This window comes from Campylobacter sp. 2018MI10, assembly GCF_018501175.1.
In the GTDB taxonomy this organism is placed as follows: Bacteria; Campylobacterota; Campylobacteria; order Campylobacterales; family Campylobacteraceae; genus Campylobacter_E.
In genome coordinates, this window is record NZ_JAHCZD010000009.1 from 1 (window position 1) to 57,671 (window position 57,671).

Annotated in this window: 50 protein-coding genes, 1 tRNA gene and 1 pseudogene (1 of these 52 running past the window's edge); 9 read left to right on the plus strand and 43 right to left on the minus strand. The window is 28.3% G+C overall.

Annotated elements, in window-relative coordinates; translation table 11 throughout:
• Positions 1-154: 154 nt before the first annotated feature.
• The 5 genes from KJR01_RS05295 to KJR01_RS05315 form a co-directional block, all read right to left on the minus strand.
• The gene (locus tag KJR01_RS05295; RefSeq protein ID WP_214117622.1) at positions 155-2,455 is read right to left on the minus strand and encodes a FecR family protein; all 2,301 of its coding nucleotides are present in this window, start codon (positions 2,453-2,455) and stop codon (positions 155-157) included.
• A 55-nt stretch (positions 2,456-2,510) separates the two neighbouring features.
• A complete protein-coding gene (locus KJR01_RS05300) occupies positions 2,511-3,812 on the minus strand; it encodes an outer membrane beta-barrel protein (RefSeq protein WP_214117623.1) in 1,302 nt (433 codons plus the stop codon).
• 5 nt (positions 3,813-3,817) lie between these two features.
• Entirely contained in the window at positions 3,818-4,027 is a 210-nt protein-coding gene (locus tag KJR01_RS05305; RefSeq protein ID WP_214117624.1) for an alkylphosphonate utilization protein, read from the minus strand.
• 22 nt (positions 4,028-4,049) lie between these two features.
• Positions 4,050-4,136: transfer RNA gene (locus KJR01_RS05310), tRNA-Leu, on the minus strand.
• Between the two features lie 126 nt (positions 4,137-4,262).
• On the minus strand, positions 4,263-5,711 hold the full coding sequence (locus tag KJR01_RS05315; RefSeq protein WP_214117625.1) for a DASS family sodium-coupled anion symporter: 1,449 nt from the start codon (positions 5,709-5,711) through the stop codon (positions 4,263-4,265).
• Positions 5,712-5,907: 196 nt separating this feature from the next.
• Here KJR01_RS05315 and KJR01_RS05320 point away from each other — a divergent pair, with 196 nt between their 5' ends.
• Positions 5,908-6,297, plus strand: coding sequence for a hypothetical protein (locus tag KJR01_RS05320; protein ID WP_214117626.1), 390 nt, complete (start codon positions 5,908-5,910; stop codon positions 6,295-6,297).
• A gap of 3 nt (positions 6,298-6,300) precedes the next feature.
• Here the strand turns inward: KJR01_RS05320 and KJR01_RS05325 are convergent, their stop codons facing one another.
• From KJR01_RS05325 to rplM, 4 genes are all read right to left on the minus strand, one after another.
• Positions 6,301-7,650 (minus strand): APC family permease, encoded by a 1,350-nt coding sequence (locus tag KJR01_RS05325; RefSeq protein WP_214117627.1) that lies wholly within the window; start codon positions 7,648-7,650, stop codon positions 6,301-6,303.
• 114 nt (positions 7,651-7,764) lie between these two features.
• Positions 7,765-8,742 (minus strand): OmpA family protein, encoded by a 978-nt coding sequence (locus tag KJR01_RS05330; RefSeq protein ID WP_214117628.1) that lies wholly within the window; start codon positions 8,740-8,742, stop codon positions 7,765-7,767.
• 25 nt (positions 8,743-8,767) lie between these two features.
• A complete protein-coding gene (gene rpsI / locus KJR01_RS05335; RefSeq protein ID WP_214117629.1) occupies positions 8,768-9,157 on the minus strand; it encodes a 30S ribosomal protein S9 in 390 nt (129 codons plus the stop codon).
• Position 9,158: 1 nt separating this feature from the next.
• A complete protein-coding gene (gene rplM / locus KJR01_RS05340) occupies positions 9,159-9,578 on the minus strand; it encodes a 50S ribosomal protein L13 (protein ID WP_214117630.1) in 420 nt (139 codons plus the stop codon).
• A 200-nt stretch (positions 9,579-9,778) separates the two neighbouring features.
• Between rplM and KJR01_RS05345 the strand changes: the two genes are divergently transcribed.
• Both KJR01_RS05345 and KJR01_RS05350 read left to right on the plus strand, forming a co-directional pair.
• The gene (locus KJR01_RS05345; protein WP_214117631.1) at positions 9,779-11,056 is read left to right on the plus strand and encodes a major outer membrane protein; all 1,278 of its coding nucleotides are present in this window, start codon (positions 9,779-9,781) and stop codon (positions 11,054-11,056) included.
• Between the two features lie 343 nt (positions 11,057-11,399).
• On the plus strand, positions 11,400-11,699 hold the full coding sequence (locus tag KJR01_RS05350) for a hypothetical protein (RefSeq protein ID WP_214117632.1): 300 nt from the start codon (positions 11,400-11,402) through the stop codon (positions 11,697-11,699).
• Positions 11,700-11,962: 263 nt separating this feature from the next.
• Here KJR01_RS05350 and KJR01_RS05355 read toward each other — a convergent pair whose 3' ends face one another.
• The 13 genes from KJR01_RS05355 to ribA form a co-directional block, all read right to left on the minus strand.
• On the minus strand, positions 11,963-13,309 hold the full coding sequence (locus KJR01_RS05355; RefSeq protein WP_214117633.1) for a rhodanese-like domain-containing protein: 1,347 nt from the start codon (positions 13,307-13,309) through the stop codon (positions 11,963-11,965).
• Complete coding sequence (locus tag KJR01_RS05360) at positions 13,306-14,193, minus strand: YeeE/YedE family protein (protein WP_214117634.1); 888 nt, start codon at positions 14,191-14,193, stop codon at positions 13,306-13,308. The genes KJR01_RS05355 and KJR01_RS05360 overlap by 4 nt, the downstream gene beginning before the upstream one ends.
• 120 nt (positions 14,194-14,313) lie before the next feature.
• A complete protein-coding gene (locus KJR01_RS05365; RefSeq protein ID WP_214117635.1) occupies positions 14,314-16,962 on the minus strand; it encodes a UvrD-helicase domain-containing protein in 2,649 nt (882 codons plus the stop codon).
• A complete protein-coding gene (locus KJR01_RS05370; protein WP_214117636.1) occupies positions 16,959-19,148 on the minus strand; it encodes a PD-(D/E)XK nuclease family protein in 2,190 nt (729 codons plus the stop codon). The genes KJR01_RS05365 and KJR01_RS05370 overlap by 4 nt, the downstream gene beginning before the upstream one ends.
• 56 nt (positions 19,149-19,204) lie before the next feature.
• Positions 19,205-19,729 carry a FixH family protein gene (locus tag KJR01_RS05375; protein WP_214117637.1) on the minus strand — a complete coding sequence of 175 codons (525 nt, stop codon included), beginning with the start codon at positions 19,727-19,729 and terminating at the stop codon, positions 19,205-19,207.
• Complete coding sequence (locus KJR01_RS05380) at positions 19,726-20,277, minus strand: hypothetical protein (protein WP_214117638.1); 552 nt, start codon at positions 20,275-20,277, stop codon at positions 19,726-19,728. Before KJR01_RS05380 ends, KJR01_RS05375 begins: the two co-directional genes overlap by 4 nt.
• 94 nt (positions 20,278-20,371) lie before the next feature.
• Entirely contained in the window at positions 20,372-20,587 is a 216-nt protein-coding gene (locus tag KJR01_RS05385) for a DUF4006 family protein (protein WP_214117639.1), read from the minus strand.
• 3 nt (positions 20,588-20,590) lie between these two features.
• Positions 20,591-21,433, minus strand: coding sequence for a c-type cytochrome (locus KJR01_RS05390; RefSeq protein WP_214117640.1), 843 nt, complete (start codon positions 21,431-21,433; stop codon positions 20,591-20,593).
• On the minus strand, positions 21,433-21,630 hold the full coding sequence (locus KJR01_RS05395; RefSeq protein ID WP_214117641.1) for a cytochrome c oxidase, cbb3-type, CcoQ subunit: 198 nt from the start codon (positions 21,628-21,630) through the stop codon (positions 21,433-21,435). Before KJR01_RS05395 ends, KJR01_RS05390 begins: the two co-directional genes overlap by 1 nt.
• A gap of 9 nt (positions 21,631-21,639) precedes the next feature.
• On the minus strand, positions 21,640-22,332 hold the full coding sequence (gene ccoO / locus KJR01_RS05400; protein WP_214117642.1) for a cytochrome-c oxidase, cbb3-type subunit II: 693 nt from the start codon (positions 22,330-22,332) through the stop codon (positions 21,640-21,642).
• A gap of 11 nt (positions 22,333-22,343) precedes the next feature.
• The gene (ccoN, locus tag KJR01_RS05405; protein WP_214117643.1) at positions 22,344-23,813 is read right to left on the minus strand and encodes a cytochrome-c oxidase, cbb3-type subunit I; all 1,470 of its coding nucleotides are present in this window, start codon (positions 23,811-23,813) and stop codon (positions 22,344-22,346) included.
• Positions 23,814-23,878: 65 nt separating this feature from the next.
• Positions 23,879-24,436 carry a 16S rRNA (guanine(527)-N(7))-methyltransferase RsmG gene (gene rsmG / locus KJR01_RS05410; RefSeq protein WP_214117644.1) on the minus strand — a complete coding sequence of 186 codons (558 nt, stop codon included), beginning with the start codon at positions 24,434-24,436 and terminating at the stop codon, positions 23,879-23,881.
• The gene (gene ribA / locus KJR01_RS05415; protein ID WP_214117645.1) at positions 24,429-24,992 is read right to left on the minus strand and encodes a GTP cyclohydrolase II; all 564 of its coding nucleotides are present in this window, start codon (positions 24,990-24,992) and stop codon (positions 24,429-24,431) included. The genes rsmG and ribA overlap by 8 nt, the downstream gene beginning before the upstream one ends.
• 56 nt (positions 24,993-25,048) lie before the next feature.
• Here ribA and hemB point away from each other — a divergent pair, with 56 nt between their 5' ends.
• Genes hemB through KJR01_RS05430 form a run of 3 tightly spaced genes read left to right on the plus strand, consistent with a single transcriptional unit; the run spans position 25,049 to position 28,420 of the window.
• Positions 25,049-26,023: a porphobilinogen synthase gene (gene hemB, locus KJR01_RS05420; protein WP_214117646.1), complete on the plus strand. Its 975-nt coding sequence runs from the start codon at positions 25,049-25,051 to the stop codon at positions 26,021-26,023.
• 2 nt (positions 26,024-26,025) lie between these two features.
• Entirely contained in the window at positions 26,026-27,369 is a 1,344-nt protein-coding gene (gene hemN / locus KJR01_RS05425) for an oxygen-independent coproporphyrinogen III oxidase (protein WP_214117647.1), read from the plus strand.
• A gap of 10 nt (positions 27,370-27,379) precedes the next feature.
• Positions 27,380-28,420 carry a quinone-dependent dihydroorotate dehydrogenase gene (locus KJR01_RS05430; protein WP_214117648.1) on the plus strand — a complete coding sequence of 347 codons (1,041 nt, stop codon included), beginning with the start codon at positions 27,380-27,382 and terminating at the stop codon, positions 28,418-28,420.
• 13 nt (positions 28,421-28,433) lie between these two features.
• On the opposite strand, the gene KJR01_RS05435 is transcribed toward KJR01_RS05430, so the two are convergent.
• Together KJR01_RS05435 and KJR01_RS05440 are read right to left on the minus strand one after the other, a co-directional pair.
• The gene (locus KJR01_RS05435) at positions 28,434-29,336 is read right to left on the minus strand and encodes a hypothetical protein (protein ID WP_214117649.1); all 903 of its coding nucleotides are present in this window, start codon (positions 29,334-29,336) and stop codon (positions 28,434-28,436) included.
• Positions 29,308-29,583 (minus strand): helix-turn-helix domain-containing protein, encoded by a 276-nt coding sequence (locus KJR01_RS05440; RefSeq protein ID WP_214117650.1) that lies wholly within the window; start codon positions 29,581-29,583, stop codon positions 29,308-29,310. Before KJR01_RS05440 ends, KJR01_RS05435 begins: the two co-directional genes overlap by 29 nt.
• 121 nt (positions 29,584-29,704) lie before the next feature.
• On the opposite strand from KJR01_RS05440, the gene KJR01_RS05445 reads away from it, so the two are divergent.
• On the plus strand, positions 29,705-30,046 hold the full coding sequence (locus KJR01_RS05445; protein WP_214117651.1) for a hypothetical protein: 342 nt from the start codon (positions 29,705-29,707) through the stop codon (positions 30,044-30,046).
• A gap of 6 nt (positions 30,047-30,052) precedes the next feature.
• Positions 30,053-30,418, plus strand: coding sequence for a hypothetical protein (locus tag KJR01_RS05450; protein WP_214117652.1), 366 nt, complete (start codon positions 30,053-30,055; stop codon positions 30,416-30,418).
• A 576-nt stretch (positions 30,419-30,994) separates the two neighbouring features.
• Here the strand turns inward: KJR01_RS05450 and KJR01_RS05455 are convergent.
• The 7 genes from KJR01_RS05455 to KJR01_RS05485 form a co-directional block, all read right to left on the minus strand.
• Positions 30,995-32,932, minus strand: coding sequence for a hypothetical protein (locus tag KJR01_RS05455; protein WP_214117653.1), 1,938 nt, complete (start codon positions 32,930-32,932; stop codon positions 30,995-30,997).
• Positions 32,929-36,267, minus strand: coding sequence for a DEAD/DEAH box helicase family protein (locus tag KJR01_RS05460; RefSeq protein ID WP_214117654.1), 3,339 nt, complete (start codon positions 36,265-36,267; stop codon positions 32,929-32,931). The genes KJR01_RS05455 and KJR01_RS05460 overlap by 4 nt, the downstream gene beginning before the upstream one ends.
• Positions 36,268-36,338: 71 nt before the next feature.
• Positions 36,339-36,788, minus strand: coding sequence for a hypothetical protein (locus KJR01_RS05465; RefSeq protein WP_214117655.1), 450 nt, complete (start codon positions 36,786-36,788; stop codon positions 36,339-36,341).
• Between the two features lie 211 nt (positions 36,789-36,999).
• Complete coding sequence (locus KJR01_RS05470; protein WP_214117656.1) at positions 37,000-38,160, minus strand: BspA family leucine-rich repeat surface protein; 1,161 nt, start codon at positions 38,158-38,160, stop codon at positions 37,000-37,002.
• Positions 38,161-38,169: 9 nt separating this feature from the next.
• On the minus strand, positions 38,170-38,370 hold the full coding sequence (locus tag KJR01_RS05475) for a hypothetical protein (RefSeq protein ID WP_214117657.1): 201 nt from the start codon (positions 38,368-38,370) through the stop codon (positions 38,170-38,172).
• Between the two features lie 11 nt (positions 38,371-38,381).
• Positions 38,382-39,047, minus strand: a complete 666-nt coding sequence (locus KJR01_RS05480; RefSeq protein WP_214117658.1) for a hypothetical protein — start codon at positions 39,045-39,047, stop codon at positions 38,382-38,384.
• 55 nt (positions 39,048-39,102) lie between these two features.
• The gene (locus tag KJR01_RS05485; RefSeq protein WP_214117659.1) at positions 39,103-39,621 is read right to left on the minus strand and encodes a hypothetical protein; all 519 of its coding nucleotides are present in this window, start codon (positions 39,619-39,621) and stop codon (positions 39,103-39,105) included.
• A gap of 115 nt (positions 39,622-39,736) precedes the next feature.
• Here KJR01_RS05485 and KJR01_RS05490 point away from each other — a divergent pair, with 115 nt between their 5' ends.
• Positions 39,737-40,609 carry a WYL domain-containing protein gene (locus tag KJR01_RS05490; protein ID WP_214117660.1) on the plus strand — a complete coding sequence of 291 codons (873 nt, stop codon included), beginning with the start codon at positions 39,737-39,739 and terminating at the stop codon, positions 40,607-40,609.
• A gap of 32 nt (positions 40,610-40,641) precedes the next feature.
• Here the strand turns inward: KJR01_RS05490 and KJR01_RS10460 are convergent.
• The 12 genes and pseudogenes from KJR01_RS10460 to KJR01_RS05550 form a co-directional block, all read right to left on the minus strand.
• Positions 40,642-40,938: pseudogene (locus KJR01_RS10460) on the minus strand (LlaJI family restriction endonuclease); the annotation flags it as partial.
• A gap of 142 nt (positions 40,939-41,080) precedes the next feature.
• Positions 41,081-42,151 carry an AAA family ATPase gene (locus KJR01_RS05500; protein ID WP_214117661.1) on the minus strand — a complete coding sequence of 357 codons (1,071 nt, stop codon included), beginning with the start codon at positions 42,149-42,151 and terminating at the stop codon, positions 41,081-41,083.
• On the minus strand, positions 42,144-42,914 hold the full coding sequence (locus KJR01_RS05505; protein ID WP_214117662.1) for a DUF6414 family protein: 771 nt from the start codon (positions 42,912-42,914) through the stop codon (positions 42,144-42,146). Before KJR01_RS05505 ends, KJR01_RS05500 begins: the two co-directional genes overlap by 8 nt.
• A complete protein-coding gene (locus KJR01_RS05510; protein WP_214117663.1) occupies positions 42,907-43,851 on the minus strand; it encodes a HaeIII family restriction endonuclease in 945 nt (314 codons plus the stop codon). Before KJR01_RS05510 ends, KJR01_RS05505 begins: the two co-directional genes overlap by 8 nt.
• Entirely contained in the window at positions 43,851-44,834 is a 984-nt protein-coding gene (locus KJR01_RS05515; protein ID WP_214117664.1) for a DNA cytosine methyltransferase, read from the minus strand. Before KJR01_RS05515 ends, KJR01_RS05510 begins: the two co-directional genes overlap by 1 nt.
• Positions 44,835-45,077: 243 nt before the next feature.
• Positions 45,078-47,951: a type I restriction endonuclease subunit R gene (locus KJR01_RS05520; protein ID WP_214117665.1), complete on the minus strand. Its 2,874-nt coding sequence runs from the start codon at positions 47,949-47,951 to the stop codon at positions 45,078-45,080.
• 186 nt (positions 47,952-48,137) lie between these two features.
• A complete protein-coding gene (locus KJR01_RS05525) occupies positions 48,138-49,193 on the minus strand; it encodes a BspA family leucine-rich repeat surface protein (protein WP_214117666.1) in 1,056 nt (351 codons plus the stop codon).
• A gap of 298 nt (positions 49,194-49,491) precedes the next feature.
• Entirely contained in the window at positions 49,492-52,023 is a 2,532-nt protein-coding gene (locus tag KJR01_RS05530) for a hypothetical protein (protein ID WP_214117667.1), read from the minus strand.
• A complete protein-coding gene (locus tag KJR01_RS05535) occupies positions 52,020-53,243 on the minus strand; it encodes a restriction endonuclease subunit S (RefSeq protein WP_214117668.1) in 1,224 nt (407 codons plus the stop codon). Before KJR01_RS05535 ends, KJR01_RS05530 begins: the two co-directional genes overlap by 4 nt.
• Positions 53,240-55,543: a RhuM family protein gene (locus tag KJR01_RS10230; RefSeq protein WP_250325147.1), complete on the minus strand. Its 2,304-nt coding sequence runs from the start codon at positions 55,541-55,543 to the stop codon at positions 53,240-53,242. Before KJR01_RS10230 ends, KJR01_RS05535 begins: the two co-directional genes overlap by 4 nt.
• A complete protein-coding gene (locus KJR01_RS05545; protein WP_250325292.1) occupies positions 55,540-57,060 on the minus strand; it encodes a type I restriction-modification system subunit M in 1,521 nt (506 codons plus the stop codon). Before KJR01_RS05545 ends, KJR01_RS10230 begins: the two co-directional genes overlap by 4 nt.
• A 205-nt stretch (positions 57,061-57,265) precedes the next feature.
• Positions 57,266-57,671, minus strand: the 3' portion of a protein-coding gene (locus KJR01_RS05550; RefSeq protein WP_214117670.1) for a YobI family P-loop NTPase. 1,979 nt of this gene lie beyond the right edge of the window; the window shows 406 of its 2,385 coding nt (coding positions 1,980-2,385); the start codon falls outside the window, past its right edge; its stop codon occupies positions 57,266-57,268.

Here is a 57,671-nt window from a genome sequence, read left to right on the forward strand (position 1 = left end):
CGCTTTCATCAAGTTCTTGATTTAATAAAGCTTTTATTTCATTACCTTTTGAGATAACTACTGCATCACCTCTAATGGCTGATATTTTACCTACGCTTGCATAGGTTAGAGTTATTACACTTAATAAAATTACAAGTTTTCTCATATATATTCCTTACTTATTTTTAATCTCATTAATCTTTTTATTTATATCTGAAATATTTAAAGATTTTTTTAATTCATCTGTTTTTATCTTTAAATCCTCATTTGCTATTTTGCTTTCTATTTGTAATTTAGCCTTACTTGCTTCCGTTTCTAATTTAATAGAAGTCTTATCAAGTTCATTGCTATCAATTTTTAATTTATATTGAGAATTATCAATATCCATAGTTGAATTTACTTGAGGATTTATTCTAGTTATTACATTGTTTTTATTATACACTCCTAGTAATTTACTATTCTGTAATTCAAATAAAACATCAGAAGTATCATTAATCTTACTATAACTAGCAAAATACGAATCACTTGGCTTTAACTTAACATAATTATTTTTCGTATCAGCATAATAAAATTCTTGAGCTGGGTTTGTATAAAATTCTGTAAAGAATTTAGTTTTCTCATTATCCCAATCAGCTAATTGCTTTCTATAATTTGAAGAATTAGTAAATTTTAAATTTTCTTTTATATTTAAAATATTTAAATCCAAACTACCATTTTTTGCAGTGTATTCAATTTGTTCTTTATTGACATAAGCAGTAGTTCTATAATGATCCGAAGTTGAATCTACAACAGTAGGAGCTTGAAAATTCATTGTATAGCCGTTGTATTCTAAATCTTCTATATCATATTCACGCATTTGTAAATAATTATGGTTCATAACAAAATATCTTAAATTATAAGCACTATCCCTACCATCTTTTTTAGTTTGCTCTTTTGAATAATAAGTTAAAAGTCCTCTTGATAAATCAAGTTCAGCGGCAGAATTTGTATTTGAGTAATAATTAATAGCTGTTTGATTATTTTTTTCTATATCACTTTTAAAACTATTCCAATCATCTTTTAAAGTTGTAAAATGAGATAAATCTGATTTGCTTAAATCATAATTAATACCAATTAATTGAGCTTTTAATTCATTTTTATTTGCACTAAAACTAGCATAATCTGATGAATATTCTAAATTCTTTTCAGCATTAGGCGTATTAAGACTAGTATTTTGCAAGTTATAATTTTGAGTTTTGATTTCTTTAGTTCCTAAATCAGAAACATTGTAGCTATTGCTAGTAAGAGTATTCTTTTTACCATCTAAAGTATAATAATCAAAAGATTTAACACTCTTATCGTTTTCTAATTTTCTACCATATAAATCAAGTGTCATAGTTCCTAAATTAAGACTTGCTGCACTTTTAGAATTTAAATCTTCTGAATAGTAATAATAACTATTTACATTGTTATTAGCAAAGTATTTATTAGGTATAGAAGGTTCTAATTTAGTCCATTCTTTTTCATCTTTAATCACTGGCACATCAGGTATTGCCACATTATTATCATTTGGCTTATTTTCTGGTGTGCTTGTATTATTATCAGGATTACTTGGCGTATCTGGTGTCGTATTTGGATTACTTGGAATAACTAAATCATCACTAGGTTTATTTGGAGCAATTTCTGGCACATTATCTGTATTTAAAGAATTATCATTTTTTGCAATGATTTCAGTTACTTCTTCTTTAATATCGCTTGCAATATTCATTTGCTCACTAGTTTGTAAAGTATTTTTAGAATTTGAATTAGTGTTTTCAGCTTTAATATCACTACTTAAAGTAATACTTGTTACTTTATTAGTATTTGTAGTGCTTTGTTTATCTTCTTGTTTTTCTTGTATTTTTTCTGGTTTATTATCTTCGTTAATATTTGCTTTGGTTAAAGAAAAATCATTTACTTTTAAAGGTTCAACTTTAATTACCTTAGTATTTGAAAAGCTTATTTGTTTTCCTGAATCAATTAAAGAAGTTTTATTACCTAATCTAACATCTATTGCACCTTGTAAGCAAGCTAATTTGTTTATATTAAGTCCAACTTCTCCTACAAACACTGTTCCTCTAATACCAATTGTTGCTGTATGAGCTTTTAAAGAGAAATTCTTTCTTGCTAATTTTGAGATTTCTCCTGTAATTACCTTAAAGCTTCCTTCACTTACTTCAAGATTTACTTTAGAGTTTTTTCCATCTAATAAGAATTGTTTTATTTCTAAGCTTGTGTTTTTACCTAGAGTAGTAACGGTGTTGTCATTAAAGATTATTTGTAATCTTGCATTGTTTCCCGTTTTTATAATATCGCTTTCATCAAGTTCTTGATTTAATAAAGCTTTTATTTCATTACCTTTTGAGATAACTACTGCATCACCTCTAATGGCTGATATTTTACCTACGCTTGCATAGGTTAGAGTTATTACACTTAATAACAATAATATTTTTTTCATAGCGTATCCTTTCAAAATGATGCCAAATTATAGCATATTTTAAAAGGTTGTTAGCTTAAAATTTATATTTATACATTAAATTAGTGTAAAGATTATCGTAAGAATTGTATTCAATACTTGATTTTACCCTATTATATCCTAAATCAAGTGAGAAGAAATTATGATGATCCATATTGTATTCAGCACCAAAATTTACCCTATAGGTTATATCGTTTCTCGTATTTAAGAAGATTTTTTCATCATATTTACTTTTAGCATAACCTAAACTTGCTTTTAATATTACTTGTTTATTTAACATATAAATAATTCCGGCAGTAGCTGAATATTCTTTATAATTATTTGAACTTTCTTTAATTCTGCTAGTTTTTTCTATATCATAAGCAATTTTTAAATAAGACATACTTCTTTGAGAAATAATCTTACTCATAGCATAAATACTATGATGATTTGAATCATTTTCTTTATTATCTTCTATCAAATAATTATTATGATTAATTGTATAGCCTAGACCAAAAGCTAGCCCACTTTCAGTATAATAATCACCTGAAATATCTGCTGTAAAGGTATTTAAATATCTTTTTTGTTTTAAAATAATATAATCATAAGACATTAAAATATTTAATTTAAATTGTCTTGATATCTCAAAACCATTATTAATTGAAGCTGTAAATACACTTAAATTCTGAAAATCTTCTTCAATTGGTTTTATATAATACTTATTATAAAAATTAATATTTATATCATAATCATATACATTATTAACTTGTTTTTTATAGCCAGCATTAAGATTAGCTAAAATACTACTAGCTGGTTGGTGCTTAGCACCTGGTATTGGAAAATTAATGCCTAATTGTGGCACTGGCAAATAGCTATCTTTTAAATTCTGCTTTTTTGGGTTACTATCATAACCATATCCAAAACCAATACTCGCATAAGGTATATTTATTTCATTATTAGCTTTTTGTTGATATTTAACATTTTTTAACATACTAGCAACTAAAGCTTTCTCATCATCATTTAAGCGTTCATCATCTTTTAAATTCTCTAGTTCTAATTTAAGTAAAGCTAAATTCCCGTTTTTTTGATAAATAATAGCACTTTGTAATCTCGCTTCTGTATTAGTATCATCTAATACCAAAACCCTATCATAAGCAGCTAAAGCTTCATCGTATAAACCTAATCTAAAAGCACTTTTACCCATAATTAGATTTAAATTAATATCAGAGCAAGTTTGCTTACAAATAGAACTAGCTATATCATAAGAAGTTTTATAATCTTCTTGATTATACGCATTTACTAAGTCATCAAATGGATTTGCTAATAAAGCAATAGGTAAAAATGTTAAAAATTTTTTCATAAATGTTAAGCCTTTTTTAAAAAACAAGTTTTTAAAACTATAACTCCGTGTTTATCAACTTTTGCTTCTATTTCATCATCATTTGAAGTAAGCTTTATGTTTTTTACATTAGTTCCTCTTTTAATAGTTAAAGAACTGCCTTTTACTTTCAAATCTTTAATAACGCTAACATTATCTCCTGCTTGTAATTCGTTTCCGTTTGCGTCTTTTGGCATTTTTATATTCCTTTTTTATTTATGGTGCCCAAGGTCGGACTCGAACCGACACAGGATTGCTCCTACTAGATTTTGAGTCTAGCGCGTCTACCAGTTTCACCACTTGGGCTAAAATTGCATATGATAATAAAATTTGCTTATAAAAAAATAAAAGTGTGATATTTTAAATATATTTTACTTAATATTTGATTATGAAATTCTTGTTTTGATATTCCTATCAAAACAAGAAAAAAAATTAATTCATTCCTAACATTTCCCAATAAGGAAGACCTATTACAAGGCATAAAATAAAAGATACCATAGCCACTACAAATCCAGTAATCCACCATTCTTTTACGGTGTTATATCCAGCTCCAAAAATAACTGAAGCAGCAGGACCACCAAAATGAGTTAATGCTCCGCCATAAGAATTTGTAGTAATTAATAAAAATGCTAATAAATAAGGATCAACTCCTGCGCTTTTGCCTATTAAAAATAAAACCGGTAAAAGAGTTGTAATGAAAACGGTTGCACTAGCATATAAATATCTTACGATAATACTAATAAAACCAATAATTATTAATACTATCAATGGGTCTAAATCTAAATTCATATTACCTTGAATAAATGTTCCAAGCCATTTAAAAAAGCCCAATTTATTCATCATACCTGATAGTGACATAATACCACCAAACCAAAATAATGTCCCTATACACTCTTTAGAACCTGCTATATCTTCAAATTTTAAAACGCCAAGTAATACTGATAAACTCATAGCACCAACAGCTACTGCAGTAGCATCTATATCAATCTTTAATCCAAATAAAGAACTAGCTAAAGATGGAACAGACCAACCAAGCAATGCTAGAACAAAGATTAAAACAAGCATTTTCTCACTTCTTTTCATCTCTCCTAATTCTTCTAAGCCTTGTTTTGAAATTACTATATTATCAATCTTTTTTATATCAGGGCGAACAAAAATATAAACAACTAATGGAATTACACATAAACACACAATACCAGGAATTATCATAGCAACAGCCCAATTCCCCCAATTTAAGTGAGTTCCTAAAATATCATTTGCATAACCAATCACTAGCATATTTCCAGCCATTGCGGTTGCGAAGATAAATGAAGTCATTTTTGTACTCATATAAGAATTACACGCCAAAAATGCACCTACTCTATTTTCTGTTTCAACTTTATCTTTTGATAAAGATTGTGCGATTGAATTTACAATTGGAAAGACAATTCCGCCTGCTCTTGCAGTATTTGATGGAGTTGCAGGTGATACTACTAAGTCTAAAAATGCAGTAACATAGCTAAGTCTTAAAGTAGTTTTACCAAATTTACCTATTAAAAAATAAGCCCATCTTTTACCAAGACCGGTTTTTGTAAATGCAATACTTAAAGCAAATGCAGAAACTATAATCCAAGTAGTTGAACTTGCATAGCCGCTTAAAGCTTGTTTTGTAGCTTCTTTTGCACCACCTAAATAAGGTCCCATAAATAGTGCAGTTCCTGCCACTGCAGTAATTAATACCATAGAATTTGGTATAGGCTTAAATACAAGACCTAAAACTGCTGAAAGATAAATACCAAACATTACCCACGCAGCTTCGCTTAAGCCACTTGGCACAGGCAAAATAGTAGCGAATAAAAATGGAATAGCAATCAAAATAATAATAGAAATTGCTCTTTTCATCATTTCTCCTTAAAAAAAATTAAAAAATTAAGATTACTTTAGCAGAATAATTCATAAAATGTATTTAAATTGTATTTAAAACTTTAAAAAATGTGTATAAAAGTAACACTTATTATAAATTATTATCTTTTTTTGAAAAAAAATATAATATATTTCATAACTTTTTATAATATAAAAAATTTAATTAGGAAAAAATATGAGAAAATTAGCTGTTTTTATTTTAAGTTTAAATTTATTTGCATACACTTTAGATTTTCCTGGAGATAAAATTCCTTTTAGTGAAAATCCAGATTGGAAAGACCCAACTATACCTAAAAATTTATATCAAAACGATGATATAAATTATGATTTGCAAAAAAAACTAAGTGAATTAGATGAAAAAAAATTAAGAAAATTAAAAAAAGCTTTAGATATATTATTTGAAGATGAAGAAGAATTACAAGAAGAAATTCCTCAAACTGAACCTATAAAAATAAAAGAGCCAACTCCAGATGAATATATACAAATTAGCATCAGCGGAGAAAAACCTATAAAAAAACAAAAAAATACTTATCAAAACAATAATATTTTGATAAATATTAAATAAGCTTTATTTATTACGAGTTTTATTAAAACTAAAAATAGCAATTATTAATGCTAATATAGGAGAACTCATAATTTGTAAAAAATATATTAATTCACTTTGTTCTTCTTCGTTTGGAGTAATAAAACTTAATATTAAAGCAAATACTACGCTACTAAGACCTAATATCGCTAAAAAATAACTAAGAATTTGATTTTGTATTTTAAATTCCAATTCATTTTCACAATAATTTTTTAATTTAAAATACGCTAAAAACATTGCAATATAAGGTAAAAAATAACTAACCGTGGTAAGAGAACTAAGTAGCCAATAAATATCTTGAGATTTATTAAAAAATACACAAAATATACAAATAATACTAACTAAAAATGCCTGAAAAAATAAAGCCTTATAAGGGGTATTGTATTTTGGATGTGGTTTTGCTTCATAAAATTTAATTATTCCTTCTTTTGAAGCATTAGCTAACATATATATTGGCGCTACCAACCAAGAATTAATCTGCCCTAAAGTGCCTACAAATAAACTAAAAGCCATTAATTGACTAAGACCTTTAAAACCCAAATTGTTTTCAGCATAAGTAATTGCTTGCATAATACCATCTAATATATCAGTATCTTTTGCAGGATATATCACATTAACACAAAAAGTGCCTAAAATATAAATACCTACTATTATAAATGCACTAAAAAATATAGCTTTTGGATAATTTTTTTGAGCGTTATCAATTTTAGCACCTATCATTGTACTAAGCTCAAGCCCTGCAAATGCAAACATCATAGTGCTTGAAAACACTAAAGTATTTAAATCAAGTGTAATTAAATACCCTGAATTATAAGGAGTTGTGATTTTGTTATTAGTCAAATAAAACATTAAAGCTACAACTATTAAAAGCAATGTGGGAAATAAAATTCCAAAATAAACAAATACTTTATTTATTAATTTTGTATATTCAAAACCCCTATAATTTATATATGTCAAAATAAAAAAACTCAATATAGAAAATATTGCGATAAAATAAGATTTTGCCTGTAAATTAAATATATAAGCTAAAGAATTTGCTGCGAAATACAACATCATTGGGAAAAAAGCTAAACAAGATAAAAGATAACAAATCAAACAAAAATAAGCTACTTTTACTCCAAAAGCTTTATTAATCCATAAAAATATACCACCACCCTTAGAAAATCTAGAACCAAGTTCTCCACATATCAAAGCTAAAGGAATAAAAAATCCAAATGCTACAAAAAGCCATAAAATAATAGAACTAGCTCCGTATTGTGCGACATAAGGAATTTGTCTTAAAGAAAAAATCCCAATCAAATTCATAAAAATAATATCTTTTATACTCAACTTCATAATAAACCTAAAAAAATAAAATGAAGCGAATAATACTATTAAAATTGTAATAATTTAGAAGAAAAAAAGAAAAGGTTTCACATAATCTGTGAAACCTAAAAATAATTTATAAAATTATTGGCAGATGATTTTTAATTCAACTCTGCGGTTTGCTGCACGGCCTTCTTTTGTTTTGTTATCGCCGATTGCATTTTGGTCGCCAGCCCAACTTGGATTAATTCTGTCTTCGCTAATACCAGCTTTTACAAGTTCAGCTTTTACTGCTTTAGCTCTTTTTTCTGATAATTTTTTGTTATAAGCAGATGTACCGATTGAATCTGTATATCCTGTGATATTTGCAAAATATGCAGGCTCTTCTTTAATTAATTTAGCTAAACGCTCAATTTCAGGAATATAGTTAGCAGTTACATTGCTCTTATCAAATCCAAAATTAACTTTAACTAATTCTAAATCATAACATGCTTTTGGTTTTGGTTGTGGTTTTGGCTCAGGTTTAACAACTACTGGCTCAGGTTTAACTTCTACAACTGGTTGTGGAGCTGGAACAACTTCTTCTTTTTTACCATCAAAGTTAAAAATTACACCTAAAGTGCTAATTACATGGTGATCAGCGTGGCGGAATTTAATTTGGTCACGAACTTCTGCTCTTAAACCAAAGCTTTTGTAAATTTTGTATTTTAAACCAATACCATAATGACCAAACATTCCGTTTTTATTGTCATATAGATTTTCGCTGAAGTTTTCATAACCAACACCTAATAATCCATAGAAATCAAAGTTAGTATCACCAACTTTAACTGGGAATACTAAGTTTAAATAACCTCTATCAATACCCACTGGAGTATGACCTGAATTATCTATACTTTTATATTCACCTTTTTGGTGCTCATAACCAATTTCTGTTCCTACTGCACCATACATATAACCAATTCTTAATCCATAACCAAATTTATTCATAAGGTCAAGATTTCCTTCTGGAACATTGTATGTAGCGATTGGGCTTATTTCTAAGCCTTCAAAATTAATATCACTTGCATTTACACTAACAGCTATCATTGCAGCTGCACTTAAAACTAAACTCATCTTTTTCATGAATACTCCTAATTTCAAAATCGAATTAACGTTTACTAAATTGTGGTTTTCTTCTTGCTTTTCTGCGGCCGTATTTTTTACGCTCAACCACACGACTATCACGAGTTAATAAACCTTGTGGTTTAAGTAGCGCTCTAAAATCAGCACTCATAGCAGCTAAAGCACGAGAAATTCCGTGTCTTAAAGCTTCAGCTTGAGCATTATAACCACCACCTAATGTGCTAGCTGTAATGTCCATTAAACCTTCTTGCTTAGTTACTAATAAAGGTTGAACTACCTTTAATTTAATAGCTTCGTGTCCGCCTAACCAAGTATTTAAATCAACGCCATTCACTATAATTTTACCACTTCCAGCCTTAGCCCAAACTTTAGCTATTGCAGTTTTTCTTTTACCTGTTGCATAAACTTTTGCCATTTTACTTTCCTTTTACCTGAGCTGTATGTGGGTGTTCGCTACCTGCATAAACTTTTAATTTCTTAAGCATTGCACGACCTAAAGTAGTTTTAGGCAACATTCCACGAACTGCTAATTTATATAATTTTGCTGGATTATTTGCTAATAAATCACCGAATTTTTCACTCTTAGTGCTTCCAAAATAGCCTGAATGTCTGTGATATAATTTATCATCAGCTTTGTTTGTTCCAGTAAATTCTGCTTTAGATGCGTTGATAATTACAACATAATCTCCGCAATCAACATTTGGTGTATAACAAGGCTTATGTTTGCCTTTTAATATTGTCGCAACTTCTGTTAAAAGACGACCGAAACGCTTACCTTCAGCATCTACAATTATCCAATCTCTTTTAACTTCGTTTGGCTTTGTTATTTTTGTCATGATTTTACCTTTGCCAAAATTTTTTAAAAAGCTGATTATATGTTTTTAATCTTAATAATATCTTAAATTAAGATAATTTTAAGATAAATTAAAAATAAAATTTGACTTTTTTAAATTCTAAAAAAATTATTCCATTTAAGTTTATTTTAAAGATGGGGGGGGTAGAATAGCATTGCAATTTTTAAAAAAAGGATGTAAAAATGAAACTAGTAAAACTTAGTTTAATTGCAGTAATTACTGCAGGTTCAATGTCAGTTGCAAATGCTGTTGCTTTAGATGAAGCTATTCAAAATGTAGATTTATCAGGTATGTTAAGATATAGATATGAAGGAATTAGCGAAAAAAATTCATTAAAAGACAAATCTACAAAAGATACAATCCAATTACATGGATATAAAGCTCAATTAAAATTCACTTCAGATATAGCTGATAATTTTAAAGCTACTGCATTATTTCAGTATTCAAACCAAGATGCTTCATTTGCTTTAAATAAACCAGGTTTAACACCATCTAATGAAGCTTTAAGAGATAAAGTTGAAAATAATATAAATACAAGCAAAACTTTTAATATAAGAGATGCTTATTTAACTTACACGAATTACGATACCTCATTTATGTTCGGTAGAATGGAAATTGGCTCAATTTGGACTGATGATTTATTAGGAACAGGATTAAAAATCGTAAATAATAGCATTGAGAATGTAACTTTAGCAGCTTATGCTTTTGATAATTACAATAAAGATAGTGATTTAGGCGTTATTGCTACAAAAAATGATGATGATAGTATAAAAAGCGTAAGTGGTAAAAATATATATGGTATAGCAGCAATTGCTAATTTTGACCCAGTAGCAGCAGAGTTATGGGTAGCAAATATGGCTAGTTGGGGCACATTATATACGGTAGATTTCAATGTTAATTTAGGTGATAAAGATGATTTCGCATACAATATTCACGCTCAATACGCAGGTAATAATCTTAAAAAAGATAGAAAAGATTTATTAAAAAAAGCTACAGGCGACGAAGTAGCTAATGGTAATTTTTATGCTATTGAAGCTGGCTTTGACGCATTCGGCTTAGATTTTAATATAGGTTATGCTGGTTATGGTAAAAAGGATAAAGCTACAATTAATACTATAGAAGATAGTGGCAAATTGATTAATTATGGCGAATACGCTATGAAAGATTACCAAACAGGAGCAGTAGGTAAGAAAGATTTCGTATTCGGAACAATTGGTTATACATTTGAAGATGTAAGATTTGGTGTTGATATTATTAGCGGAACAAATAAAATCAAAAATGGCGATAAAACTGATAAAGAAAAATTATTTGAAGTTAAGCCACAACTATCTTATAAATATAGCGACAAATTAAACTTCTCAGCATTCTATGCTTATGGTAAAACAAAAAATTATGAAGGTATAGAAGATTGTAAAAAAGATGAAAAACTAATCAGATTTGAAGCAAAATATACATTCTAAAAATAGCTAGGCATTAAGCCTAGCACTAGATTAATTTGGCCTAACACTTATAAAAACTTAATTTAACTAATTTCAAACTCTTGGTGTTAGGCTTACTTAGTCTAGCTTTTACAACTAGCACCTTCTTTAAACACTGCTCCATAATCGTTTTTTGAATCAGGTTTAACTAAATATAAATTCTTTTGCACTTCTAAGCTCTAATCAATCTAAACAAACAAGTTTTTTAAAACTAATAGCAATACGATTAAGTAATTTAAGGTATTACGAAAGGCTGAAAATATTTACAATGCGTTGTTTTTTTTTTTTTTATTATTTAACACATAAATCAAAATAGGAGACAATTATGTCAAAGAATACAAAAACGATGATATGTCCTTTTTGTGATGAAGAATTAAGATTTGGTGTAAAAGTATGCAGGGGTTGTCAAGCTGAAATTACTTACGAACACGAGAGAACATTTTCGCCTGGCTGGTTTATTGCTTTTTGCGTATTAACTTATATATTATATACATTTTATGATTCAATAAATGGTTGGGTTTTTGGGATACTTGTTTTTGTTGATATTGGATGCTTTGCTAATATTTTACCTATAGATCCAAAAGCAAAACCTGAAGCAAAATTTGAAAGAAGACAATTTAGATAATTAAAAACTATAAAAATTTTAAAAGCTCATCGCTTAATCAAAAAATACAAATTAATTTAAGCGAGAGCTTTTTTGAGCATACACTTAGCAAAACTCTCATTTTAACAATTACAATAATTTTATTTAGTGTTGCATATACTCTTTATAATCATTTTATAGTGTAGAAGATTGTTAAATAATTCTATTAATTATCTAATAAATTTTGATATTAAGTGGCTTTAACACTATGATGATTAAAGCTATTCTTTAAGAATAGCTTTTGATTAGCTTTTACAACTAGCACCTTCTTTAAACACTGCTCCATAATCGTTTTTTGAATCAGGTTTAACTAAATCTAAATTCTTTTGCACTTCTAAGCTCTCATCCATTTGCCAAGCATTCCAGCCACCATCATATACATAAATATTTTCCCAACCATCAAGTAAGGCAATAAACCAAGCAACACTAGCTCTCCAGCCTGTGCCACAATAAAAAGCTAAATTATCATTTTTATTAATGCCTTGACTTTGCCATAATTCATATATTTCATAAGGATTTCTAAGCGTTCCATCAGGGTCGTAATAATCAGCCACATTAGATGAATTTGTCCCTGCAAATCCCCAAATAGCTCCTTTTGGCTCACCACTTTTTGGTATATAATCATAACCACTAATTTTGCCTATAAACTCATCCCAAGCCCTAATACTTACTAGCTTTAAATCCCCTTTATAATTTTTAATATCATCTGGCATTGATATATTTATATTAGCATTTGCAGGAATTATCGCTTTAAAATCACTTTCTTTGCTAGGTATATTTGGAGTTTTTTCTATGCTAAATCCTGCTTCTTGCCAAGAATATAGCCCACCATTTAAAAATCTAACATCTTTAACCCCAGCGTATTTTAGTGCAAAAAATACTCTTAAAGCTGCCATTTGATTTTTAGAATATAAAATTATAGTTTTTTCGCTTGTAATTCCTAAGTTTAAAAGATTATTTTCTAAAGTTTTTGCATCACTTAAATTCCAAACAGGAGCATTCTCTATTAAATCAGTATTAAAATGATAAGCACCTTTTATATGCTCGCTGTATTCATCACTATTTTCTCCCCAACTAACCTCAAAAACCATAAAGTCTTTACCATCAAAACTCTCAACTTTTTTGCCTTGCATTAAGTCATTTAGCCATTTAGGATAGACTGCTAGTTGATAGTTTTTAAGTTTTACTAAATCATTATTATTTGCATAATCTATAAAATCAGCATAAATCTCGCCTTTATAACCACGAGCTAAAAACTCCGAGCTAACTTTTTTTATCTCATCTAAATTAGAACCATAAAATACGAGCTTTTTATCCTTTGTAATGCCTTTGCCTTTGAAATATTCTTCAAATTTTTTATTTTCAACAAAATCCATTGATAAAGCACTAATATTTAAAGCCCCTTTAATATGACCGCCGTTTTTTGCCCCATCTTCGCTAAAACCATTATAATAACTATCAATTCTTGTATCAATTATCAAATAATCACTATTTAATCTAGCTTTAAACTCATCAGTATTTAATAATTTAACATTATCAGCATTAAAACAAGCACTAAAAATAAGTGCAAACAATAAAATTAATTTTTTCACGATACTCTCCTTAAAATAATCAAAAATCCAAAAAGCATAAAAGGTAAAAATATAAAAGCTTGAAAGCTAAAATAAGCACTAGCTATTAAAATATTTGCCACATTGCAACCACTTGCAAGAGAAGCCCCAAAAGCCATCAAAAAGCCTCCAATTACACTAAAATATCCTTGTTTTAGCGATACGCCTTGAAGCGAAAATGATTTTAAATTCGCAACAATCCCACCTAAAATACAACCAAATAAAAAATAAACTCCAGAATCTAAATACCTATATTGATTGGTTACTAGATATAAAATCATATTTTTACTAGGCACTGATAAAGTAAAACTAAAACCAATCATTTTCCACATTAAAAGACTTAAAATTGCTAAAACTATTGCTAGAATGCTGATTTTTTTGGCTTTATAGATTAAATATATACTTAAAATTCCAAGTAAAATCACTAAGATAAAAGGCGAAATATTTAAAAAAGTATGAATATTAGTAAGCTCGTTTTTTGTAAAAATATCTATGTATTTTTTAAATATTCCATTAAATAAAGCCATACTAAAAGCAAAAGAAAAAGCCGTTATTAAATAAGAACTATTATTAATAACTCTAGTAAAACTACCACTAACACAAGCCTTGCTAAACGCCATGCCAATGCCAAATGCAAAGCTACCTATAATAGTAGCAAGTATTGAGAATTTAAACTCGGGTATGGTAATTAGCTGAAAATGTTCTAATATGAATAAGCCAAGAGATTGTAAAAATATACAAAAACTTAAAGCACTAACAAATGAAAAATCTTTAAAATAAAAAAGATTTCTAAAACCAGAAAAAAAGCAAAATCTATATCTTGCTAATAAAAATCCAAAAACAATTCCAAATATAAGCGTATTCATTACCTAATGACTTTCTAAAATATTTTAGAAATTATATGTTTTGAAAAATAATAAATCTTAATTCATATTTAGATTATGAATTAAGATTTTCACCACAAAATCAATTTAGTTTTAAAGAATTTAAATTCTTTTTAATTTAAATTCTTCGTTTTCGTAAAACACTACATAAGAGCTAATTTTGTGATTAGAAAATCTAGTTTTTATAAAGTTTTCATAGGTTTTTAGCTGTTTTTCATAAGATTTATTAAAAAACGAGCTTTTATAATCAATTATCTTAACCCAATCATCGCTAATAGCTAATAAATCTATTCTATTTACTTTATTTTCATATAAAAAGTTATATTCTTTAATCAAATTATGATTTTTGATTAGTTCTTTAAACTCCACACATTTAAGCAAATCTTCGCAAAGTTTTTTTAATTTATCAAAATCCACTTGATTAAACTTATTATATGCAAGTCTTAAACATTCATTCAAGCTTTCATCATTAAAATCACTCAATTCACAAAAATAGTGAAATGCGTTTCCAAGCATAATCGCATCAGTGCTAAACTCTTTAGCCTTGACATTTTGAAGTGGCACGCAAGGATTAAACTCATAGCTAATACTTATAGCACTTGCTTCATTTTCTTTATATCTAAAATTAAGCAAATCATCATCTAAACTCTCATTAGTAATTTCATTATAATTAATCCCGCTAAGCCCAGCTCCATCATTCATAATAATACAAAGAGAGCTAATCGCTCTTGTATAAGCTACATAATAAGTATTTATCTCATCAGTTTTTTTCGTATTCTCATAAATTTCAAGCTTTTTTGCATAATCTTTATCATAAAAACATCTAAGATTTCTAATAGCACTAGCATCTTTTTTAAAGCCATACCATTTGTGACTAGAAAAATCATATTCAATTTTAAGCCCTGTATCGTGTGGAGGGGTTTTACTTAAATGAACGCAGATTAAATGCTCAAATTGTAAGCCCTTGCTCTTATGAATTGTCATGATATTTATGCCTTTTGCTTCATTGTTTGATGCAAGTTTATTGCTAAGATTATATATGGTATCTAAAAAATCTTTAGAACTAATATCATCTAAAAACTCTAAAACATACTCATCTTTGCATAAATCAAGATGAGTTATTATCTCATTATAAATCTCATAAGCACTTTTTGTAATATCAATTTTAAGCCTTGAATAATCCTTGCCTAGCACAGACTTTACAAAAAAGCCATAAATCTCATCTCCTAAAATAGAGTATTTTGCAAATTCTATTAAAACCCTAACACTCATTTTTGAAACTAATAAAGAGTTATTATTTACATTAGTTTTTAAGCCAAATTCATTTAAAAAATTAGCTATTTCATTTGCGTTTGCATTATCTCTTGTAAGTATGCAAATATCATCTAATTTTACTCCGTTTTGTAGCAAACTTGCAATCTTTTTATAAACATCGTTTAAGTAATTTTCGGTGATTATTTTGCTTACAACTCCGTTTTCTTTACTTGCAACTAATTGCTCGTAATAATCATCATAAAGATTTTTAAAATTATTATTTACAAACTCTACTATGGCTTTTTTACTACGATAATTAGTATCAAGATTTTGCAAGCTTATATTATAGGTTTTGTTTTTGTGAAATAAATCAAATACTTCTTGTTTAGCACCCCTAAATGAATAAATTGATTGCTTTTTATCCCCTACATAAAAAAAGCTTTTTTGCTTATCATCTATGCCAATTCCAGCCACTATTTCTTCAACTATTGGCTTAATAATTTCGTATTGAATAACCGAAGTATCTTGAAACTCATCTATTAAAAGATGGCTTAGATTTGAATTAAGTCTAAAATAAAAAAGGTCTTTTAAATCCTTATTTTGCAATATTTTATGAACATAAATAGCAACATCACTAAAGCTTAAAATATTTTGCTCTTTATGATAATTTTTCGCAACTTCGCTAAATTTATCTAAATAATTAAAGCATAATTTTAATTGATTGCTCTCTAAAAAACCATAATATTTAGCAACGATTGATAGTAATTCTTCATAAGCTGCTGCAAAAGTTGGTAAATCTAGGGCTTTTTGTATATTTGATTTGCTAGCGTCTAAAAATGAGCTAGAAAGTAAAGAATTTAAATCCGTAATTTTGCCAAGCCATTCATCAACTTTTTTATTTGCTCCAGTAAAATTATCTTTAAGCCTTAAAAACTCATCAAAAGGATTTATAAAAGTCGTATCATTTATGATTTTTTCGCCTGTATAATTTAAATACAAACTCTCAAGCCAGTTTAAAAAATCTCCTAAACTCATATTAAAATCTTTTAAATCTCTTACTAATTTTATGGCTTCATTTGTATCTAAAGACTTTAAAAACTCTTCTTTAATATCTAAATAATCAATGAGTTCCGCATCTACGCTTAAGCCTTCGTGTGTTGCAAAAAGCCTTAAAATCTTAGAAAAAAAGCTATCAAAAGTATAAATCCTAAGCTCATCTTCTTTAAAGTTTTTTAAGAATTTATTTCTTGTATTTATGATTTGCTCGGCACTTAAACCTAGTAAATCTTGCAAAAATTGAAGCTCGGCAGCTCTATTTTCAAGCTCTAAAAATACCTTTGTAATTCTCTCTTTCATCTCATTTACGGCTTTTTTTGTAAATGTAAGAGCTACTATATCATTAATACTCGCCCCGCTTAAAACTAAAGCAATATATCTAACACTTAGAGTAAAAGTCTTGCCACTTCCAGCACTTGCTGCTAATGCGATATGTTTCATACTCTATCCTTTTTATTGATTATTAAATGATAATAGCCATAAGCATTTTCACTTTTTTCTAAGACAAAGCCATCTTTAAGAGTTGCAATGTCACTTTCAATCTCTTGAGATAATTTATTAAAATTTTTACATTCAAACACCGCCCCACGAGTGCTTTTTAAATAAATTAAAGCTGTTTGTATCGTAGGCTTATCTAAAAGCATTGCGTAAAAGGCTAATTGTTTTTCGTGATTTTTAGTAGAATTTGGCTTGTTTGTAGTCTTATAATCAATTATTAGCTCATCACTTATCCTATCAGCTATCCCGTAAGCATCAATATTTGCAATTTTACTCGAAAGCTTTTCTTCACAATTTGCACTTGGCTGATTGTTGTTAATATAATATGCGATTTCATCTAAATTATCGTATATTAAAGCATAATCAATTGGGCTTAATTTGTCTTTTAGCTCTTTTTCAAATTCTTGTTTTAAATTCTTAAAATCAGCGTTTTGTAAAAACTCATGAACCATAGTCCCAACTGCTGCTTTTTCGTTTGAATTACTAGGTTCACTTAATTCTAAAATATATTTTAAATAATACTCATAAGGTGAGTTTAAATAGCACGATAATCTTGAAAAACTAAGCGGTTTTGCAAAAAAATTATGATTTTTTATAAGTTCTAAATCAGGCTCAAATATATTTTCATTTGCTTTTATTTTGCCATTGAGTGCCTTTAAAAACGACTCCATAAGCCCTTTTTCATCTACGATTTGTCTTTCGCAACTAAAATCTTTTAGCATTCTAGCGGGTGATTTTTCTTCGTTTTCAAGGTATAAAACAAAAACTTCTTTGGCATTAAAAAGCTCTTTATAATAATGCCTTTGTAAATTTTCTCTATCAGCATAGCTAATTAGCCCAGCCTTTGTGCGAACAGCATTGTTTAAAAACATTTCACTAACACTTCGCTTTGGCACTAAATCATCATTAAAATCAAGAACAATTACTAAATCATATTTCATTCCACGACTTTCAAGCATACCTAAAGCATCAACATTTCCGCCGTTTGTGTGAGAAATTTTAATATTATTAGCGTCAAGTAATTTTATGATTTGCTCGTTTGTTAGCTTAAACTCATTATTTAAAATCTTTATATCATTTAGGCGGTTTTTTAGGATTTCTTTAACTTCAGCGTTTTTGCTAAGGCTTAATAGTTGCTCTTTTAATTTATCAAAATTACTAAAATCAAGTTCGCTTGTATTTAATAATCTTTTTTGCACTAAAGCCAACTCATCATCACCTAAAATCGCATTTAGTTTTTGTGCTATTTCGTTTGAGTTTAGCCCACTTGCAATATTTAAATAATTATGAATATCAAGAGCTTTTAAACTAGTTGCAATGCTTTCATCAGGCATAATAAGAGCTATTTGTTTATCATTTTCGTAATATTTTGATATTAGACTAAGTGCGTAAATGTATTGATAAATTGAGCTTTTAAACGAAGCAATTTTTAAGGTATTGTTATAATTTAGATTAGTTTGCTCTAGGATTTGCCAAGAATTATTAAAACTTAGAGTATAAGTATGATTTGGCTCAAAATCTATTTTAAATGATTTTTTTAAAAGATTTATATTGTAATCGCTTACATTTGTGATGATTTTTACATCTATTTTATCCGAAATACTCTCAAAGAATTCTAATTCGTATTGCTTTAAAAAGCCGTTTAGATAAAAGCTAATTGATTTATATTGACTAAGCAAAAACCAATTAGCTTTTAAATCTTTAATAGTTATATCATCATATAAATTTTGATTATCTAATTCGTTTTTATAATGCTTTAAACACTCTTCTAAAATATCTAAATACTCATCAAAAAAACTATATAAATCATTATTTCTTAAATCATCTATACTTACTTTTTGGCTATTTAATTCGCTAAAAAATGAGAATAAATATTCTTTATTTTTTAAAAAACTTAAAAAATCATTTGAAAAATTAAGCTTTTTATAATCTTTAGTTTTATTACAAGCCCTACTCATAGCAATGATTTGCTCTACTTCAGTCGCTCTTCTTTTATCATTTATTGCGAAATCTTGCAAAAACTCATTAATACTAATTGTAGTTGGAAAAAATCCTTCATTTTTAATACTTGCTAAGTAGTTTTTAATTTGCCTTAAATTAGAAAATACAATCAAATCCTTTTTATACATTTATTTTCCTTTTAAAAGATTATTATGAGTAGTTATAGCGTAAAAAAGCTTTAATATTAAGCTTTTTTACATTGATTTTTGCAAAGTTCAAGTTTATAAAATTTTGAAAGTTCGTTGATTTTAAAATCAATCAATAAAGTCCAGCGTCCATTAGAAATATCTCCTAAATCAGCTTTAAATTCTTTTAAATTATCATCATAATTTACGATAATTTCTTTATCTTCATATTTTGTGTGTGGTCTTGTTAATTTTGCCTTTACGCTTATATTGCTTGCTTTTAAATTAGACTTTTCTTTAACTTGTAATATCACTTCATTATCTACAAATACCGCTGGGCGTTTAGTAACATCTAATCTTGTTTTATCACCTAAAACCCTAAAAGCAAAATTATCTAAAAATAATTTTTCGTTTTCTTTGATTTTTGCGTAATTATTCTCAACATCTTGATATTTTAAAAAATAACTTTCATCTTCATCTACTGGATAATCAAAAGATAAATAAACGGTGTAAATACAAGCAATCATCATAAAAATAATTGAACCAACAATCAAATAAGGCCAATGTCTTCCTTCTTTTATCATTTTTTCTTTACCTTTCTTCTAATTAAAACTACTATAAAAACAATAGTAAAAATATAAAAAATAGTTCTAATTGTATTTATAATATTATCATTTAAATCCCCGTAAGAATACTCAAGTTCTACACCTTTACTACTTGCAATTACATCACACAATTCAGCAAACCCATTTAAAATCGCTGCATTTACTAAATCTTTTCCTTTAGGTTGAGTAAGTATTGGCAATATTGCACCTTGTTTTGGGAAAAATCCATATTTTAAATAATAATATTCGGTAACACTTCTAAAATCTAATCCTAAATCACTTATAACATCTAACTTTTTATCTTTAAGGCTAATTACTATAATTGCATAATTTTTATCAGTTTTAATACTTTGTTTTAAATCTTTAAAAGGAATTTCATTTGATATTAAAACACTTGTTTTAATACCTGTTTTTTGCTCTAAATCATTACTTAAAATATTTATTTCATTTAATACTTCATTACTTAAAGGCTCTTGTGAAAATAAATTCACAAGAGCTAAAAGCATTATAATTATTAGCTTTTTCATCCTATACCTAAATGATTAGGAGTTAAAACTGACCAAGCTGTAACTATTGCTAACACAACCATTCCTAAAACTATAATTGTTTCTAATAACTTGCTCATTTTGCGTCCTTTCTAAAATCTTCTAAACTTCTATTTTCGTGCATTTTAGCATCTTCAATTTTTTCTAGTTTATAAGGATTTCTGATTTCTTTTTGTTGAACATTTATTCCCCAAATAGTAAGCCCAACTAGGATTGATAATAATAAAACGGTAGCTATTAACATACCTGTAATTCCGTGTAATCCAAACACATTTCTATTATGATTATCCATTTTTTACTCCTTTGATAATGTGCTTACATAACGAGCAACTGCATCTACTTGCTCATCGCTTAGCATTGATTTAAAGCTTGGCATTGCTCCTATTACTTTTACGCTTGCATCAGCACTTGCTATCTTACCGCTAGCTAAAACCATTTTAATAAAATCAGGTTTAGTATAAATATTTAATGCAGGTGCTACACCTTCAGTACCTTCTCCATTTTCTCCGTGACAAGCTGCACAAGTTGTTTCAAACACATCTTTACCAACTTCGCCTTGCATTCCATTTGCTACATAAGTTGCAACTGCTTTTGCGTCATCTCCTTCAACTAAACCAGCTGGCATTTCTCCGTATCCTAAACCTGTTGAGCCGTTTTCTAAAATATCTAAAATTCCAGCAACGCTACTCCATTTAGTTAAGTCTTGAGCCTTACCATTAATTCCAGTTGCTTCAGCACCATGACAAGGAGCACAATGTAATAAAAATACATTTCTACCCATATTTAATTTAGATTCATCATCAAATGCTACATATTTTTCTTTATATTTTGCATTATGACTTGCTACTTCTTCATTATATTCACCTATTGATGAATATTTGTTTAGTGGAAAACCTATTAAAAAATACCATAAAGCAAACACTATTAAAACGATAAACATAACAGCCCAACCTACTGGTAATGGGTTTTTATATTCACTTATTCCATCCCATTCGTGCTCGCTTGTTTCAGCATCTTTTCTTTTAATTCTCATCTGTTTAAATACATTTAAACTTACTATCAACACGGTAGCAACAATAACAACTGCACCAATTATAGAAAGTAAATTTACATTATCAGAAAGATTTAACCATTTCATCACTTTCTCCTATTTTCTAATAAAGATGAATTAATATCATCATCTAATGCAAGATTTGCATATTTTTCATAATCTTTTTTACCTTCTCTTTGTGCTTTATATAAATGAATAATATAAGCATAAAGCACAAAGGTCAAAAACGCCACAAGGAAAAAATAAGCATGTCCTTGATATTGCACAAGTTCAACCAAACTCATAATTCTTCCTTACTTTAAGCTATTTAAATACGCAATCAATGCAACTATTTCTTTAATTTCGCATTTACTATCAAGTGCATTTGCACGGCAAGGTTCAAACGCTTGTTTTACTTCTTCATCGCTCATTGCATCAACAATAGGTGTAGCTTGTTCTACCATCATTTTACGAGCGTCTTCGTAAGTTCCTAATTTTGGATAACCTTCTTCATCATAAGGAACATTGAAAACTTTTTTAACAGTTAAAGCTTCAGCATAAGCTGTATCTAAATCTGAATTCTTTTTAAATAAATGTGGATATTCAGGCATAATTGAACTAGGCACTACAGAAACAGGTTTTTTCATATGATTTTCGTGCCAATCAGTAGTTCTATAATTACCAACTCTCATTAAATCAGGACCTGTTCTTTTTGAACCCCATAAAAATGGTCTATCATAAGCATATTCACCTGCTTTTGAATAAGCACCATATCTATCTGTTTCTGCTTTAAATGGACGAATTAATTGCGAATGGCAAGCATTACAACTTTCTTTAATATAAACATGACGACCTGCAAGTTCTAAAGCTGTATAAGGCTTTTTACTCTCAATTGGTCTAGCGTTAGGACTAAATGCAGGTAGAATTTCTACAACACCAGCATAAGCAATAACAACAAATACAAATACCGCAAAAAAGAAAGGATTTTTTTCTAACCAACTAAACATTTTTTACCTCCTTACGCTTGCATTGGACTTGCTGATTTTGGTTCAACTTCAACGCTTCTGCTTGAAGTAACTGACTTATAAATATTATAAGCAAACATAAAAAATCCTATTAAATATAATAAACCACCAATAGCTCTTATTATAAAATAAGGATGTAGTGCTATAACAGTATCAATAAATGAATAAGTTAGAGTTCCATAATCATCATAAGCTCTCCACATCATACCTTGAGTAATTCCAGCAATCCACATTGAGCTAAAGAATAATACAATTCCTAAAGTTTGGATAGTAAATTGGTATTCCATAATTTTTTTACTATAAATCTCTTTTTTAAATACCCTTGGAGTCATATGATAAATTGCAGCCATAGTCATAAATCCTACCCAACCAAGTGTTCCATCATGCACGTGTCCTGGAATCCAGTCTGTAAAGTGTGCTAGAGCATTGATTGATTTAACTGATTGAATTGAACCCTCAAGTGTGCTAAACATATAAAATGTTGAAGCAAAAATCATAAACTTAATTAATGGGCTTTCTTTTACTTGGTGCCATTCACCTTTCATTGTAAGTAAGATATTGATTGCACTACCCCAACTTGGTAATATTAATACAACAGAGAAAATTGAACCCATTGTTTGCATCCAATCAGGAACGGTTGAATAAATCAAATGGTGTCCGCCTGCCCATAAATATATAAACATTAAAGACCAGAATGAAAATAGTGATAATTTATAAGAAAATACTGGCTGACCACTTTCTTTTGGTAAGAAATAATATATTTCAGCAATAATTGCAACCGTGAAAACAAAAGCAACCGCATTATGTCCCCACCACCATTGAATTAAAGCATCGTTACTTCCTGCATACATAGATACTGAATGAAGCCAAGAACCCATTCCTGTAACTAATTTTGTAGGAACTTCCATATTATTAAATAAATAAAGCATTGCTACGCCTAAAAATGTCGCAATGTAATACCAAATAGAAATATAAAGACTTTTTTCACGGCGAATTCCAATAAGTCCAAAAATTCCCATACCCCATAAAACCCAAATAACAACAACTGCTATATCAAAAGGCCATTCAAGTTCTGCGTATTCTTTTGAAGTTGTAACACCAGCAAAAAGACTTACAACAGCTAATAATATAGTAATCATAAAGATTATAAAATGAGCTTTACCTATGAACATTAAGAATTTTGATTCTTTCATAGAAACTTTTAAAACTCTTTGACCTACATAATACCAAGTAGCCCAAATACCTGAAAGCATAAAGCCATAAACAACTCCGTTTGTATGAAGTGGTCTTAGGCGGCCAAATGTAGAATATTCACCTGCAATATTATTTAGCTCAGGAAATGCTAATTGAAACGCGATTAAAGTTCCAATTCCCATACCGATTATGCCAAACAAAATACATGCGAACATAAACCACTTAGCTACGGTATAATCATAGCCAAGATTTTGCGATGGATTTGCCATAACTGCTCCTTAAATAGAAATTAAAATAATCTGCTAATTATAATCTTAAAAAAAATAAACTAAGCTTAATTTGTAATAATTTTGAAATCTTTTTTATAAAATTCTAAAAAAATTCTATTATTTCTCTCGTGTAATTTATATTCATTTAAGCAATCTAGCTCATCTTTTACGAATGAGCCTTTGTATAAAATAAATTTCGTATTATCATTGGTTATATCATTACATAAAGTAACAATTAGTTCTGTTTTTGCAAAAGCTCTTGAAGTTATCAAATCGCATTTTAAGTCTTTTTCACATTCAACTTTTATAGGTTTAATAAACACATTATCTAAATTAAACTTAGCTTTAATTAGCGATAAAAATGCTGATTTTTTATAACTTGGCTCATACAAATAAAAATTACAATCTCTTTTTAAAAAAGCTAAAAATATAGCAGGAAAACCAGCACCTGAGCCAATATCTGCTATATTAATTCCTGATTTAAATTCTACGAAATTAAGTATTTCAATACTATCAAGTGCTGCTGCTTTTATATCTTTTAATCTTGTAATATTATGAACTTTATTGTATTTTTTTAATTCATCTTCATATGAATTTATAAAAGCTAAAAATTCATTATTCATTTAGCATATGCCCCATTTTGCAAGATTTAACTTTTAAATATTGTTTATTGTATTCATTACTTTGCATTATTAATGGTATGCGTTTTACATCTTTACTAATAGCTTTTAATTTTAAAGGATTATTTGTAAGCAATCTTACGCTTTTAATTTTGTAATATTCAAGTATAAAATCAACTATTTTATAATCTCTTTCATCATCTTTAAAGCCTAGTTTTAAATTCGCTTCAAGTGTATCAAATCCATTATCTTGTAAATTATAAGCATTTACTTTATTAAATAGACCTATTCCACGACCTTCTTGACGAAGATAAATAACCATTCCGCCATTTGCTTCAATATATCTTAAAGATGCTTTTAATTGGTCTCTACAATCGCATTTAAGCGAACCTAAAGCATCACCTGTAAGGCATTCAGAATGTATGCGAACATTAATCTCATCACTAATTTCGCCTTTCATAATTACTAAATGCTCTTTTTCGTTTTCTTTAAAAGATTGGATAACAAAATTTCCAAATCTTGTAGGTAAATTTGCTTGTTTTGAAATTTCAACTAACATTGTTTAACTCTTTTTTGATTTAATTAGCCTTAATTATACAAAAAAAGGAGTTTAGTGTGCGTAAATTTAGACGACTTAGAAAAAGCCCTATAATTAGGGATTTAGTAAAGGAAAACCAACTTAGCTTAAACGATTTGATTTACCCTTTATTTGTAGTAGATAAAAAAAGTGCAAAAATTGAGATTAAATCAATGCCAGGAGTTTATCAATTAGGATTTGATGAATTACTAGCAGAATGTAATGAATGTTTAAAGCTTGGAATTAAAAGTATTTTATTATTTGGCGTATTAGATGAAAGCGCAAAAGATAGTTGCGGAAGTGATGCAATGAGCGATAATGGGCTTATAGCTCGTGCTATTAGAGCTATTAAAGAGCGTTTTGGTGATAGCTTATATTTAATTGCTGATTTATGCTTTTGTGAATACACAGACCACGGACATTGCGGAGTATTAGATGAAGATGGGTATTTAAATAATGAAATTACGCTTTTAAATTCTAGCAAACAAGCTTTAGTAATGGCTAGAGCTGGAGTTGATATGATTGCACCTAGTGGAATGATGGATGGAATAATAAAAACTTTAAGAACTACTTTAGATGAAAATGGCTTTGATACTTTACCTATTATGGCTTATTCAACCAAATTCGCAAGTGCATACTATGGACCTTTCCGTGATGTGGCTAATTCAGCTCCTAAAAAAGGCGATAGAAAAGCTTATCAAATGGATTATGCAAACGGAAAAGAAGCTTTAAATGAGAGCTTAGAAGATGAAAAACAAGGTGCTGATATATTGATGGTAAAACCTGCTTTAGCATATTTAGATGTAGTTAAAGAAATTAGCCAAAACTCACTACTTCCACTATGCGTTTATAATGTAAGCGGGGAGTATTCAATGCTTAAAAACGCTGGAATAGCTGGGCTTGTAGATTATCCAAAAATCTTAATGGAAACTATGATTAGTTTTAAAAGAGCGGGTGCAAAACTAATAATCACTTATCACGCTAAAGAATTAGCCGAAATGTTAAGGGGATAAAAATGGATTTTAGTGTATTAGCAAAATATCAAACAAGTGGCCCAAGATATACTTCATATCCAACAGCTATTGAGTTTGGCGAAGATTATAAATATGATGATTTTATAAAAGATTTAGAAAGTAACGAGAATAAGCCTTTATCGCTTTATTTTCACTTGCCGTTTTGTCGTTCGGCTTGTTATTTTTGTGGCTGTAATGTAATTTATACAGCTAATGAAGATAAAAAAGAAAGGTATTTAGATTATATTTTAAGAGAGCTTGATATTTTAAAAACTCATCTTAAGATAAAAAAAGCTATTCAAATGCACTTTGGCGGTGGAACGCCTACATTTTTTAGTGCAACTCAACTTGAAATCTTGCTTAAAAAAATTAATGAAATATTTGAGTTTTTACCTGATAGCGAGCTTTCTTGCGAGATTGACCCTAGATTTTTAAATGTTGAACAAATGAGTGTATTTGCAAAATACGGCATAAATAGAATTAGCTTTGGTGTGCAAGATTTTGACCCTAAAGTGCAAAAAGAAATTCATAGAATTCAACCTTACGAAATTACAGAAAATGCAGTAAAACTAGCAAGAGCAAATGGGGTAAAAAGCATAAATACTGATTTAATTTACGGACTTCCTTATCAGGATTTAAACTCATTTAGCAAAACGCTTGAGACAATTTTAAAAATAAATCCTGATAGACTTGCTGTGTTTAATTACGCTCATGTGCCTTGGATTAAAAAGAATATGAGAAAATTTGATGAAAGCACTATTCCTGAAGCTAAAACTAAGTTAGAAATTCTAAAACATACTGCGAAATTTTTAGGCGAAAATGGTTATAAAATGATAGGAATGGATCATTTTGCTAAACCAAATGATGAATTATTTAAGGCTTTAGAAAATGGTACACTTCATAGGAATTTTCAAGGATATACTACAAAAGGTGGAGCTATTTTGGTTGGCGTTGGGCTTACTAGTATTGGAGAAGGACTTAATTATTACGCACAAAACTATAAAGATTTAAACCTTTATGAAGCAGCTATTGATAATGGCAAATTACCATTTCATAGGGGAATTAAACTTAATAATGATGATTTAATTAGAAAAGCTGTAATAATGAGTTTAATGGCTAATTTTAGTCTTAATATTAAAGAAATTGAAAAAGAATTTAAAATAGTATTTTGGGATTATTTTAACGACGCAAAAGAGTATTTAAAAACTTATGCTGAATTTTTACAAATTAGCGATGATGAAATAAGAGTAAATGAAACAGGCACATTATTAATCCGTAATATTTGTATGGGATTTGATGCTTATATGAAAAATAAAGGTGAAAAGACCTTTTCAAAAACATTATAAAGGTAAGTAAATGTATGAATTAGCAAAAAAAGTTATATTTAAGTTTGACCCTGAAGATATGCACCATTTAGTAATCAAAGCTCTTAAAACTCAAAGATTTTTAAAAGTAGTTGATTATAAAAAAACTTATAAGAATTTAGAAAATGAATTAATCAATATGAAATTTTCTAATCCTATTGGACTTGCAGCAGGATTTGATAAAAATGCTGAAGTAGTAGCTCCTTTAGCAAATCTTGGCTTTGGTTTCATTGAAGTCGGAGCAATCACTCCTAAGGCTCAGCCAGGTAATCCTCGCCCAAGAATTGAAAGATTAGTAGATGAGCTTAGCATTCGCAATGCAATGGGGTTTAATAATGACGGCGTAGAAGTTGCAAAAGCAAATTTAATGCGTGAGAATTTCTCAAAACTACCTCCGATTTTTATAAATATAGGTAAAAATAAAGTTACACCTAATGAAGAAGCGATAAATGATTATGAGATTTTAGTTCGTGAGCTAAAGCCTTATGCAGACGCTTTTGTAATTAATATAAGTTCGCCTAATACTCCAAATCTAAGAGATTTACAAAATGCTAAATTTATTGAAGAAATTTTTACTAGACTAAATGCTATTAATGATGTGCCAAAATTTATAAAATTTGCTCCTGATATGGATTTTGGCTTGGCTACTGAATTAAGTCTAACAGCTTTAAATGCTAATGCTTGCGGAGTGATTTTAAGCAATACTACGCAAGATTATTCACTTAGCAAAAAGCCTGATTTAACTAAGGCAGGTGGTCTAAGTGGTAAAGTATTAGCCGAAAAGTCTTTAAATATGCTAAAAGCAATCGCACCAAGCGTGCATAAAAAAGGCATAATTATTAGTAGTGGCGGGGTATTTGACGCGGCTCAAGCTTATGAGCGTATAAAATGGGGTGCTAGTTTAGTTCAAGTGCTTTCATCTATGATTTTCGTTGGACCTAGAATTGCTAGAAATATAAATGATGAGCTTACAAAATTAATAGAAAACGACGGCTTAAGCTCGATTAATCAAGCCATCGGCGTAGAATTATAAGAATTTGAAATTCCTATTTCAAATTCTTGATCTTTCGCATTGCTAGAATATAGACTAAAATAAATGAAAATAAAAATAATCTATTCATATATTCATAAAAAATACCGCTTCTATCAAAGCAAATAATTTGAATATAAAAAGCTATAAAAGATATTAAAGTGATTATTTTTATAATTGCTCTAATGTTGGATTTATAGTGATTTAATAAATAAAATATATCAATATAAATAATAGGCATTATTATTATGCTAAGTTCAGTTAATGCCATTATAAACACTATTCCAACGATAAAAATAGTTAAAACAATAGTAATACCAAGATAAAAACTAAAAGGTATTATCAAATTAGTCTTGCTAGCAATTGAGCTAAAATCTAAAGTTAAAAAATAAGCTAAAGAGCGTTTTGGAGTAATCTCATTAAAATGCCTTTCTTTTATCATTGATAAAATCAGTGCAAGTATGAAAAAAATAATAAAACCAATGGCTTTATAATCAATTGAAAGCATAAAATTATCTTCTAAATAAACCCTAAGCCAATGAAAGCATACTAAATAATAATCAATAAGATAAAACGCTATTATTACAATGATAGTTTTGATTATTTTATTTTTTGTGATTGAATTAAGCCTTTGTAAAGTGCTAAGAATTAGTATAAAATCAATAGCAAGATAAAAATTAGCATATAAACCCTGAAAAACAATTTGAGAATAACTCATAAAATCATTTTTAATAAAAGTAAAATCTACATTATTAGCTAAAACTAAACGCACAAATCTTGAAAACTCTATCAAACAATAAAACAAGCCAAAAGCTAAAATCGGAAAAATAAAAACCATAAAGGCATACGAACGCCTACTCATAGTAGCTCTTAAATCAAAATTAGCTACATTAATCAAAGCTTCTTTTATGCAATTCATTTTGTATACCCCCCCCCATTAACAACTCGCAAATATCAACGCCTAAAACCTTGCTAATATTATAAATATGCTCTAGGTTAAAATGTTTGCCGTTTTTGTTGTTTTCGCAATTTGAATAAAAGGCTATTGATTTTATGCCTATACTTAGGGCCAAATCTAGTTGGCTTATGTTTTTTTCGGTTCTAAATTTTTTAACATTACTTGATACTAATTTATAAAATTCTTCTATTTCTTCAGTGTTTTTCATACATTATCCTATAGGTAAAATCTAATAATTTAAACGATATAAAAATTTAAAATCTATATCCTATAGGATAAATTAATTTATTTATGATAAATTTGCTTTTAAATTTATTTAAGGAGAAAAAATGAAAAAATTATTTTTGTTTTCATTAGTTGCATTAGCTTTTAGCTCTTGTGCGGCTATTGATAATTTCACAACCTATACTGAAGGCACTAAGATTACCCAAGATGAGCTTGATAGCATTGTGGTTAATAAATCTAGTAAAAGTGATTTGGAAGAGAAATTCGGAGCACCTAGCAGAATTAGTTCTTCTAGTGAATGTGAAATGTGGCATTATGATTTCGTTAAGATTAGTTCTTTTAGCCCAAATATAAATGATTCTAATGTTTTTTGTATCAACAAAAAAGGCATAGTAATTAAAAAACTAAAAGCTAAAACAAAAAGCAATAATCCATTATTAAGGTAAAAAATTATGAAAGATTTTTTTAATAAAGCATTTAAAGGACTTAATCCTAGTTATTATTTTAGACATTTATTTTTTGGCATTGTAATATCTGTTTTATTTTTTATGTTATTCGCTAACTTAGTCGGTAATATAGTTGCTCCTATTTTTGTTGGTATTATTAATGCTTTACTTTATCCATATTCAAGGTTTGTTTATGAAAGTATTGTGAATTTTATTATGGGAAATAATGTATTTTTCTTTCAAGGCAAATTATTTTTAATATATTGGTTTATTAAAATTTGGATAATGCTTTTGTGTTGGGGATTGTCTATTGTTATTGCTCCTATTGGATTAATATATTTATATTATTACCACAGCAAAAATCAAAACTAAAATTTGGCTTTTAAAGCCAAATTTTATATTTTATAGTATTGATAAATGGTATCCATACAAGTATTTTAATACAGATTTTTTACTAAAACAATTATTAAAAAATAACTTCTTACTACTAGTCCACAAATATATTTTTCATTTTTAGAACATAATTAATAAGTAAGCATTAATAAATCTATGTTGTGTTGTAGCTATTGAATATTTATCTTTTATTATTAAAGGTTTTAATCATTTCATTGTTATAAAAATCTAGCTAAATTTATTAGAAATATTTTTTATAACAATTATCAAATAGCATTATCTTATTGACTGCACTTACGATTATTTTTTAACTACAATTTGAGCTTTTTAACGAATTTAAATCAAATTCTAAGATACTTTTCATAAATTACACTAAATCACCATTCAAAGCTCTTTTATGTTTTTAGCCAATCTTCTATACAAATTCTTTAAACTTCAAAACCTCATCAATTCTTACTATAAACTAAATAACCCCAAAACTAGATTTGTATTATAAATTTTAAAAATATATTATTTTTGTTTATTTATCTAAATTTTTTAAAATATAAACACAAATTATTTAAACAAGCTAATTGATTTAAGATATTCTTTTATGTATTTGTTAGCCCAAGGTAAAACACTATTTTGATTGCTTTTTACATAGTTTATACTACACATTTTAGCTATCATATCAATATCAATCGGCTCTAAAGCCCCAAGCAAACTACCATCAAAATAAATCCCATCTAATCTATAACAATTTGCAGCATTGCTAAAAGTTGAGTCTAAATTAACACTATTGCCTACACTATAATACAAAATATCATCAAGCATAAAAGTAAAAAAATGGTTATGTCCGTTATAAAAATCCTTGCTTGAATTATCTCTTAAATGTGGCTCTAACGCTATATCATACTTAGCAAAAACTTCTTCTATATTTTTATACTCTTTGGAATTGTGTTTATGAGTTAAACCTAAAGTCTTTTTGATACCTTTTCTAATGTCTTTTATAGATATTTCATATTTTTGATCTTCTAACCAGTCTAAAAGCTTTTCTTTCTCTTCTAGTTCATGAAAAACTCTTTCAAGCTGTATTTTGCTTACATATCTTGCATCTTCTTCTAATTTTTCATAAATACTTCTTACATCAGGTAAAATCTTTAACTCGGTTCTACTAATAAGACTTAGTTTATTGCCGATTTTTATGGCTAATTTTGGCTCATCTGGGTATTTTATTTTTTGATTTATAAAATCAATTAAAACATCTTTGGTATAACTATCAGTAGCTAAAAAATCAAATTTGGCATTTTTATAAATATACATAGAAAAAAACTCGTATTTTTTATCTTGTTTATAAATGTAAATTATCTCTATATTTTGCTCTTCTTTGTAATTAATTAGGCTAATCCTTTTTTCTACCAAATCCTTTCTTATTAATAGCTCTTGAGTGATTTTATCTAAGGTTTTATCATACTCTTGTTGATTATTTATTGAAATTTCATCTATACAAATATGCTGAGTATTTACACTAGCTTTATACTTATCTTGCAAATCATTATCTTTATAATAATCCTTAGAATAAACAATATTTAAGTTTAAAATCTTGTTAGCATTAGGATTAAAAAGACTTGATAAGCTTTCTTTTAGTTTAAATTCTAACGGCTTTCCTGCTTCATCTTCTAGGTTATTAATTATTAGTTTATAGCCCTTAAATAGCTCTTTTACACTCTCGTTTTTATGCTTATAATTTTTTATCTTTTCATAATCATTAAATTCCTTATCCAAATTCTTATTTTGTTCGTTTAAATAAGGCAAAAACTCAAAATCTAAATAATCCCCTAAATACTTTTTAATGTCATCAAATAGCCTTTTTATATAATAACACTTAGATTTTTTAAACTTTTCTAGGTTTTCAATTGATAAAAAATTAACACTAGCGTTTTTAAATGATTTTTCACTATATTTACGCATACCATCACCATCTTTATCTAAAACCTTTTTTGTAATGTGATGAAAAAATATTATGGATTTTGCTTTTTCGTAATCCTTATTCATAGGATAAAAAGTAGTTATTTTAAAAATTAATATCTTTTGATAATTTATTTCAAAATTTATTAATCTTATATGCTTACCATCTTCTTTTATAAAATAATAAAGCTTTCCAAGAGCGTTTGAAACATCACTGTTTTTACTAATTTTTGGAATGTAATTTAAAAGTATTTGATATTTGATATTTTCGTAAGGTAGTTGTTCATAAAGAATTTTTTCACATTTTATATCTTTATCTAAATTATTTTGAATCTCTAGTATATTAGTATCTTTTCTAACCATCATATACCAAGTTCTACCATAAGTATAAACAACGCTTAAAATATCTACTTTTTTGTTTTTCTTTAAAAAGTTACTATCAAAATATCCTTTGGTATTTTCAAATTTATAAAAATCAAAATCAACATTGATTTTATCTACTTTATAAAAATTATACTTGATTTTATTTGTAAAGCTCATTTTCATTTAAAATCCTTTATATTTTCAAAAAATACTTCCAAAGCTTTGTTATTTATTTGCGAGTTATTTTCATCTATTAAATATGGCAAAATAACCATTTTTAAGCCATCTTCATTAATTTCTCTTATACTAAACTCATCATAACCAGCCAAAAGATTAATAATAAAAAGTACCTTAGCATCAAGTGATTTCATTTTAGCTTTTATCTCATCAACTATCAAATATTCATCTGATTTATAAGATAATTTCCAATGTTTAAAATCTATATAAACAGGTAGTTTTTCGCTATTTTTTTCTAAAACAAAATCAAAAAATTCATAATGCTCACTATCAAGCTCACCCAAACTAAACTCGCTACAAAAATCATTAAAATAATCATCTAAAATACATTTACCAACAAACTCGCCTAATGAACCTTTATAAATGTTTTGAAACAATACTGGACTTAGAATATAAAATTCATCTTCGTTTTTAAAATCACAACACTTAAAACTTGTAGCAAACTCATTATCTTCAAAGAATTTACTAATCAAAGGATTTTTAAGTAAAATATCAAGCTTTGCATTGCTTTGGCTTACCTGATAGCAAGGTGCATTTGGCTCATCAAAATAAATGTTAACTTCTTTAAAATCCCCTTCATTTGTATAAAAATAATGCTCTTTATTATGCAAAAAATAAAATTCTTTAATAATTTGCCTAACTGGTTTTTCTAGTTCTTTTAATTTTCTTTTGGTGATTGTTGGATATCTTAAAACTACTTCTCGCAATTGTTTCCATAAAGCTATATCATCATCACTCCAATTTCTAGCTAAAAGTCCTTTTATATATTTATGCCCTTGATCGCTTACATAATTTGCCTTATTTATCATCATATCGTTTTGCACAGGTTTTGGTGTTTTTATTTTTTCTTGCAAATCATCAAATAGTTTTTGAGCTTCTAGTGGCAAAAATTCGTATTCAGAGATTTCATTAGCAAATACAATATCATTAAATCTATCTATTAAATTTAAAGAATAATAAATATAGATATTTTTATTTTTATTATTTGTTCTTGTGATTCTTCCTATCGCCTGGATTATCTGACTTGCCATAGCCAAATCAAAATGCTTTTGGTTTTTAAAACACATAAAGCTATATCCATTTGACCTAAAAATAGCCTTTGCATTATTTTTAAAATCTTTTTGAGCCAATAAGCCAAGATAATAAAACTCTTGTAACAAATAAAGATACTTTAAACGCTCGTTGTTTGTAGTATCATCGTTTAAAACTGGCTTATTATAGGTCAAATCTCCTAAAAATATCTCATCAAAATCTTTTTTATTATCAATATAATCAAGAGTTTTATAACTTAGTAAATCACCCTCATAAAAAGCCTTATCATACTGAAGATTAACACCTGCACCTATACTTGCATAAGATGAAATTACTACTGCTTTTTTATTTTTATCTAATGCTTTAGCTAAATCGCCTGATAAATTATCGTAATTTTTACTATCCACAAAAATACATTCTATATTCTTATAAAATATTTTCATTATCTCTGATATTTTATCTTGTGAATACTCACCATCTTTGCTTTTACTAGAATTTGCTCTGTTTAAAATCAATAAAGTTTGAGAACTTTCATGAGTACTAAAATCATCTATCACGCTAAATAGCTCTAGCAATCTATTTTTTGCAAAATTATCATTCGACGTAAAATAATCTTCACCTATTTTTTCTTCAATAAGATTACATTTGTAGTTATCAATAGCTTTGATATTTATATTTATATCATTATAAATTTCTCTTTTTTCATCTAACATATCTTGGATTTGCACTATCTCATCATCATCAGGCTCAATGTAATTTTCATCAAGCATTTTTCTAAGATAGCTTAGGTTATAGTTACTATAAACACTTTTGATAGTAGCTGTTGCTGATATACCATAAACTTTAGCTCTACTACATAACTCTAGCAAAATCTTTTCTGGGTTTGAATAGCTTGTAAAAAAGTCAATATGGGTACTACCTAGATGATTATCACTATCTTTTAAGTGAAAATAACTAAGCCCATGCGAATAATAACTAATGTCGCCTATTATCTTTTTATTCTTTTTATAATTTATAGTAGTAGCTTCTAAATGCTTTAAATGCTCGTTTAAAATCATAAGCTCATGAGCTAGGCTATATTTATAATTTGATTTATCATAGATTATTCTACTTTCATCATTTTGTATATCTTTTGCATGTTTTTCTATCATAGCGGCTGTGTTTTCTAGATAAAATCCAACCTGCCTTAAAAACTTATTAATACTCCTAATAAGCTCAAATATATTATATTTGGTGCTTTTGCTCTCATCTTTATTTACTGTTTTTATATCTACCTGATTTCGCTCTTCGTTAAAATCTAAAATAATATGAGATTTTCCATTACCTAAAACGCTTATATAAGTTCTATTTGATTGGATGATGAAATTATTGTTTTCTTCAACATCTATAGTCTTATAAGGATATTCTAAGTTAAATTTTTTGTATATTTCACTACCTAGTTCTTTTATTTTTTCAAAATTATTCAAACTATTTATAATTTGTTTTAATTCTAATTTGTTTTTCAAAAATGTTTCTAAGCGTTTTTCACTCTGTAAAATCCCACTAAAAATAACCCTAAAAAGCTCAATTATACACTCTCTACCATCTTGTAAATTAAGCAAATAATCAAAAATAGTTTCCTTGCTTTTATCAAATTCATCTATAAAAACAATATCATCTTGTAAATTATCAATTAAATTTAATGTTTTAATTTCATAGGGTTTATCATCTTTAAAAATTACTTGATTTTTTACTAAATCAAACGGAGATAAAAACTTATGTATGGTTAAAAATACCACCTTTTTATTTAAAAAATCAACTTGGGGATAGATTTGATAGATAGTTTTTTTATCTAAATTTTTAATTAATTTTCTAAATTTTTTTTCATGTTTTGACGCTTCTTTTTCTAAATTATAATTAGTCTCAAAATCTTTTTTAGCTCTTTCAAGTTCTTTTTTAATAGTTTTACAATCATCACTATTTATAAAATCATAATATTTATCACTTTTTATAAAATCATACAAATGCTCTTGCATACTTTTGTATTTATCACATTTACTGATATATTTTTCCAAACCCCTTTCTTTAAGCATATTTATAAACTTTTCATAATCTAATAATTTATGTTGATTTGCAACTACAAACACCCTTTCTAGCTTATTATTTTCTAAGTGGTTTATAATATACTCAAGCATCATATGAGTTTTTCCAAAACCAGTTGGAAGATTTATAAGCTTTAAACCATTGCTTTGTAAATTAAACAATTCCATTATCTCTCCTTTTATTTAATTTAATTGCTATACAGCTTACCAAAACCTACAAACATATGAAATTTGCAAAACTAATTCCACAAATTTATGCCTTTTTCTTGATAGATTTTGATGAATTTTTCTTTGTACTTTAGCTCTTCTAAGTCATTTAAATTTTCTCCTTCACAACATGCTTTTAGCTTATCTAAAGTCTCTATCATATCCTTAATTGCTCTTATATCATCATTTTGCCCCTCGTAAGGCTGATGCTTTACATCATCAAGCCAAAGCTGGTGTTTAACTTCTAAAATCTTTTTTAAAACCATTAGCTCATAATGAGCGTCCCAGTGTCTCCACTGCCAAATAACCTTAAAAAATCTAAATAAATTCTTTATCCCATAACCAAAATCAAACCAAATGTATCTAATAAACCCCATAGGCTTTTTGTATAAATACAACTTCAAACCATTCTTAAAACCAATCGGTTCATCAAGCTTTTTCATCACTTCTTCAATCGTATAAAGCCCTTTCTCTTCTTTCATTCTTATCCTTTATGGAATTGATTTTGCATTAATTTTGTTTATTAAAACACACAAAATAAATTCAAAATACCACTTATTTGTCCAAACAAACGAAACTTATTACTTTTCTTTATCAAGCCTTTTATTTAGTCTTATCACACTTACTAAAATCCCCAAACTTATAACTAAATTAAGCGTTGAATTTACCAACTCCATAACCATCCTTTTTAGTCTAATTATTGGCTAATTTTCCATTGCTACCAAAAAACATTCCATCTATTTTTTTCGCACTACTCATATCAAAATCAAAAATTTGATTTAAACTCTTGCACCCACTAAACATTCCTGAAAAATCTTCAACATTTTTAGTATTAAAACTAAGCTTTTGATTAAAACTTCTACAATCTATAAACATATTTCTCATAGTTTTTACGTTTTTAGTATCAAACAATATCTTTTTATTTAAACTATAACAATCATAAAACATAGCACTCATATCAGTCACATTGCCTGTATCAAAATCAAGCTCTTGGTTAAAATTATCACACTCAAAAAACATTCCGCTCATACTAATAGCACTTGAGGTATCAAAATCTAAAGGCTGATTAAATTCCCAACATTTATAAAACATATTGCTAAAATCTTTTACATTTTTAGTCTTAAAATTAAGCCTAGAATTAAAACTAAAACATTCACAAAACATTCCATTCACATTAGTTACGCTACTTGTATCAAAATCAAGCTCTTGATTAAATTCTTGACATTCACTAAACATATAGCTCATATCAGTAACTTTGCTAGTATCACTAAATATAATGCTTTTATCAAGCTCTGTACAAGCCATAAACATTTCACTCATATCGGTTACATTTTGAGTGTTAAACTCAATTTTTTGATTAAAGTTATAGCAAAGATAAAACATCTTGCTCATATTAACCACACTGCTTGTATTAAAATAAACAGGTGCGTTAAAATCATAGCACCCATAAAACATCTCACTCATATCAGTTACATTTTTGGTATCAAAATCTATTGCTTCGCTTGATAAACCCATACACCCTGCAAACATTCTTCGCATATTTGTTACTTTGCTTGTGTTAAAGCAAGGGGTGTAATAAAGCCCCTTGCATCCTTCAAACATACCTTGCATATTTGTAACACTTGAGGTATCAAAACTAAGTTTTACACCTATTCTCTCACTATCTTTAAACATATAACTCATATCAGTTACATTGCTTGTATCCCAAGTATTAATACCTTCAAAATCCCACCAAAAAACACCATCAAAAAGATAACTCATATCAGTTATAAGACTAGTATCTATCTCATAAAGTTTGATTTTTTGAGTGTTCAAAATCTCTTTTAATTTTTCTTTTGTAGTAGGTTTAAACATACGAAATTCCTATTTTAAATTCTTTACTTGAAGCTTTGCGATAAGCTTGTCTTTTTTATAGCTTTCATAAAATGTAGTACCTAGTAAAACTGCCGTAATAAGCGTAGGATATTCTACATCAGCAAAACCCTTTAAAATAAGCTCTAGCACAAAATAGACACTCATCGCCACCACCACCAAAACTTCTAAAATATACTTTGATTTTTTCATAATAATCCTTTCTAATTTGATTGTAATTTTTGTCTAATTTTCTTTGCGATTTGTTTTTTAAATGTCTCAAGCTTATTTAAAGCTGATGGATTAAAAATCTGCTCTATATTTTCAATAATTTCTTTAAGCTCTTTAATTAAATTTTGATTATCTTTTTTATTTTCTAAATGCACAAAATTATTTCTAATATTTGATACTTTACATCTTAAAATAAAAATCATTTTTAAGTATTTTTTAATATATTCATTTAAACCTTCCGTTTTAAAAATCTCATTCCAAAAAAATCCAAATTTATTTTCTCTTACAAGATGAACACCAAAATCTCCTACAAAATACCTATAAATACCCACATCTATGCCATCTTTTAAAGCTATCGCTGAGTTTATATAGTATTCTTTTTCACAAAAAAGCTTTGATAAAATTAAATAATTATTAAAAACCGATAAATTTTTATCATCTTCAACATTAATTTTTATCTCATCTATTCTAAAAAAATTAAAAATACCTAATATTTCTTGTCTAAAAGGATAAAAAATACTATCTTTTTTTAAATTTTCTATATTTATTTTTATTTTTTCATATAAAATAAAAATTTCTTTATATTTTGCAAATTGTAAAATCCTAGCAAATTCTCTAAGTTGCATATATAAAGGTTCATTTGTAGATAAATACGGCATTTTAAGAGTGTTTGAAAACCCTCTTAAAGCAAATGCAATATTACTAAAGCTACTTTCAAATAATCCTAAATAATCCTTGAAGTTTATCTACCTTTATTTCTGATTTATTCTTTTTAAACTCTAAAAAATCAATATCATAAAGCTTAGAAAGATTTAAAAATTCTATCATTTTAGATGTTTTTTGATTATTTAAGACAAATAAATATTTTTTATTAGTATCCATTTTTCGAGCAACTTGTGAAACAATGTCTTTTTTACTATCTATTAAAAATAAATTTTGATTTTTTGTTTTTCTAAATTGCTTATAAGTACTATTAGAACAAAAAATATTAAATTTTATATTTTTATAATACTTTTTTATAAAATCTCTTTCATTTAGATATTTTTTTGATTTATTTTCGTATGTGTATTTAGCACTATTTGATTTCATTCTTGCATCAAGTGATATTAAAATACATTCATGATATTTATTTTCTTGTTTTGACTTTGTTTCTTTTTTAAGCTTTGCAATTATTTTTGCTTGTTCTTTTTTACTTGGCAAAAATGGTTTTAAATCATTTAGTATTTCTAGCATCACCAACCTTTATTTTTGAATAATTATAATAATTTTTATTTTAAAAAGCAAATTTTAACATTTTTATGATATAAATAGAAAAATAATTATAAATATTTCTTTTTAGGATAGCAAAATGAAGGTTAATGATAAAGATTTAATGCTAATTGATTTAATTTATGAAAAAATTTCATCTAAGGATGAGCTTGCAAAAGCTTTAAATGTAAGCACAAAAACCATTGAAAATAGAGCAAAAAATCTAAGCCTGATTTTAAGGTATAGCAAAAGGCTTGAAGGATATATTTTCACTGACTTGCTCCCAAAATACATAAGCCCAAAAGTTGTTTTTAAGCATATATTTGCTGAGCTTGAAAACGCAAACCTTGAAAGCGAATTTAAATGGCTTTTTAACGAGTATTTTTGCTCACAAGAAAAGCTAATTGATACTTCAAAACTATCAAATCTAAACCAAAAAATTATCATGCTAAATCACGCAATAAATCATAACATTTTGATAAGTTGTGAGTATAAAAACGAGAGAAAAATTATTCAAGCAAACCAGTTAAAGGTATCTAATTCTAAACGCTATCTTTATATCACTTACGACAAAAAAAACGGCGAAAACACAGGAGAGCATAGAACATTTGCTCTTAATTCTATGAAAGATATAATGGCTTTGGAGTATGTAAAAAATGGCGGATTTAAAAACACAAAAAGTGGAAATGCTTTTGGCTATGCTGAAGGTAAAAAAAGCGTAATTTTATACCTTAAAAATGAAGCAGCGAGTTTTTTTAAACGTGAAAATCCAAAAAGTTATAATTTTAAGTTTTTAAGCGAAGATGATAACGGGATAGAAATTGAGTTTTTCTACTCACCAAGCTCGGTTGAACTTGAAAGTTTCATCGCTTCTTGGCTACCACTAATTAGCATAAAAAATGATAGCGAATTAGCCCAAAACATCTACACAAACATCCAAAACAACCTAAACGAACTAAGGAATTTAAAATAGGAATTTCGTTTGTTTATGATTTTAAATATCTTTCAAATGCTTTTTGGTCGTAAAAATATGAAAAATGTATTTTTTTTACCTTCGAATATCTCAAATTCTATAAAGCCTTCATTTTGGTTATTTTCAGTATCACTTGAAAACACAAATATATTTTTAATAACTTTATAAGTTTTTTCATAAGATAGCTGATAACAAAACTGCTTTATCGCATCTCCTATGCCAGGATTTTTATATATTGTTTTACCATCAAACTTTATATCATAATATTTAGCATCATATATTTCTATAGTATTTTCATCTTTATTTTCAATAATAATATCAAGCTCTAAAGCGTCTTTTTCACACTATTCCACTCATATACCATTTTAATTTTAACAAATTAACTTTTTTTATTTAATATTAAATTCACCCATTAATACTACTATCAAACCTAATACACAACCAATAAAATTAATAGTATATATCTTTTAATTAATAATATTTTTTATATACAATGCTTGTAAATATAATTTCATTAACTAAATTTCTAACTTCTCTTATATTGCTTGATGCTCCAATATATTTATATACTTCCTCTTTAACTTTTTCTTTAGTAATAAATTTTTTATCATCCTCAAGTATTTTACTAAAACATTCGTCTATTTGTTTATTGATAATAACTTCTAAATTTTGCTTACTGATTGAAAAATATTCAATGCACATATTAACTCTGCTAAAAATTGGCTCTCCCAATTTTTCTTCAATCTCTTCTTTGTTTAAACAATTTGTAGTACATATTATCAAAGATTTTTTCAATTTCACACAATAATATTTATCTTCTAAAATTCCCTCATCAAACAGTTGGTAAAAAGCATTATAATAATTACCATGAACTTTATCAAATTCATCAAATAAAATAATATTACTTGTTCTAGCCAATAACTCTTGTGCTAAAGATGGTTTTTGATGCTCTCCACCAAAAATATATTCATGAAATGAGCTAGACTGAAACATTGAAAATTGCTTTCTAAATAATTTTTCACCAAGTTTTTCACTTAGCATCTTTACAGTTTCGGTTTTACCAACACCAGGAGGACCATATAAAACAACAACATAAGGTTTATCTTGATTATTATAGTGTACCATATTGTATAAAGCAGAGAGTATTTTTAATTTCGCTAATTTTTGACCAATAATAACCTTGTCAAATGAGTCATAAATATTTTTAACAAATTCATCATTTATTTCTTTGTAATTATAATAATTAATATTTGCAGATAATTTAAATTGATTTAGTATATTCTTTGGTGGATTATGAAAATATATTTCTTTTGGCTCTACTTTAGATAAAATAATTTCCATCAAGTTATTGAAACCACTATCGCTTAATCTAGAATAGTGATTATTTTTTATAATCATACAATCAACTTCTTTTTTATGTGTGGTTATTAAATCAGTTGGAAAATCAATGAAATACTGCTCAAGCGTGTATGGATTATTTATTTTTTTAACTTCATCTTGAAAATAATTTTCAGGTCCATAATAAACATTAAACTTACACATTTTTCACTCCAGCTAGCAATACATCATATACATCTAGCTCTTGCTTTGCATCATTAAAGCCGTTATTGTCGCAACTATCTTCAAGCAATGATTGTGAAAAATCTTTTTTGTCTACAGGTTTAATAAAATTATCTAAATCCAGTTGATTCTTATGTATTTTCCCAACTTTAACAGCAATATAACTTAATCTCATAAGCTTTAAGTCAGTTATAGCATATCCATTTTTAAATGCATTTAAATTAAACCTTAAAATACTTTCAATACCATTATTTTTAAATAAACACTCATAATACCCTTTTCCTTCCTTCAAAGCTTGATCTATTTTAGAGATATTTATATCTAAATCATTGGTTGCAAATTTTCCATCAATCATATTTAAAAATGGACTAACAGTTTTAACGTAGGTGATTGAATTTTCATAAAAATAAACTTCAATATTATTAAACTCATTAATCTTAACTTCATTTTTATGCTTTTCAAAAAAATGTAAAAAATCAGTTATTGGTAAATTGGTAGTATACCCTTGCTTTATTTCTTCAATGTTTTTTAAGATCTCAGAATTGCCCCCTACACCAAAAATACTTACAGGAATTTTGAGATGTGCAAAAAATGAACCTTTCTTAGTATTATTTTCTGTTTTTGTTGTAGTTGTTGTCTTTTGACCCTCGTTAAAAATATTTACCATATCTAACGCAGAATCTAAATCAAAATAAACTATTTTAATATATTTATCTTTATATTCTAAAGTAGAATTATTATCCATTATTGCTCCAAATACAATTTATTGTAAGAACACTCACTGGCATTCCTATAATTTGAACATCAAACTTTAAGCTACTTTCAACCATTGTTGAGGCATTGTGAATTCTAAATGAAAATTGCCACCCATTATTTAAATAAAGCTCTAATGTATTTTTACTATCTTTTTTAAAATCTAAATAAATTATTTGATTTGGCAAACACACCAAAGGAATTTCAAATTGACTTTTCATGCCTAAGTCTCCGTGCATATTATAGGCTTGTATTTGAGTTATTTGTTTTTTATCAATGCTTATTAATTTATAAAAATCAAATTCACCCAATAAATATTCCACCATAGATTTTGCAACTTTTTCTTGATTTAAAGCGTATTGTTGTAATATCTCGTTTCTAAAAGCATTTAATAATGGAATATACACATTGTCTTCTTTATTATGTAATTCACTCCATTTTAAGCCTTTGCTATTATCTAAAAAATCAAAAATTGGTTTAATCTTACTCCAGTAATTATCAGAACATTTAAACCCATACCATTTTTGACCAAAGTCTAATTTTTTTGATAATCTTGAATGTTTTACAGCAAAATGATTGTGCTTAATGCTAAGTCCAATTTCCCAACTAATATCATTTCTTTTTATTAAAATATCTCTTACATCAGCATTTTTACCTTTATCATCTGATTGAATTGAAAGCTCCACTTCACTATCACTATTTTCTAAAATCAATGGTTCTAATTCAAAAATTTTACCTATTCCAGCTAAGGCACTTGTTTCATAAATACCTCTTTTGATATCATTCAAACTATCCCAAGCTTTTTTAGCTGCATCATAACTGCTATTTTCAAGCACTTTTACTTTTCTATACTTGCTTATTTCATACTCTAAATTAATTAAATAAGCAAATTCATAAGCTCTTCCTTGATTATTACTTTTATTACTCATTAAATCCCTTTTAGTGAACTATTGATTGCTTTTGCCATTTCATAAGCTAAATTAATCGGAACAGCATTACCTATCATTTTATAACCATCTTCAAGCTTATTATAATAAAATTTAAAATTATCATCAAAACCTTGAACTCTAGCACACTCTCTAACGCTAAGTCTTCTATATAAACTCTCAAAACCTTCTTTGAAGACATGTTTATTTTTATCCACTTTTGGCATTTTCGGAGCTTGTGGGTGTAATTGAGCTTGTCTTCCAGAAGCTTGAACGGTAAATGCTGACTCGTTCCAGGAGCGAACCCTATTTCTGCTCATAAAAATAGATGAGTAAGAACCTACAAAATACTCATGATTGCTTATTATACAATTGTTTCCATTGGTTTTATTTTTATCTAATGCGGCAATTGCACTATCTTTTAAATCATATATAACATCTTTAAAAGTTATTTTATTCTCATATGGTTTTGGAGGAATAAATTTTAATTTTAAATCTTTCCTAAAGCCTACATAAAAAACCCTCAACCTATCTTGAGCTACACCATAATCACTTGCATTTACAACATTTACAAATACATCATAACCAGCGTTTTCAAATTCAGAAATTATATTCTTCACAGCTTCGCTATGTCTTTTTGACATCATGCCTTTTACATTTTCAACTAAAAAAAATTTAGGGCTTAAAGCTTTTAAAATTCTAATATATTCATAAAAAAGCTGTCCTCTAGGATCATTTATGCCCTTTAATGCTCCTGCTTCACTCCAAGATTGGCATGGAGGGCCACCAATAATGCCATCACACTTTGGAAGTTCATTAATTTTTAAATCTTTAATATCTTTTTTTATAAGCTTTGCTTTATGATTTTTCTCATATGTTTCCCATATACTTTTATCATATTCATTGGCTACAAGTATCTCAAATCCAGCTTTTAAAAACCCCAAATCAAGCCCACCAGCACCTGAAAAAAGGCTAATTACATCCATTTTAATCCTTTCATATTTTAATTACATTAATTCATTCTCAATATAAATGGTAAGTCGCATTTAAGTGTCAAATTATAATTTATAAATTGATTTTTATTATAATGTTATTTATATAAAAATTTATAATTTTATTCATAATAATTTTACCTATAAAAATAACTCGCAAATAAAGAAGTTAATATACTTATTTTTATCCTAAAACAAACAAAATTTGTATCTCTAACACCATAGCCTAAACACCAACTACTTACCTTGTTTGCCTAGGTAAATTTTGATTAAGGAGTTTATGTAGTTTTCTATGTCATTTACTTTGTTGATTTTTGTTATAAAAGGCAGCATTTTTACTATGAGTTCGATTGCGATTTTGTTTTTGATACTTTCATCAAATTCAGGCACATTAGAAAACTTGCCAAACTCACTATCAAGCAAGGCAATGATTTGCCCCACATCATCCTTATCAAAATCCCTAGTAAGATTACGCTCAAGTGGGTCATCAGCCAAATCCTTTTTAAAATCCTTAGCCAAATCACAGCTAAGCTTGTAAAACTCGCTCTCACTAAGCCTTTTTGCCCTATAAACTTCTAAAATCTCTTCTATTCTCGCACTAAACCTTTCAAACATATCAGGGTTAAACACTTCATATTTTTTCACTTCTTTTTCTAGTGCGTTTAGCTTTCCATGAGCCTTCACCTCATCACTAAAATCACCCGCCACCCTTGAAAAATCATCGCTTAGTATATCAAGCGGTTCATTTAGCGTATAAATTTGCCCTACTTTTAAATGCTCATCTAGTAGCTTTTGCATACTTTGCTCGTATTCTTTTAGGCTAAAATCCTCAGCATAAAATACCTGTGCCGAGCTTCTTAGGCTTAAGTATTTTTTAAGGCTTTCTTTGATTTTCTCCTTTTCATTCTCGCTTAAACTTGCCCTTAGCTTACGAGTATTTAGCACCACCCCCACAAGGTTGCTAAACCTTGCTAAAACCTTGCAAAACCTATCCTTAAACGATAAATCCTTTAAAATCTTTAGCTTTTTTACTTCATCATCAAGCCCTGCAAACATCTCATCAAGCACGGCTAGACTCTCCCACAACTCATCTAAAGAGCCATCTATTTTAAAAACCGCCCCCACCAAATCACTCTCATCATATCCGCTAAGCGCGTCGTATCTACTAAGCGTGGTATCAAGCTCACTAAGTAGCCCTCTATAATCTACGATTATCCCCTCATCTTTGCCCTCTTTTAGCCTATTTACCCTTGCTATGGCTTGAAGTAGGTTGTGTTCTTTTAGGTTTTTATCTATATAAAGCTTTTTAGCACAAGGAGCGTCAAAGCCCGTAAGTAGCTTATCTACCACGATTAGCAAATCCACTTTCCTGTCCTTAAAATCACTCTTGCACTGCTCTTCATACTCTGCATGATTTAGCTTTGCATACTCATCGCTTACCCATTTTTCTTGCTCGCCTTCGTTTTCTTCTCCTGCGTTTGTAGATATCACGACCCTAACTTCTAAATCCCCAAGCTCTTTAAAAACTTTATAATATTTCATCGCCTCAAACTTAGAATTAGTAGCTAACATAGCATTAAATGGCGTATTTTTAAGGCTTTGTTTGAAGTCTTCGTTTATATCAAGTGCGATGTATTCAAGCCTTGAAATTGAAGTATGAAGCTTTTTAATTTTCGCCCATTTTTGCTTGATTTGCTCTTTTTGCTCATTACTAAGCCCAAGTGTTAGCTCATCAAATCTTTTTTCTAGCTCATCTTTATCGCTAAGACCAAGCTCTATCATTTTGTTTTCATACAAAAGTGGCAAGGTAGCACCATCTTCTACTGCTTCGCCGATATTATAAGTATGCAAAAGTCCGCCGTATTTGGCTATGCTTGATTTTTCTTTAGATAAAAGCGGCGTTCCTGTAAATGCTATGATGTAGGCATTTTCGCCTAAGTTATCAAGCATTTGCATATGAAGTTCGCCGTTTTGACTTCTGTGAGCTTCATCTATTAGGATAAATCTTGTTCTATTTTTTATATCTTTTAAATCGCTAAATTTAAAAATCGTAGTCGTGATAAGCCCCACTCCATCATCGTTTAAAAGCTCGTTTAAATGGCTTGTGTTTTTGGCGTGGTGCAAGGTGTCAAGATTTGCCGTGCCGTTTATGGTCGCTGAGATTTGCTCATCTAGTTCTATTCTGTCTGTGATGATGATTTTTTGGGCTGTGCTATTTAGTCTAGCTAGGATATTTACTAGCATTAGCATTGTGTAGCTTTTGCCACTGCCTTGAGTGTGCCATACTAGACCGCCGTGCTTATCTTTGATAGCTTTTATCACTTCTTTTATGCCAAAGTATTGTTGATAACGGCTTGCGATTTTGTTAGTTTTGTCTTTAGACTTGCTAAAAAATATAAAATCACTTATAAACTCAAGTAAATTTCTAGGCTTTAAGATATTGTTACACAGCACTTTTACGCTATCATCGCTGCTTTTATCCTTAAAGACATTGTAAAATTTGCTAGGCGTTAGCGTTGTGCCGTATTTAGTGATAGTGCCACAACTTGCAACGCAAAGCTGAATGAACTTATAAAAGTTCTCAATCCTATCTGGGTGCTGGTGGTTTAGGAGTTGGTTTATCGCTTCAGCTGCTCCAACGCACGAATTTTTAAGCTCAATGCTAACAAGCGGGATACCATTTACAAACAACACCAAATCAATCCTAGTGCTTTTCTTTTGCTCGTTTTTGGCGTTTGTAAGGCTAAATTCTTCTGTGATTATAAATGAGTTTTTAGATGGATTTTCGTAATCTATGTAGTTTATATGCCTTGAAGGTTTGCCTTTTTGCTCTAAGCCTTCACCAAGTAAAATAAGCTTTGTGATGGTTTCGTTGGCTGTGATTAGGCTGTTAATTGGGACTTTTAGTTTGTTTATCATTATGATGAGTTCATCATCGCTTAGCTGATAATTTGTCCTTAAAAACTCCTTAAGCTTAGCCAAAAGCAAAGGCTCGTTAAAATCGTTTTGCCTAAGCTCGTTGCATTCTTTTTCGCTTAAATACTGCCAGCCCAAATCCTTTAAAGTGTCTATAAAATACGCTTTTACATTGCTTTCTATACTAAAATCCATCGCTACGCCTTTGAAATTTTAAATACATTTTAAACAACTTGCATTAATTTAGACTAAATGCAAAAGCCCTTGCATAGCGGGAATTTATTTCGTGTATTTTTGGAATTTGAATTCGGAATCTAATTCGTGTATTTTTTGTGAATTTATTTTTGTATTTATGATTTAAATCAGTTATAAAATAATTTTTTACTCTTCTTGATATGACTCACTATCAAAAATACAATGACCAAAATTTTCATAAGCACCTAAGCTATCTACATAACTAATCCCATCTAAGATTACATCAGATTTTAGTTTATGGCATCCATAAAACATTTTTTCGGTGCATCTACATTCACTTCCAATCAAATATATTTTTTGGTTTAAATTTATACAATTTTCAAACATAGATTCAAAGCTTGTTGCACTAAAACTTTTAAATCTAATTTTTTGATTAAAACTAATGCAATTTTTAAACATATTAGAAAAATCTTCGCAGCTTTCAGTGTTGTCTAATATAATTTCACTATTTAAATTTTTACAATTTTCAAACATTGAGCGAAAACTTCCTGCCATATTAGTATTAAAATAAATATCTTGATTAAAACTAATGCAATCTTTAAACATAGAATGAAAACTAGAGCAATATTCTGTATCAAATCTAACCTTGCTATTAAAACTTTCACATCCTTCAAACATACCACTTACATCGCTTATGCAAAGGTTTGGCAAATCCATATTTTGATTAAAAGATTTGCAATTTATAAACATACAACAAGCATTATCTATGCTACTCACTTTATCAAATTGTATAGGTTGATTAAAATTAGCACAATCCTCAAACATACTCTCAGCATCTTCTATTTCGCCATTTTCATTAAAAATAATTTTTGAATTAAATACTTTACAATTTTTAAACATATTTCTAGTGCAAGTCGGAACTGCGCCAAAAACTATATCTTTATCAAACGATATGCAATTTTCAAACATACTATTAGCTTCAAATATAAAACTATTACCAAAATTAACTTCTTCATTAAAATATATGCAATTATAAAACATACCTTCGGTGCATTCTACATTAAAAGTATCCCAAGTATTTATACCACTAAAATCTCTTCTTTCACAATATTTATCACTATCCCTATCAACGAATAAATAACTCATATCTGTAATTTCACTCGTATCAATATCACCTAAATTGATACTTTCATCCCTTACTAATTTTCTTAATTCTTCAGTGTTTTCTGGTATATATTTCATAATTGCTCCTTTTGGATTAATATAACATAAATCAATAATACCTTAAATCTTACTCCCACCTTAACCTATCATTCAAGCTAATTAATTTAAAAAATGAATTTCCTATTTTAAATTCCTTTTTTTATTGAAGTAAATTTCGTATGTTTAGGGCTTTAATTTTATGGCAAAAATACACGAAATAAATTCCACAAAGTCCCAAATGTCACTTGCTTGGCTTTGGAATTTATTTTCGTATTTGGAATTTAAATTCGGAATTTCGTTTGTTTGGCAAGTTTAGGCAAACAAACGAAATTTGGTTTTAGCTTGGGATTATGGAATTTTTACGCATTGTTTTTTGCAAGGCAAATATACAAAACGCGAGAACTAAATAATAAGCTATATTAAGCCTTGAAACCCCACCATCTATCGCTATGGCTCGTTTTAACTCTGGGCTTTCATCTAATAACTTTGATGATTTTAGCTCGTTTTTGTAGTCTTTCAGGGTCTTTTTGGCGTTTAACTCACTCGTTGGCTCTTTGGCTAAAATCTGCTTTGATAAATCTAGTGCCTTTTGGCTGTCTAACTCATCTATGGCTTTATATAGATAATGATTTCTCGCATCTTCTGAAAACACCCCTAAAAATGGGGTTATTATACTAGGTGTGCATAATATACCGATAAACCCTGCTGCTGCAAAGCTTATAAAGGTATATTTGATATTGTTGGCTAATAATATAAAAATCATTGCCAAAATCCCTATAAAAATCATCGGTAAAAACACACCAAATTCTGAAACATTAAAGCTATAAGCCAAACGAAGACCAAGCAAACAAATGGCTAAAAATATAAAAATTAGCCAACCTTTATCCTTGCTAAAACCTTTTAAAACAAATAAAAATTCATAGCCCAAACAAAGTAAGAAAATCACAACGCTAACGCCATACATAGCTAAACCCAAATCTACAAGGTTACAAATACTATTTATGGTTTTTTCATCAAAAGACAAGCCAAAATTTATCATAAAATACCCACCGATGACACTTAGAGTAAATAAAAGTATCTTTAAAAAATCAGTGTGATGGTCGCTTGTGGCTCTATTTAATTTCAAAAACCATCTGTCAAATCTTTCTTTGATAGTGATTTTTTCTTCTTGATTTTCTTTATTTTCTTTATTTTCTGTATTTTTCAACTTACAATCAAGCTCAAGTTCTTTTGCGTAAAGCTCTAAAACTTTATATTTGCTAGCTTCTAGGATATTGTTTGTCTTTAAAAGAGCGTTTTTAAAGATATTTAGGCATTCTCTAACGCCTTTTATATCTATCAAATCATTTTTATTTTTTATCTCATATTTTAAATGGTTAAATGAATAATCCTTTATATCCACCAAAGGCATATCTAAAACAGCACTAGAGCTAAAACTTGCTGAATAAAAATTCGGTATTTCTTTAAACTTGGTTTTGTATAAAATCACTAGCTTTTCAAATATGCTTGATTGAAAATTTGGCGATATTTCAAAGCTAACATCACTAAAATCAATATTGTCTTTAACTTTATTTTCTATAAAATCAAAATGCTTTCTCTTAATATTAAAGAATTTTGCAATATTTATAATCTTTGACAAATGTGTATTAATAGGCATAAATTTAATATGTTTTGAGAATTTAGATTTTGCAAAAGATAAGTCTTTATTAAAAATACATTGTATAATTTTTACATCTTCTTTAAAATCACAAATGGTAAAATCAACCATTCCATCAAAAATACATTTTAAAATATTGACACATTTCAAAATACACCCATCTTTTGGGTTTGGAAAAACTACATCACCTTTAAAGTGAGTTTCAAAAATATTTAATTCACGCTTATGAATGTCGTAAATATAATTAAAATCATATCTTTTGTGGATTATAAAGTTATTAAAAATAAGCCTACCATCATTATTGTTGTCTAAAAATTGACTTGTAAATACAACATCTGATTTAAATTCTAAACTAGCTATGGTGTTTCCACCTTTAAATTTCATATTCCCAAAAAATACTGATTTTTCAAACACTGATTTTATTAAAAATAATCCACAGCTACACTCAATTAAAGTATTAATATCCTTACCCACTCCACTAAATATTACTATATCTTTAAAAATACAAGACATAAAATTAACTTTTTTTGCATTTCCTAAACCACTATTGTAAAAATTAAAATCTACATTAAACTGACTGCCATTAAATACTATATTAGTATTATTATTTTTAAATTTAAAATATGGATTATTATTAAAAACAACATTGTTAAACACAATTGTGTCTTTTAACTCACATTCAACAAGTGCAAGATAGGCAAAATTACTATTTTTAAAAGTTATATTTCTTGAAAAAGAACATTTATAAAAACTAAACATTTCTTGAAAAATAATTTTATCAAAAACTATATCTTCACTAGATACATCTTTGATAATTTTTAATTTTTCTGTTTTTGATTTTATGAAACAACAATTATCAAATCTTATTTCAATGTTAATATTAATGCGAGTTTCCATCTCACGCAAAAAAAGATAATCTGTTTGTATATCTTCTTGAAATTCTTTTGATAGTAAAATAAATAATTCTTTTAATACACCATTGCTAAAATTAAAATTTATATTTGTAAATACAATACTTTTTAAATCTTTAAAATTTTTAATTTTTAAAAAATTAATTAAACATATATAACTTTCTTTATTTTTTCCATCAATATCAATTATTAACTTATTATTAAAATCATATCTTGTTGAAAATGTTAAACCATCTCCAACAAAAATTAGCTCTAATTGTTTTTGTATTTCATTTAATATAACACTTTCGTTCTCGCTCATTTAAAATCCTTTACTCTTAGGTTTCCAGTTAAGAGTTCGGTTAGGAGGTGGGATTTGAGGGTGGTTTGGGCTGTTATTAGCTCGTTTAGGCACTCCAAACGCTCATCACACGCACTTAAGACTTCCCCTATCTTCTTCTGCTCTTCTAGGCTTGGGAGTTTTATTTTTATTTTTTCAATATCTTTTTTTGATAATCCAAGTTGAGCTGTCCCCTTTACAACCCTTTTTATCTCTTTATTTACTTCGCAAGAATTGATTAAAAATCTAATAAAATTTGGATTTTCAGTAGTGTTTATTTTGTAAATATGGTCGCCACAAATATATTTATTATCTTCTTTTATGGTTGCAACCTTTCCTATAATAAGTCCTTTTCCTATATCATCTTTTGGCATAACCAAATCATCAATTTTTAGAAAATCTTCTTCAAGGTTTGTTCTTTTGCTTGTATTTAATACTCCATCTTGCGTTACCGAACCCATATCTACTATAAAATATTTACCATCATCGCAAATAAATTTACTTTTTGAGTTACAACTTGCAAATGTCAAAATATCACCAAATTTTACTTCTTGCCAAGGGGTGGTGAAGTTAGCAAAACGGGTTTTGCCACTTAGTAGCTCGTTCATTAGGTGGAGTTTTTCTTTTTCTAATTCCGATTTCAAATTCTTTAGATTTTTTATATGCTCATCGCAACTACTTAAAATCTCGGCGATTTTTTCTTGCTCTTTTAGTAGTGGGAGTTTTATTTTTATGTTTTGAATATTTGTTTTTGATATGCCTAATACAGAAATTCCTGTTGCGATTTTTTTAAATTGTTGTCTTACAAAATCACTACATAAAAAATAAGCTCTAAATTTTTTTGCCAAATATTTATCATCAGCTCTAAATAAAAAGGTATGAAGACCTGCAACAGCTCGTTTTTGACCTATGTTTATAACTTCGGCACTTTTTGCAATACCTTCATAATCTTCTGAAGCGTCTGCGATAACCAAATCCCCATCTTGCAATAAAACCAAATCATTTGACTTAAGTTTGCTTGAATTAATCATCGGTGGATTGTGCGTGGCAAAATCTAAAAAATAATCATAAGTCGTATGTATATCGCCGTAATGTATATAAAAAATTTCATCGTTTTCTTGCAAATCTGCCCTAGAATTAGAATAAGTTTTTAAAAACTCTCCTATATCCCCCAGCCTTACTTCTTCCCAACAAATACTCATGATTTGTTCCTTGTAAGTTTTGCTATGCTTTTGTCAAAATCTGATTGGATTTTTTGAGTTTTGTTAAATATATCGTATTCGGTTTGTGCTTTTTGTATGGCTGTTTGATGAGAGATTTTGCCATTGTCTTTTAAAATCTTGTATTTTCTAAAGTTTAAAAACTCATCTATACTAGCTACAAAATCTTCCATAGTAAAAGTATTTTCCCTTTCTACCAAATCTTCAATATAGTCAAAATACCCACTCACTGCTCTTTCTAGTTGTTTTATCTCTTTTTCGCTTAGGTAGTTTTTGGCTACTTTGGTATCTAGCTTTAAAATTCTACCATTTGGAGCGTTTTTCCAAGTGCTTAGTCCCATATACTCTTTGGTGCTATCTGCTTTGTTATAAATAATCTCTGCTGCTGTTTGTCCTGTGATAGCATAGTGGAATTTGTTTTGCACTAAGGCATAAAAGTATTTTGTGATTTCTGCATTTTTATCATAATCGATACTACATTCTGCAAAAATATCAGTAATCTGCTGCCAAATACGACGCTCACTAGCTCTAATTGAGCGTATGGTGTCTAATAGTTCTTTGAAATAATCTTTGCCAAATACTTGGTTTGATTGTTTTAATTGCTCTTCGTTTATCGCAAAGCCTTTTATAATGTATGATTTTAAAATATTGTTAGCCCAAATCCTAAATTGAGTGGCTCTTGCAGAGTTTATTCTATAACCAACGCTAATAATCGCATCGAGATTATAAAAATTGGTTATTAGCTTAGAATTGTCACCATTCTCATCATCAATTAATTCTATTTTAGAGACAACCATCATTTCATCTAATTCTTTACTTTTAAAAATATAATCAAGATTATCTTTGATAATATAAGAATCAACTTCAAATAATCTAGATAATCCTTCTTCAGTAACCCATATATCATTATTTTTTAATACTACGTTTATTTTTAAATCGCTATCTTTAATATGGTATAAAATTTTCTGTAAATTACTAGTGTTTTCTATTTTAATTCTATTAATATATGATTTTAAATATTCTTCCGAAACATTAACTAATTTTATAGAATTTCTAATATTATCTTCAAGGTTTAATATCTTATCTCTTTGAAAGTCTTTAGTAGGATTACCTATGTAATATTTAAGCCTTTTTGTAAGCTCACTCTCTTGTCTTACAATACCTATAAATTTATTATCTTTATACACAATAGCTCTATTTTCAAATAAAGTTATGTAGTTATTTACAAACTTTGCATCCATACTTGCATATATTGGAAAAATAAAATCTTCATCAATATAAGAAGTTAGCCCAAAAACTTTTCTCATAGAATAGTAAGAAGCTATATCCCAACACATATTTTTAATGTTTTTAATAACTGTTTTATAATCTAAATTATTTGAATTTAAATCAATCTTTATAAATTGATTTCTATTTTTTTCAAAATAATCTAAAATAAATTCTAATAATTCAGAAAAATTAGTCCCATTTTCTTGCATATAATCAAATATATGTTTAATTGATTTTTTTATATCAAAATCCTTACTATTCTGAGAAATAATAGCTAAAACAACATAAGAATATATATAGTTATAATCGATATTCACTACAAAGTCATTAAGATTATTTCTAAAAAAATCATACATATTTTTAAAATGCTTTACATTGTATTTTAAAATACCTGTTTGGTTAAAATGCTCTATATCTAAACTTTTAAACTTGCATAAACTTTCTATATTTGAACATAATATATCCATTTGAAAATTAGCATTATCTTGTTTTTTTGATATTGTTTCTGCAATATAATGAAAAATATCAATATCAGCTACCCTATCTTGCAAAATATCTTGAATAAAAGGCTCAAAAAACAATAAATCATCTTTATTTCTGAAAACATTTGTATCAATTTCGTTGTTTTTAATAAATTTGATAATAAAAGAAGCTATGTTAGTATCTAATGTCATATTTAAAGAAACCTTAAAACCTTCCTTAAAATCACTTCTTAAAACCATAAAATATTTATATGAATTTAGTATGTCTATGGTAAATAAATCCATTGTTTGACTAGTTTCCTTCAAGCCATTTTTTATAGAATAAAACGTAGCTTGGTTTGGCTCGTGTCTATATTTTCTTATTAATGGATTATCTACAGCACCTATTTTATCGTTTGTGCCAACTATAAATGAATATCTTTTAAAATCATCATATTTATTTAGATAACGTTTATATAGCTCTAAAAGCTCATAATTGCTACTTACTTTTTGCAATTTTTCTACAAATTCTAAATATACTTGTGTAATCATAATCCTAACTCCTTTAGGTATCCTTGTAGTTTGGCGTTTGAGAGTTCTAGTTTGGTGTTTAGGCTGCTTATTTGCTCTTTTAGTTCGGTGTAGTCAATTTGCAAGGTTTCATCTTCTGCTGCTACATATCTTGGTATGTTTAGGTTGAAGTCGTTTTGCTCTATCTCTTCAAGGCTTACGACCTTGCAAAAGCCGTTTATGTCGGTGTTTCCGTGATAGGCGTTTAGGATTTTGTCAATGTCTTTTAGGGTGTTTTGGTTTTTGCCTTTTTCATAGCAAGAACTTGCGTCTATGAAAATCACTTTTTCGTTTTGCTCCTTGCTAAAAATCATGATACATGCCGGTATGCTCGTGCCATAAAAAAGGTTGCTTGGAAGTCCGATGATGGCTTTTAGGTAGCCTTGTTTTATAAGACTTGCTCTTATTTTGCCCTCGCTAGAGCCACGAAAAAGCACTCCGTGGGGCATTACTACGCCTAAGGTTCCGCCGTTTTTTAAAGACTTTATCATGTGGAGTAAAAAGGCATAATCGCCCTTGCTTTTAGGTGGCATACCGTAGTTAAACCTTGAAAATCTATCCTCTTTTAGCTCTTCATAGCCCCATTTATCAAGGCTAAAAGGTGGGTTTGCGACTATTTTGTTAAAGCGTCTTAAATTGCCGTTAGCATCTAGGTGAAGTGGGTTTGTGAGTGTGTCGCCCCACTTTATCTTAGGATTTGGGATATTGTGTAAGAACATATTCATAACGCATAGGGCGTAGGTTTGGGCGTTTTTTTCTTGTCCGTAGATGAAGTTGTTTGTGCCTTTTTGGCTTGCTTTTAGCAAAAGTGAGCCTGAGCCACAAGTAGGGTCGTATATCTCTTCGCCGTCTTTTATGCCGACTAGCTCGGCAAGTAGGACGCTCACCATGCTAGGGGTGTAAAACTCGCCGCCCTTTTTGCCTGAATCGCTTGCGAATTTTGCGATTAGATACTCGTATGCATCGCCTATGATGTCTTTGTTTTCTAGGCGGCTTGGGCGTAAATCAAGGCTTGAGAAGTCGTTTATGAGCTGTTTTAGGGTGGTGTTTCTTTGCTGAGTGTCGCCTAGCTTAGAAGGGTTGTTAAAATCTATGTGGGTGAATATGCCTTCTAGCTTTTCTTTGTTTAGCGTTTCTAGGCTGCTTAGGGCGGTGTTGATTAGCTCGCCTAGGTTGGTGGCGTTTTTGTGCTCTTGTAGGTATGAAAATGTTGAGTGCTCTTCAAGTTTAAAATCTAGTTGATTTAGTAGGGCTTTATAGACTGAGTCGATGCCACAGCTTTTGGCTTTTAGCTCGGTGGTTTTTTCGGTGTAGGTGTCGCTTAGGTATTTGATAAATAGCATGGTGAGAATGTAGTCTTTGTAATCACTGCCGTCCATAAGCCCACGGAAGGTGTTGCACGCGTCCCAGAGTTTGGCGTTTATCTGGGCGGTGGTGGTTTTGGGGGTTGGGGTGTCGGTTTGTGTTGCTTCGGTGCTTTTGTTTTGCTTGGTGGTCAGTTCTTTTTCGGCTTTTTGTTGCTTGGTCGCTACGCTTTGGATTGCTCCTTTATTATTGATTTGCGTGTCGGTCACTGTGCTATTTGAGGTGCCGTTAGTTTCGATTGTTTGGGTGTTTTTGGTTGTTTTTGTGTCGGAATTTATTTCGTGTAAATTGCTAGAATTTAAATTCGGAATTTCGTTTGTTTGTTTCATCTTATGTCCTTTATGGTGATATTTTTTGTAATTTACTACTTTCGTAAGGAAAGCCAATTTTAGCTAAAAAATTGATATTAGTGTCATTTTTTTTATACAAATCATTTTTAATAACATATTCCATAATGGTATTACTTGCTGCAATTTGAGTTATATTTTTAAAAATTAATTTTTTATTTTTTATATAATCTATAATGACTTTAGAATTTTTTAAATTTCTAACTACTATATGATTAATATTTTCAAAATAATATTGAAATTTTTTATCTTTAAATGCTTGTTTTAGATTATTTTCCGTTGCGTTTTCTAGAACAAGATTTATTATGCTTTCTTGATCATTATCATCTAACTTATCCAACAAGTCCCAAAGTTTTGTATCGCTATATAATAAATAATTAATACTCTTAGCATTAGAA

Coding starts and splice junctions, on each gene's coding strand:
- KJR01_RS05295 (WP_214117622.1), bottom strand. CDS start 2,455: ATGAAAAAAATATTATTGTTATTAAGTGTAATAACTCTAACCTATGCA.
- KJR01_RS05300 (WP_214117623.1), bottom strand. CDS start 3,812: ATGAAAAAATTTTTAACATTTTTACCTATTGCTTTATTAGCAAATCCA.
- KJR01_RS05305 (WP_214117624.1), bottom strand. CDS start 4,027: ATGCCAAAAGACGCAAACGGAAACGAATTACAAGCAGGAGATAATGTT.
- KJR01_RS05315 (WP_214117625.1), bottom strand. CDS start 5,711: ATGAAAAGAGCAATTTCTATTATTATTTTGATTGCTATTCCATTTTTA.
- KJR01_RS05320 (WP_214117626.1), top strand. CDS start 5,908: ATGAGAAAATTAGCTGTTTTTATTTTAAGTTTAAATTTATTTGCATAC.
- KJR01_RS05325 (WP_214117627.1), bottom strand. CDS start 7,650: ATGAAGTTGAGTATAAAAGATATTATTTTTATGAATTTGATTGGGATT.
- KJR01_RS05330 (WP_214117628.1), bottom strand. CDS start 8,742: ATGAAAAAGATGAGTTTAGTTTTAAGTGCAGCTGCAATGATAGCTGTT.
- rpsI (WP_214117629.1), bottom strand. CDS start 9,157: ATGGCAAAAGTTTATGCAACAGGTAAAAGAAAAACTGCAATAGCTAAA.
- rplM (WP_214117630.1), bottom strand. CDS start 9,578: ATGACAAAAATAACAAAGCCAAACGAAGTTAAAAGAGATTGGATAATT.
- KJR01_RS05345 (WP_214117631.1), top strand. CDS start 9,779: ATGAAACTAGTAAAACTTAGTTTAATTGCAGTAATTACTGCAGGTTCA.
- KJR01_RS05350 (WP_214117632.1), top strand. CDS start 11,400: ATGTCAAAGAATACAAAAACGATGATATGTCCTTTTTGTGATGAAGAA.
- KJR01_RS05360 (WP_214117634.1), bottom strand. CDS start 14,193: ATGAATACGCTTATATTTGGAATTGTTTTTGGATTTTTATTAGCAAGA.
- KJR01_RS05365 (WP_214117635.1), bottom strand. CDS start 16,962: ATGAAACATATCGCATTAGCAGCAAGTGCTGGAAGTGGCAAGACTTTT.
- KJR01_RS05370 (WP_214117636.1), bottom strand. CDS start 19,148: ATGTATAAAAAGGATTTGATTGTATTTTCTAATTTAAGGCAAATTAAA.
- KJR01_RS05375 (WP_214117637.1), bottom strand. CDS start 19,729: ATGATAAAAGAAGGAAGACATTGGCCTTATTTGATTGTTGGTTCAATT.
- KJR01_RS05380 (WP_214117638.1), bottom strand. CDS start 20,277: ATGAAAAAGCTAATAATTATAATGCTTTTAGCTCTTGTGAATTTATTT.
- KJR01_RS05385 (WP_214117639.1), bottom strand. CDS start 20,587: ATGGATAATCATAATAGAAATGTGTTTGGATTACACGGAATTACAGGT.
- KJR01_RS05390 (WP_214117640.1), bottom strand. CDS start 21,433: ATGAAATGGTTAAATCTTTCTGATAATGTAAATTTACTTTCTATAATT.
- KJR01_RS05395 (WP_214117641.1), bottom strand. CDS start 21,630: ATGAGTTTGGTTGAACTTGTGCAATATCAAGGACATGCTTATTTTTTC.
- ccoO (WP_214117642.1), bottom strand. CDS start 22,332: ATGTTTAGTTGGTTAGAAAAAAATCCTTTCTTTTTTGCGGTATTTGTA.
- ccoN (WP_214117643.1), bottom strand. CDS start 23,813: ATGGCAAATCCATCGCAAAATCTTGGCTATGATTATACCGTAGCTAAG.
- rsmG (WP_214117644.1), bottom strand. CDS start 24,436: ATGAATAATGAATTTTTAGCTTTTATAAATTCATATGAAGATGAATTA.
- ribA (WP_214117645.1), bottom strand. CDS start 24,992: ATGTTAGTTGAAATTTCAAAACAAGCAAATTTACCTACAAGATTTGGA.
- hemN (WP_214117647.1), top strand. CDS start 26,026: ATGGATTTTAGTGTATTAGCAAAATATCAAACAAGTGGCCCAAGATAT.
- KJR01_RS05430 (WP_214117648.1), top strand. CDS start 27,380: ATGTATGAATTAGCAAAAAAAGTTATATTTAAGTTTGACCCTGAAGAT.
- KJR01_RS05435 (WP_214117649.1), bottom strand. CDS start 29,336: ATGAATTGCATAAAAGAAGCTTTGATTAATGTAGCTAATTTTGATTTA.
- KJR01_RS05440 (WP_214117650.1), bottom strand. CDS start 29,583: ATGAAAAACACTGAAGAAATAGAAGAATTTTATAAATTAGTATCAAGT.
- KJR01_RS05445 (WP_214117651.1), top strand. CDS start 29,705: ATGAAAAAATTATTTTTGTTTTCATTAGTTGCATTAGCTTTTAGCTCT.
- KJR01_RS05450 (WP_214117652.1), top strand. CDS start 30,053: ATGAAAGATTTTTTTAATAAAGCATTTAAAGGACTTAATCCTAGTTAT.
- KJR01_RS05455 (WP_214117653.1), bottom strand. CDS start 32,932: ATGAAAATGAGCTTTACAAATAAAATCAAGTATAATTTTTATAAAGTA.
- KJR01_RS05460 (WP_214117654.1), bottom strand. CDS start 36,267: ATGGAATTGTTTAATTTACAAAGCAATGGTTTAAAGCTTATAAATCTT.
- KJR01_RS05465 (WP_214117655.1), bottom strand. CDS start 36,788: ATGAAAGAAGAGAAAGGGCTTTATACGATTGAAGAAGTGATGAAAAAG.
- KJR01_RS05470 (WP_214117656.1), bottom strand. CDS start 38,160: ATGTTTAAACCTACTACAAAAGAAAAATTAAAAGAGATTTTGAACACT.
- KJR01_RS05475 (WP_214117657.1), bottom strand. CDS start 38,370: ATGAAAAAATCAAAGTATATTTTAGAAGTTTTGGTGGTGGTGGCGATG.
- KJR01_RS05480 (WP_214117658.1), bottom strand. CDS start 39,047: ATGCCGTATTTATCTACAAATGAACCTTTATATATGCAACTTAGAGAA.
- KJR01_RS05485 (WP_214117659.1), bottom strand. CDS start 39,621: ATGCTAGAAATACTAAATGATTTAAAACCATTTTTGCCAAGTAAAAAA.
- KJR01_RS05490 (WP_214117660.1), top strand. CDS start 39,737: ATGAAGGTTAATGATAAAGATTTAATGCTAATTGATTTAATTTATGAA.
- KJR01_RS05500 (WP_214117661.1), bottom strand. CDS start 42,151: ATGTGTAAGTTTAATGTTTATTATGGACCTGAAAATTATTTTCAAGAT.
- KJR01_RS05505 (WP_214117662.1), bottom strand. CDS start 42,914: ATGGATAATAATTCTACTTTAGAATATAAAGATAAATATATTAAAATA.
- KJR01_RS05510 (WP_214117663.1), bottom strand. CDS start 43,851: ATGAGTAATAAAAGTAATAATCAAGGAAGAGCTTATGAATTTGCTTAT.
- KJR01_RS05515 (WP_214117664.1), bottom strand. CDS start 44,834: ATGGATGTAATTAGCCTTTTTTCAGGTGCTGGTGGGCTTGATTTGGGG.
- KJR01_RS05520 (WP_214117665.1), bottom strand. CDS start 47,951: ATGGATTTTAGTATAGAAAGCAATGTAAAAGCGTATTTTATAGACACT.
- KJR01_RS05525 (WP_214117666.1), bottom strand. CDS start 49,193: ATGAAATATATACCAGAAAACACTGAAGAATTAAGAAAATTAGTAAGG.
- KJR01_RS05530 (WP_214117667.1), bottom strand. CDS start 52,023: ATGAGCGAGAACGAAAGTGTTATATTAAATGAAATACAAAAACAATTA.
- KJR01_RS05535 (WP_214117668.1), bottom strand. CDS start 53,243: ATGAGTATTTGTTGGGAAGAAGTAAGGCTGGGGGATATAGGAGAGTTT.
- KJR01_RS10230 (WP_250325147.1), bottom strand. CDS start 55,543: ATGATTACACAAGTATATTTAGAATTTGTAGAAAAATTGCAAAAAGTA.